This is a genomic window from Pectobacterium brasiliense, from assembly GCF_013449685.1.
GTDB lineage: Bacteria > Pseudomonadota > Gammaproteobacteria > Enterobacterales > Enterobacteriaceae > Pectobacterium > Pectobacterium brasiliense_A.
Genome location: NZ_JACDSF010000037.1, coordinates 1 through 42,322, shown reverse-complemented (window position 1 = coordinate 42,322; position 42,322 = coordinate 1). Strand labels below are relative to the sequence as shown.

33 protein-coding genes are annotated in these 42,322 nt (G+C 52.3%); 13 read left to right on the top strand and 20 right to left on the bottom strand.

Features of this window, described 5'->3' with window-relative positions:
• Positions 1-59: 59 nt before the first annotated feature.
• Positions 60-665, bottom strand: a complete 606-nt coding sequence (locus tag H0248_RS15055) for an FMN-dependent NADH-azoreductase (RefSeq protein WP_180786519.1) — start codon at positions 663-665, stop codon at positions 60-62.
• A gap of 305 nt (positions 666-970) precedes the next feature.
• On the opposite strand from H0248_RS15055, the gene hrpA reads away from it, so the two are divergent.
• Positions 971-4,858 carry an ATP-dependent RNA helicase HrpA gene (gene hrpA / locus H0248_RS15050; RefSeq protein WP_052900914.1) on the top strand — a complete coding sequence of 1,296 codons (3,888 nt, stop codon included), beginning with the start codon at positions 971-973 and terminating at the stop codon, positions 4,856-4,858.
• Positions 4,859-4,930: 72 nt separating this feature from the next.
• Here the strand turns inward: hrpA and H0248_RS15045 are convergent, their stop codons facing one another.
• The 6 genes from H0248_RS15045 to rstA form a co-directional block, all read right to left on the bottom strand.
• Complete coding sequence (locus H0248_RS15045) at positions 4,931-6,709, bottom strand: sensor domain-containing phosphodiesterase (RefSeq protein WP_180786518.1); 1,779 nt, start codon at positions 6,707-6,709, stop codon at positions 4,931-4,933.
• A 574-nt stretch (positions 6,710-7,283) separates the two neighbouring features.
• Positions 7,284-8,174, bottom strand: a complete 891-nt coding sequence (locus H0248_RS15040; protein ID WP_180786517.1) for a trypsin-like serine peptidase — start codon at positions 8,172-8,174, stop codon at positions 7,284-7,286.
• 162 nt (positions 8,175-8,336) lie between these two features.
• On the bottom strand, positions 8,337-8,639 hold the full coding sequence (locus H0248_RS15035; protein ID WP_180786516.1) for a type 1 fimbrial protein: 303 nt from the start codon (positions 8,637-8,639) through the stop codon (positions 8,337-8,339).
• A 403-nt stretch (positions 8,640-9,042) separates the two neighbouring features.
• The gene (asr, locus tag H0248_RS15030; RefSeq protein WP_180786515.1) at positions 9,043-9,399 is read right to left on the bottom strand and encodes an acid resistance repetitive basic protein Asr; all 357 of its coding nucleotides are present in this window, start codon (positions 9,397-9,399) and stop codon (positions 9,043-9,045) included.
• 178 nt (positions 9,400-9,577) lie between these two features.
• A complete protein-coding gene (rstB, locus tag H0248_RS15025; RefSeq protein WP_180786514.1) occupies positions 9,578-10,891 on the bottom strand; it encodes a two-component system sensor histidine kinase RstB in 1,314 nt (437 codons plus the stop codon).
• A complete protein-coding gene (gene rstA / locus H0248_RS15020; RefSeq protein ID WP_010276861.1) occupies positions 10,888-11,625 on the bottom strand; it encodes a two-component system response regulator RstA in 738 nt (245 codons plus the stop codon). Before rstA ends, rstB begins: the two co-directional genes overlap by 4 nt.
• 568 nt (positions 11,626-12,193) lie before the next feature.
• On the opposite strand from rstA, the gene H0248_RS15015 reads away from it, so the two are divergent.
• Positions 12,194-13,750, top strand: a complete 1,557-nt coding sequence (locus tag H0248_RS15015) for an EAL domain-containing protein (protein WP_240346044.1) — start codon at positions 12,194-12,196, stop codon at positions 13,748-13,750.
• 238 nt (positions 13,751-13,988) lie between these two features.
• Positions 13,989-14,564, top strand: a complete 576-nt coding sequence (locus H0248_RS15010; protein WP_180786513.1) for a YceI family protein — start codon at positions 13,989-13,991, stop codon at positions 14,562-14,564.
• A gap of 48 nt (positions 14,565-14,612) precedes the next feature.
• On the opposite strand, the gene H0248_RS15005 is transcribed toward H0248_RS15010, so the two are convergent.
• From H0248_RS15005 to folM, 3 genes are all read right to left on the bottom strand, one after another.
• The gene (locus H0248_RS15005; RefSeq protein ID WP_180786512.1) at positions 14,613-15,416 is read right to left on the bottom strand and encodes an anti-sigma factor family protein; all 804 of its coding nucleotides are present in this window, start codon (positions 15,414-15,416) and stop codon (positions 14,613-14,615) included.
• Positions 15,413-15,889 carry a sigma-70 family RNA polymerase sigma factor gene (locus tag H0248_RS15000; RefSeq protein WP_219609214.1) on the bottom strand — a complete coding sequence of 159 codons (477 nt, stop codon included), beginning with the start codon at positions 15,887-15,889 and terminating at the stop codon, positions 15,413-15,415. Before H0248_RS15000 ends, H0248_RS15005 begins: the two co-directional genes overlap by 4 nt.
• 69 nt (positions 15,890-15,958) lie before the next feature.
• Positions 15,959-16,681, bottom strand: a complete 723-nt coding sequence (gene folM / locus H0248_RS14995; protein ID WP_180786511.1) for a dihydromonapterin reductase — start codon at positions 16,679-16,681, stop codon at positions 15,959-15,961.
• 138 nt (positions 16,682-16,819) lie between these two features.
• Between folM and H0248_RS14990 the strand changes: the two genes are divergently transcribed.
• Positions 16,820-17,236 carry a hypothetical protein gene (locus H0248_RS14990; RefSeq protein ID WP_180786510.1) on the top strand — a complete coding sequence of 139 codons (417 nt, stop codon included), beginning with the start codon at positions 16,820-16,822 and terminating at the stop codon, positions 17,234-17,236.
• Between the two features lie 38 nt (positions 17,237-17,274).
• On the opposite strand, the gene dauA is transcribed toward H0248_RS14990, so the two are convergent.
• The 3 genes from dauA to H0248_RS14975 form a co-directional block, all read right to left on the bottom strand.
• Positions 17,275-18,978 (bottom strand): C4-dicarboxylic acid transporter DauA, encoded by a 1,704-nt coding sequence (gene dauA / locus H0248_RS14985; protein ID WP_180786509.1) that lies wholly within the window; start codon positions 18,976-18,978, stop codon positions 17,275-17,277.
• Between the two features lie 161 nt (positions 18,979-19,139).
• Positions 19,140-20,240 (bottom strand): sodium-potassium/proton antiporter ChaA, encoded by a 1,101-nt coding sequence (chaA, locus tag H0248_RS14980; RefSeq protein ID WP_180786508.1) that lies wholly within the window; start codon positions 20,238-20,240, stop codon positions 19,140-19,142.
• 292 nt (positions 20,241-20,532) lie between these two features.
• On the bottom strand, positions 20,533-21,336 hold the full coding sequence (locus tag H0248_RS14975; RefSeq protein WP_180786507.1) for a siderophore-interacting protein: 804 nt from the start codon (positions 21,334-21,336) through the stop codon (positions 20,533-20,535).
• A gap of 434 nt (positions 21,337-21,770) precedes the next feature.
• On the opposite strand from H0248_RS14975, the gene H0248_RS14970 reads away from it, so the two are divergent.
• Positions 21,771-22,454, top strand: coding sequence for a gamma-glutamylcyclotransferase (locus H0248_RS14970; protein WP_010310069.1), 684 nt, complete (start codon positions 21,771-21,773; stop codon positions 22,452-22,454).
• 80 nt (positions 22,455-22,534) lie between these two features.
• Here the strand turns inward: H0248_RS14970 and H0248_RS14965 are convergent, their stop codons facing one another.
• The 4 genes from H0248_RS14965 to narX all read right to left on the bottom strand — a co-directional run bounded on the left by H0248_RS14965 (position 22,535) and on the right by narX (position 27,871).
• Positions 22,535-23,575 (bottom strand): DUF481 domain-containing protein, encoded by a 1,041-nt coding sequence (locus tag H0248_RS14965; protein WP_180786506.1) that lies wholly within the window; start codon positions 23,573-23,575, stop codon positions 22,535-22,537.
• A gap of 304 nt (positions 23,576-23,879) precedes the next feature.
• On the bottom strand, positions 23,880-25,157 hold the full coding sequence (locus H0248_RS14960) for an acyltransferase family protein (RefSeq protein ID WP_180786505.1): 1,278 nt from the start codon (positions 25,155-25,157) through the stop codon (positions 23,880-23,882).
• Positions 25,158-25,419: 262 nt separating this feature from the next.
• Positions 25,420-26,070, bottom strand: coding sequence for a two-component system response regulator NarL (gene narL / locus H0248_RS14955; protein ID WP_010276892.1), 651 nt, complete (start codon positions 26,068-26,070; stop codon positions 25,420-25,422).
• A complete protein-coding gene (gene narX / locus H0248_RS14950; protein ID WP_180786521.1) occupies positions 26,063-27,871 on the bottom strand; it encodes a nitrate/nitrite two-component system sensor histidine kinase NarX in 1,809 nt (602 codons plus the stop codon). The genes narL and narX overlap by 8 nt, the downstream gene beginning before the upstream one ends.
• A 336-nt stretch (positions 27,872-28,207) precedes the next feature.
• On the opposite strand from narX, the gene H0248_RS14945 reads away from it, so the two are divergent.
• From H0248_RS14945 to narI, 5 genes are all read left to right on the top strand, one after another.
• Positions 28,208-29,596, top strand: a complete 1,389-nt coding sequence (locus H0248_RS14945) for a NarK family nitrate/nitrite MFS transporter (RefSeq protein ID WP_180786504.1) — start codon at positions 28,208-28,210, stop codon at positions 29,594-29,596.
• Positions 29,597-30,341: 745 nt separating this feature from the next.
• Positions 30,342-34,118, top strand: coding sequence for a nitrate reductase subunit alpha (locus H0248_RS14940; RefSeq protein ID WP_052900879.1), 3,777 nt, complete (start codon positions 30,342-30,344; stop codon positions 34,116-34,118).
• Complete coding sequence (gene narH, locus H0248_RS14935; protein ID WP_010276902.1) at positions 34,118-35,683, top strand: nitrate reductase subunit beta; 1,566 nt, start codon at positions 34,118-34,120, stop codon at positions 35,681-35,683. Before H0248_RS14940 ends, narH begins: the two co-directional genes overlap by 1 nt.
• On the top strand, positions 35,676-36,395 hold the full coding sequence (narJ, locus tag H0248_RS14930) for a nitrate reductase molybdenum cofactor assembly chaperone (RefSeq protein ID WP_180786503.1): 720 nt from the start codon (positions 35,676-35,678) through the stop codon (positions 36,393-36,395). Before narH ends, narJ begins: the two co-directional genes overlap by 8 nt.
• A gap of 26 nt (positions 36,396-36,421) precedes the next feature.
• Positions 36,422-37,099, top strand: coding sequence for a respiratory nitrate reductase subunit gamma (narI, locus tag H0248_RS14925; RefSeq protein ID WP_180786520.1), 678 nt, complete (start codon positions 36,422-36,424; stop codon positions 37,097-37,099).
• A gap of 101 nt (positions 37,100-37,200) precedes the next feature.
• Here narI and H0248_RS14920 read toward each other — a convergent pair whose 3' ends face one another.
• On the bottom strand, positions 37,201-38,073 hold the full coding sequence (locus tag H0248_RS14920) for an EamA family transporter (protein WP_180786502.1): 873 nt from the start codon (positions 38,071-38,073) through the stop codon (positions 37,201-37,203).
• 62 nt (positions 38,074-38,135) lie between these two features.
• Here H0248_RS14920 and H0248_RS14915 point away from each other — a divergent pair, with 62 nt between their 5' ends.
• Positions 38,136-38,663: a MarR family winged helix-turn-helix transcriptional regulator gene (locus H0248_RS14915; RefSeq protein ID WP_180786501.1), complete on the top strand. Its 528-nt coding sequence runs from the start codon at positions 38,136-38,138 to the stop codon at positions 38,661-38,663.
• 3 nt (positions 38,664-38,666) lie between these two features.
• Positions 38,667-39,143 carry an OsmC family protein gene (locus H0248_RS14910; protein WP_180786500.1) on the top strand — a complete coding sequence of 159 codons (477 nt, stop codon included), beginning with the start codon at positions 38,667-38,669 and terminating at the stop codon, positions 39,141-39,143.
• A gap of 185 nt (positions 39,144-39,328) precedes the next feature.
• Here H0248_RS14910 and H0248_RS14905 read toward each other — a convergent pair whose 3' ends face one another.
• Positions 39,329-40,267, bottom strand: a complete 939-nt coding sequence (locus H0248_RS14905; protein WP_180786499.1) for an ornithine cyclodeaminase family protein — start codon at positions 40,265-40,267, stop codon at positions 39,329-39,331.
• A 9-nt stretch (positions 40,268-40,276) separates the two neighbouring features.
• A complete protein-coding gene (locus H0248_RS14900) occupies positions 40,277-41,251 on the bottom strand; it encodes a threo-3-hydroxy-L-aspartate ammonia-lyase (protein ID WP_180786498.1) in 975 nt (324 codons plus the stop codon).
• A 301-nt stretch (positions 41,252-41,552) separates the two neighbouring features.
• Between H0248_RS14900 and H0248_RS14895 the strand changes: the two genes are divergently transcribed.
• Positions 41,553-42,176, top strand: coding sequence for a helix-turn-helix transcriptional regulator (locus H0248_RS14895; protein ID WP_180786497.1), 624 nt, complete (start codon positions 41,553-41,555; stop codon positions 42,174-42,176).
• Positions 42,177-42,322 lie beyond the last annotated feature (146 nt).

The following is a 42,322-nucleotide window of genomic DNA, read 5'->3' as shown; positions in this document are numbered from 1 at the left end:
GGAAGGCGCGCAATAGTCAAGCCAAGTAAACCAATGGCAAGGTCGGTAATGATGATTATTTATGCGGTGACCAACTGAGACAGCTGGTTTTTCGCCGCTTCGGTGGCTTTCTGTGCCACATCTGGGCCGTAGCCGTAACCTTCTGCGAACACGAACTCAAGATCGGTCAGACCAAGGAAGCCCAGGAAGACGCGCAGGTACGGTTCCAGCAGATCGGTTGGTGTACCTTTATGGATGCCGCCACGGCTGGTTAATACGATAGCGCGTTTACCTTTCACCAGACCTTCTGGGCCTTGCTCGGTGTAGCGGAACGTCACGCCAGCACGGGCAACCAGGTCGAAGTAGTTCTTCAACTGGGTAGGAATGTTGAAGTTATACATCGGTGCGGCGATGACGATAATGTCATGCGCCTGCAATTCCGCGATCAGTTCGTCGGACAGTGTCAGGGCTTCCTGCTGACGTGGGGTCAGTGCAGCATCGGAAGGACGCAGTGCGCCGACTAATTCGCCATCAAGAACGGGAATCGGCTGAGCAGCCAGGTCACGGACGGTGATGCTGTCGTTCGGATGTGCAGACTGCCACTCGGTGGTGAAGTGGTCGGCCAGTTGGTTTGACTGAGAATAACCTGCCAGAATGCTTGATTTCAGAACCAATACTTTGCTCATTGCCAATTCCTTTAGTGATTTAGAAGTGGGCGACACCATAACGCCCCTTGATGCGTCACATCTTATGCGGTGATCTGGAAAGAGAAAAGTGCAAATATTCGAGGTCTTTATTCGATTTTATTGAATAAGACGATGTTTGACTAAGACCAGGTTGTGGCGATTAGAGCCGTTTATGACAATGTGCTACTATCCACGGCTTAAAAATTTCGTGCCTTGCAGTAGATTAGGCTCCATCGAGCCAGATTCGGCGGCGAGCATCGGCCCAGCAGAGACAAGAATTAGAGAAATAATTAAGGAAGAGCAACGTGAAATCACCTCTCAGTGCATTATCTACGCAGTTAAGTGAGCTAATGCTTCGCGATCGGCAACGTCTGCGCCGTCGTTTGCAGGGCGCGGCGAAGGTCAGCAGCCCGCAGGCTCAGGCGGCGATCGCTCAGGAAATTGAGGGGGAAATCGTTGCCGCACGCCAGAAAGTCGAGAACCGGCGGGCAAGTTGTCCGGCGATCCACTACCCTGAACAGCTCCCTGTTAGCCAGAAAAAAGACGAAATACTGGAGGCGCTGCGTCATCATCAGGTGATTATCGTCGCGGGTGAGACGGGGTCGGGTAAGACCACACAGTTGCCGAAAATTTGTCTCGAACTGGGGCGCGGCGTGCACGGTTTGATCGGCCACACGCAGCCGCGTCGTCTGGCAGCCAGAACCGTTGCTGACCGCATTGCTGCCGAGCTGGAAACGCCGCTGGGTGGCAGCGTAGGGTATAAAGTCCGCTTTAACGATCAGGTGAGTGACAATACGCTGGTCAAACTGATGACTGACGGTATTCTGTTGGCGGAAATTCAGCAGGACCGCCTGTTGATGCAGTACGACACGCTAATCATCGATGAAGCGCACGAGCGCAGCCTGAATATCGATTTCATCATGGGCTATTTGCGCCAGCTGTTGCCAAAGCGTCCTGATTTAAAAGTGATTATTACGTCGGCAACCATCGATCCACAGCGCTTCTCCCGCCACTTTAATAACGCACCGATCATTGAAGTGTCCGGCCGGACCTATCCGGTGGACGTGCGCTATCGTCCCGTGGTGGAAGACGCTGATGACAGCGATCGCGATCAGCTACAGGCGATTTTTGATGCGGTTGATGAACTGACGCGCGAAGGGCCGGGGGATATTCTGGTCTTCATGAGCGGCGAACGTGAAATTCGCGATACGGCAGAGGCGCTGACTCGTCTGGACTTGCCGCATACCGAAATCCTCCCGCTGTACGCCCGCCTGTCGAATCAGGAACAGAACCGCGTCTTTCAGTCACATCACGGTCGCCGCATCGTACTGGCAACCAACGTGGCGGAAACCTCGCTCACTGTGCCTGGGATTCGCTATGTCATCGATCCGGGCACCGCGCGCATCAGCCGCTACAGTTTCCGCACCAAGGTACAGCGCCTGCCGATTGAACCTGTCTCTCAGGCGTCGGCGAATCAGCGTAAAGGACGCTGTGGCCGTGTCGCCGCTGGGGTGTGTATTCGTCTCTATTCCGAACAGGATTTCCTGTCACGGCCTGAATTTACCGATCCTGAAATTCTTCGCACCAATCTGGCTTCCGTTATTCTGCAAATGACGTCGCTGGGGCTAGGCGATATTGCCGCGTTCCCGTTTGTTGAAGCGCCGGATAAACGCAATATTCAGGACGGCGTGCGGCTGCTGGAGGAATTAGGCGCGATTAATCTGGCGGAGAACGGGCATTACCGCCTGACGCCGCAGGGGCAACAGCTGGCACAATTGCCGATCGATCCGCGTTTGGCGCGAATGGTGCTGGAAGCGCGTAAAACCGGCTGTGTGCGTGAAGTGATGATCATCACCGCTGCGCTATCGATTCAGGATCCGCGCGAAAGGCCGATGGATAAGAAACAGGCATCGGATGAGAAACACCGCCGTTTCGCCGATAAAGACTCCGATTTTCTGGCTTTCGTCAATCTGTGGGACTACCTGCGTGACCAGCAAAAGGCGTTGTCTTCCAGCCAGTTCCGCCGCCAGTGCCGCACCGATTTCCTTAACTACCTGCGCGTGCGCGAATGGCAGGATATCTACACGCAACTGCGTCAGGTTGTGAAAGAACTGGGGCTGCCGGTCAATAGCGAACCGGCAGATTACCTGAGTATTCACTGTGCGCTGCTCACCGGCCTGTTGTCGCATATCGGGCAGAAAGATATTGAGAAACAGGAATTCAGTGGTGCGCGTAACGCGCGGTTTGCGATTTTCCCAGGCTCCGGGTTATTCAAAAAGCCGCCTAAGTGGACGATGGTGGCAGAACTGGTGGAAACCAGCCGCCTGTGGGGACGCATTGCCGCGCGTATTGAACCCGAGTGGATCGAGCCGCTGGCTCAGCATCTGATTAAGCGGAGCTACAGCGATCCTCATTGGGAGAAAGCGCAGGGCACGGTGATGGCGCAGGAGAAGGTGACGCTCTTCGGGCTGCCGATTGTCGCGGCGCGTAAGGTGAACTACAGCCAAATCGATCCGACGCTGGCGCGTGAAATGTTCATCCGCCACGCGCTGGTGGAAGGCGACTGGCAAACGCACCACGCCTTTTTCCGCGCCAACCTCAAATTGCTGGCGGAAGTGGAAGATCTCGAACATAAATCGCGCCGCCGCGACATTCTGGTGGATGACGAAACGCTGTTTGCTTTCTATGACCAGCGGTTGCCGCACGATGTAGTGTCGTCGCGCCATTTTGACACATGGTGGAAAGCCGCTAGCCGGGATAATGCCGACCTGCTTAATTTTGAAAAGAGCATGTTGATTAAAGACGGCGCAGAGAAGGTAAGCGCGCTGGATTATCCGAACTTCTGGCATCAGGGCAGCCTGAAATTACGCTTGTCTTATCAGTTTGAACCGGGCGCGGACGCCGATGGCGTTACGGTTCATATTCCGCTGCCTATTCTCAATCAGGTGCGTGAAGAGGGCTTCGAGTGGCAGATTCCCGGCGTTCGCCGTGAACTGACAATTGCGCTGATTAAGTCATTGCCTAAGCCGTTACGTCGTAACTTCGTACCCGCGCCGAACTATGCCGAAGCGTTTCTGGCCCGTACCACGCCATTAGAGAAAGGACTCTTGGATGCGCTGGAACGTGAGTTGAGACTGATGACGGGCGTCACGGTGCCACGCGAGGCGTGGCAGTGGGATCAGGTGCCCGATCATCTGAAAATCACGTTCCGCGTTATTGATGAGAAGAAGCGGACGCAGCGCGAAGGCAAAGACCTGAATGCGCTGAAAGATCAGCTCAAGGATAAAGTGCAGCAAACGCTGTCATCCGTAGTGGATGACGGGCTGGAGCAGCGCGGTCTGCACGTCTGGAGCTTCGGTTCACTGCCGGACTGCTATGAGCAGAAGCGTGGCGGCTACTCGGTTAAAGCCTATCCGGCGTTGGTGGATGAAAAGGATAGCGTGGCGATTCGCCTGTTCGACACGCCGCACCAGCAACAGCAGGTGATGCGGCAGGGGCTGCGCCGTCTGTTATTGCTGAACATTCCGTCGCCGATTAAATATCTGCATGAAAAGCTGCCGAACAAGGCGAAACTCGGTCTTTATTTCAATCCGTACGGCAAGGTATTGGATCTTATCGATGACTGTATCGCCTGCGCGGTGGATAAGCTGATTGAATCATCCGGTGGTCCGGTCTGGCAGGAAGAGGCCTTCCAACAACTGCATGAAAAAGTGCGTGCGGAGCTGAATGATACGGTGGTTGATATCGCCAAGCAGGTTGAGCAAATCCTGACGGCGGTCTTCACCATTAACAAGCGTCTGAAAGGGCGTGTAGATATGGCGATGGCGCTGGCGTTAAGCGATATCAAGAGCCAGATGAACGGGCTGGTGTTCCGTGGCTTTGTGACCGAAAACGGCTGGCAGCGTCTGCCGGACGTGCTGCGTTATCTGCAAGCGATAGAGCGCCGTCTGGAGAAACTGGCGCAGGATGTTCACCGCGACCGGGCGCAGATGCTGAAAGTGGAGCACGTTCAACAGGCGTGGCAGCAGTGGTGGAATAAGCTGCCTGCGGAGCGACGTGACGACGACGATGTGAAAGCGGTGCGCTGGATGCTTGAAGAGCTGCGCGTCAGCTACTTTGCTCAGCAGCTAGGAACGCCGTTCCCAATCTCGGATAAGCGCGTATTGCAGGCGATGGAGCAGGTCGAAGGATAATCTCTCTGGTGTGCAGGTCGGCGGCATGAGCTGCCGACTGCTTGCAGTAACGGTCTTGCTCGAATAATGATGCTATTCGGACGTGCGTGATGCGTACTCATTCATCCATATGATGAAAGCTTCCGGCGAGATAGGCCGCGAAAAATAGTAACCCTGTACTTCATCACATCCAAAATTAGCCAGGTATTCGAGCGTTTCCTTATTTTCTACGCCTTCTGCCAGCACAATGTAATTCAGTTTGTGCAGCATGTAGATAATGGATTGCACAATAACGCGGCTTTTGTGGTCAGTTTGTATATCTTTAATCAGCGATTTATCCAGCTTTATCACCGTAGAGGGAATATTACGTAGATAACTTAAGTTGCTATATCCCGTACCGAAATCATCAAGCGCGATAGTAAATCCGAGTTGTTGCAGCGTTTGGATAGTGGCAAGCGTTTCCGTGCTTTCGATGATTTTCTGTGTCTCGACACACTCGATGTCAATGTCCTGAGGGGTGAGACCGTGATGCTCGAGAATAGTGATAAGACGTGGAATAAAATCATTCTCGGAAAAATTTCGGGCAGAAACGTTAATCGATACGGGGAATGTGAGCCCCTCCTGACGCCACTGCTTCATCTGGCATGCCGCTTCTCGGGTGACCCAGTCGGTTAACGGCCGCATCAGTGTTGTGCCTTCCGCGAGCGGAATAAATTGATCGGGATAAATCTCACCTAACTTAGGGTGTCGCCAACGAATCAGTGCTTCGGCACCAATCACGGTGTTGGTCTTGATACTTAATTTCGGCTGATAAACTAAATAGAGGCCCGGCTTATTGTTCTGTAGCACGTCAGCCAGCTCATTGAGCAAGGTAAAGGCGATTTGTTGCGCCTGATCGGCCTCAGGGTCATAAGCGAACTGGCGAATATTTCTGAGGATGGCGGCACGCAGGGCGCTCATCGATTCACGTAAGATTTGCTGCGGATCTTTGGCCGGAATCTGGAATTCGGTATAGCCAACGAAAAACTCCAGCTTGAGCGGAATATAGCTGGTGATACTTTCATGGATCCGCTCAGCACAGGCATCAAGTTCAGCCAGAACCTGCTCTTTTCTATCGGCCTTCACCAGTAGGGCGAAACGGCCTACGGCGGCAGAGTACAGGTTATTTGATGAATTTAAGCTAAGACGTAAAAAGACCCCGATATCTTTCAGCAGACCTTCTACCGTCGGCATACCGAGCGCACATGCCATTTCATAGGCGTAAGACATGTCGATGGTATCAATCAGAATAAGCAGATAGGGGTCGTGAATGTCGGTAATGTGGCTAATGTCGTCAATCAGGCGCTGGCGATTGGGTAACAGTGTAACGGCATCGATCAGCCCAATCGCGTTGCGGTATTCCATTAACACCATCGCAATGGTCGCTAAGTCATGCAGGAGCCGCAATTGGACCTTGCTGAAGGTGCGTGGGATATAATCGATGACGCTGAACGTACCGATGGAATAGCCGTCTTTAGTTTTCAGCGGTACACCAGCGTAAAAACGGATAAAAGGGCCGCTGGTGACGTAAGGGCTATCTTTAAAACGGTCGTCCTGAGTGGCATTGGGGCAGATAAAGGATTGACCCGTTTGTACGGTAAAATAGTCGAATGAACCGATTTTATCCATATCATCCAGAGGAAAATGGGTTTTCGCTTTAACATGCAGAGACTTGGAACCGGTTAGCGTCACGAGGGCCGTCGGAGTTTCAAAGAGTTGACAGGCCAGTTTCGTGAGTTTGCGAAGAATATCGTCTTGAGATATATCGGTTTTTTGTAATTCGTCGAGAGTCTGCATGCGTTTTTTTTCGTCATGGTTCAAATGTTTTAACATGTAGACTCTTCCTTTTCGCAATAATAATCGCGACAACATCAATTTAATTTAACGGTGACACAATAACATAGAGGCTAAAAATTGAGGTAACTTATTATATTACCTTTATTTTTCCCGTAAGTTACACGTAGCAATAAATGGTCTGACTGAGGAAATACGCTGCAAATAAAAGGGGAGTCTAATTATAAAAAATGGCCGCTTCCAGAAGATAAAAATAGCATCCTGATAATTGTTATACCTATTGTGGAGTCAGGGCGGGATTCCACTTTGCTTAAAACGCATACAATTCAAGAAATTTGATAATACCCATATATTAATAACCTTTTATCAATCGGTAATTATGTATCTGACGTGCATTCTTTGAACTGAAATCGTATCTATTTTGAGCATAATAACCACACAAAGTGAGTTAGATCTCGCCCTGATTGTGGAGTGACCATATGAATGATTAACTTATCTCTCTGATAAGAATAGAACAGATATTTTTTTATACCATGAAATTGGCAGGAAATGACGGCGTCAGACGGCATCCAGAATAACGAGTTCCGCCTGACGGTGTTAGCTCTGCAGGGCGTTAGTGTTGTTTTGGAGAGTTTGCTTTTGGTGAGCCTTCTTTTGGCGAATTCGTTTTTGGTGAACTCGTTTTTGGTGACCCTAGTTTTGCTAACGCTTCTAACTGCTGACGGATGGCGGTAACGGAAACGGCGCGATTATCGGCTCTATCGCGTTCACTGGCATCGGGTGCGGAGCTTTGGATACCCATGAGTACCCAGCCTGCTGCGGAGTTCAGCATCAGCGGGGAGCCACTATCGCCAGGCAGCGTGTCGCACTGGTGCGCGATAACAGCAGTGTGAACCCAGCCGGTGATCAAACAGTTTTGATGGCGATAAAGTGTTTCCTGATGATCCTCTGGGTAGCCCGCCTGCGTGACGCGCTGACCGTTTTCTTTCAAAGCCTGCATCAATTCCTGGCGGCTACCTTGCCAGAGTGGGAGCGGGCGAATGTCAGGTGGCGTTTGCTTTAGCCGGATCAGGGCATAATCCAGCGGCGCTGCTGAAGGCGGAACGATCCACCCCTCGCCGTCTGCTTTCAGTTTTTTAGCGAGTGTTTTATTTGCCAGCGCTTCAATTTCCGTTGTTTCATACCGCCAGCCATTTTCTGTCGCCAGAAAGCGCAGTGCGACGGGTTTATCGATCTCCCCCTTCGGTGGTGTCACCACGCAATGTCCTGCTGTCAACGCCAGATGTGGGGAAATCAACGTCGCGGTACAGAGGTTGCCGCTGGCGGTTTCCAACTGTCCAATCGCTTGCCACGGCCAGACCGCCGTGTCGAGAACGATATCCCGATCGTCATGGTTGAAAAATAAGATTTGCTGCTGCGCGGCGGTGTCCGTCGGTGAGGATTCAGCCCAACTGCTCGGGGCGATAAATGATAATGAACATAACAACCAGGCTGATATGCGCATGCAGTAAATAAACCTTATAAGAAAAGTCATCTTGAAGCGCTAAATATAGCGCGTTGAATTAACTATAGATGTATTTGTTCGTGAGGACTTGGAAATTAAAATGTTATCGAGTGTAAAAGACGTCGCATTTGTATATCAGCAGTACCGTGAGTGACGACCGTTTTATTCGTAGCTGACGATCACGATACGCGCATCTGAACTTAAGGTTTTCGAACTCACAGAACCAATACTTTGCGGCAAAACAGTGTGCTGTGAGCTGTTTTTCACGTGTAGCGTTTGTACTTCCCCTTGTCGTTCACAGCTGACGGTCACATTATTTGATCGTGTTGTAACATCACAGACCGGTTCGACGATGGCACCCGAAAAGTGGATGATACCGGACGATGAAGAGGAAGAGGCGAAGGTATACGATGTTGCAGCCAGCGTGCTCAGCAATAGGGTAGATATCTGCAGGGTTCTTTTCATTATACGGTTCTCGGTATTGCCCGGAGTGTAATGATATAAACGGCGCTGAGTGATAAAACTTTACGACTCCACCATCTTTATTTGGTTCGCTGTCTACAGGTTTGACGTTTACTGTTTTTGACGTTCAATAACCTTATGATTAATAGCGGTACGATTAATCACTGCGTGATGCAGCCCTTGCGATTAGAGAAAAAAACTCAAAGTGATAAGGCCACAGAGCAGAACGAGGGATAACATAATTTCAAATGAGTAACGCCGCATCATTCTCCCGCCCCCCTATGAAATAAACACTCGGTAAACCGAGTGTTTGATGATTGTTTTACAGCAAGCCCTTAGAGATAGGTTTCCAATAGGGCTAACCGAAAGACGCCTTCCCCATCGGGAAGGCGTGGGTGCTTACCGATTACGCTGCTGGCGTAGTGGTCGCTGGTTTTGCCGTTTTTGCTTTCTTCACGTGTTTCTTGGCAGCCTGCGCTTTCTGAGCAGGGGCGGGTTTAGCTTTCTTCACGTGTTTTTTAGCGGCCTGTGCTTTCTGAGCAGGTGCAGGTTTAGCCTTCTTCACGTGTTTTTTGGCAGCTTGTGCTTTTTGTTCGGCGGCAGGTTTCGCTTTTTTCACCTGTTTTTTATGGTGAACGGCTTTAGCCGGAGCAGACGTGGTCGCCGTTGGCTGAGCGGGTGCGGTGGTTACGGTATCCGCGGCAAACGCTACAGAGGACAGACCCAGTGCCGCACCGGCGATCATAACTAATACTTTATTCATCATCATTTCCTCGTTATCTCATTCACGTTTCGTAGCCCTCGGTTGGGCCGGTGAAGAAAGAATAGGAGAAACAGAGAGTGGCTTCAGTGAGTGATTGGTTTCGGCGTGTAACCTAATGTACAAGTCAGAGAAAGTGGGAAAAACAGCGGGAAACGGCGGGTTTACCGCCGCCTCGGAGCTAATGCTGAATGGCGATGGTGGCTTGCGTTGTTGCGGTTTTTACTGGCCAGCAAAAGCGGAAACGAGCGCCGCCGAGCGGGCTGTCATCCACGGTAATGTTGCCTTCGTAGGCGCGGGCGATAGCATGAACAATCGCCAGCCCCAGTCCACATCCGCCGCTGCTGTTTTCGATAGCCGCTTCCAGACGAACAAACGGTTCAAACACGCTTTCCCGGCTGTCGGGCGGAATACCGAGGCCGTCATCTTCAACTTGCAGACACGCGATATGCTCGGCATCGGATGTCAGACTGATATGCAATCGGCTGTGGCAGAAACGCAATCCATTGCCGATCAGGTTATTCAGCACCCGCTCCATCAGGCGTAAATCGAGCGCCCCAATCCGTGCCGAATGAGGCATGTCCAACGAGATGTGTTTGTCAGGATGGATCAGGCGGAAATCATCGACTTTTGCCTGTAGCCACGAAGGAATATCAATATCGGCAAGATGCAGCGTCACCTGGGGGCGGTCGAGTCTGGCATATGTCAGTAGCTCGTCAATCAGGGCTTCGAGTTGACCAATATCCTGGTTTAACGCCTGCTGCTCGTCTTCTGTCAGGTTGTCGCTCATTGCCAGCCGATAGCGTAGCCTGACCAGCGGCGTACGCAATTCGTGCGCAATATTGTCAATCAACTGCTTTTTGCTGTTGATGAGCTGGTTCAGGTTATCCGCCATGCGGTTGAAGGCGATGCCAAGCCGGTACAGGCTTGAGGTGCTATCGAAGTGAATGCGCTCCTCCAGATGACCATCCCCGAGGCGCTGCGCGGCATTCTCCAGTTTTAGCATGGCCTGCCAGTGTGGCCGCATCCATAGGAAGACGGGCAGCGCCAGCGACAGCCCGATGAGCATCACCAGCAGTAAATCCAGCAGCCGCATTTCATGCAGGAAGAACAAATAAGGAATAGGGCCGACGGCAAGAACATAGTGGCTGCGGGGGATGCGTTGGATAAAGGTGTATTCATCATCCAGCGCGATAATTTCTCCCTGATTCAGACGCTGCCGATTCTTGGGGGTCAGTGCATATTTGCTCACCGGTTCGATGTGCAGTTTGAATGACAGGTTTAAATCAAGTTCGTTAATGGTTTTATGCCACTCGCGCGGCGGAATCGCGCGCAGCTCATTACGAATGAGATACAGCGAGCTTTTCATCAGATCATCCATGGACTGACGTCCGGCGCGTTCGGCCGTGACTTTATAGACCAGACCGACCAGAAGCGTCATGACAACAAAGCAGGCGAATAGCAATAGAAAAAACTGGACGAACAGCTTTCTCATAGCGTGACGCTCTCCCAGGTATTGGGGGCAAACAGATAACCTTTGTTGCGCACCGTTTTAATACGGAACGGCTCCAACGGGTTGTCGTACAGTTTCTTACGTAGACGGGAAATCGCGACGTCAATGCTACGATCCATACCGTCGTAGGTGACGCCGCGCAAATTTTTCAGCAGCGCATCCCGATCCATAATGTGACCTGCATGGGTCGCCAACTGCCAGAGCAGATCGAAATCTGCGGTGGATAATACAATGTGTTCTTGCCCTAATGTCACTTCCCGATTGACCGGATCGATGCAGAGCAGGCCGAAGTGCAGTGATTTGTGCACTTGTAACGCGGCGGGCGCAGCGTTTTCCGTTACGGCCTGCGGTGCCGCAGCGTATTGCCGCAAATGCAGGCGCAGGCGGGCGAGCAACACGGCGGGTGGTGTGGTTTTCAGAATATAATCATCGGCACCCATTTCTAGCGCCAGAATATGATTCATGTCGCTGTCCAGCGAGGTTAGCAGCACAATCGGGCCGCTGTACTGTGGTCGCAATTCCCGACAGATTGTCATGCCGTCTTTGCCGGGCAGCATGATGTCCAACAGCACAAGGTCGGGCTGCTGCTGTTCAATAAAGGCTAATGCCTGATCGCCCCGAGCTTCAACCTGAACATCAATGTCATGCTTACCGAGGTAAGCGGCGATTAATTTCCCCACCTCGGTATCATCTTCTATAAAAACAATCTTATGCATGGTATCTACGTTATCCCCAACTCACTGTTGATAGCATAGCCTGATGATAGGCGATAAACGAGACATGAAGCGTAAATGGGTGTTAAGTCTTTGTTTATTTTCCCAAGTTAGATACGCTGTGGGCGTGCTTTTTTTAGGCGATATCGCATCTGACTCTCGACGTTTACTGAGCGCAGTCAGGACATAAGAGCGTACCAGCGTAAGGTGCGAGTGAAGAAAAAAGAGATGGAATAAGACCACCCATCTCGTTGCACGTGCTTTCGGNNTTTCGGGCACGTGCAGGTCGGTGGACTGCGGTGGGGCAATAATTATTGCTAATAATGTATATGAAATGCATTAATGTGTGACTGGTTGGTTATTTCTTTATGTAATCAAATGGTTACCTACATGGTTTTCAATCGATATTGCTTAATAAAACGGAGCTGATTTATTAACTGAAGTGAATTATAAAAACGTGCTAATTTTAACTGTGTTTTTTTGAAATAGCTGGACACGAAAATTTCATCTGGTTACCATCTCTGGCTTGGATTTAAATGCGCTTTTTAGCATTAACTGACATTGGATTGCGATGCGTTTTTCAGGATTAAAAAAGATAACAACCGCCATTTTTATGATGGTTATTATCTCATTTTCTTTTTTATTTTTATTAAATGAATTATTGGTTAATCATCAGGAAAATAAATTAATATTGCGCTCTGAGAATGTACGCTTTCAGGCTGAAATGTTAGCAGAACAGGCGCTGTCTGCGTTGGTTGAGATTAACGCTATTGATGATGATGTTTGCTCGCCAAACTATATTGAAAAATTAAAAATGATAAGGTGGCGTCATCTCAATATTGAAGATGTTGCTTCTTTAAAAGATAATCGTATTTATTGTAGCGCCTTTTGGGGGGAAGTAAACCCTCCTCTTCATATTACTGTGAGTAATGAAAAGAAAAATAATAAACCATCATTAATTGAAGTGAAAAACAATAGTAAAACGCGGTATGACAATATCGGTCTCTATCAAGGTCATGCTGCAGTATTTATCTCGCGGGGAACCTATGAAAATATATTGAATACGTTCACTGATGGGTATTTCATTATGACATCAGCGGATAAATCGCAAAAGTATTTTGAATCGAATTCGAAGGGATATATTGCTTCAGGTAATCCGTTACTGAGTAAACTATTTACCGCCAACACCAGCCTTTGTAGTTCCCAATGGCTGTTTTGTGTGATGGCTCAAAATGCGCGCAGCGGGCTGCTGTCGCTCACACTGGGTCTCTTGTCTTTTGTTATGGTGTTTGCATTGATGCTGGGCGGGTTTCTGACTTTCTTCTGTTTAAATATTGTCGATAAAAGACAATCCCTGAAATCCCGTTTGAAAAAATCTATCAAGCGGGGGGATGTTTTTCTTGAATATCAACCGATGGTGAGCGCTATCGATGGGGAAATAGCCGGTATTGAGGCGCTGGTCAGATGGCATGATGGCATACATGGCTATGTTTCTCCTGAAGTCTTTATAAAAATTTCAGAAAAAATAGGGTTTTACTCAAAAATATCTGATTTTATAATACGAAACTCAGTGAGAGAGATGGCGGCTGTTCTCAATAAAAACAGGAAACTGACGCTGTCTATAAATATAACCGATCATGAGATTAGCGATCTGGCTTTCATGAATCGATTGATTGATGTGTGTGCTTTCCATGGTGTTGAGCCTGCACAGATAAAGCTGGAAATATCAGAACGCTGCCAGCTATCGCAAAAGGAAATCCAGCTTTTTGCCGAGCGTGTGGCAAAAATGAATATCAAACTAGCGATTGATGATTTTGGCGTGGCGAATTCGAATTTAGCATGGCTTACCGGTTTCAGATTTGATGAAGTTAAACTTGACGGTTCGTTAATGAAAAACCTGGACAACAAGAATAAAGAAAAGATATTGCATGCAATCTGTTCGCTCATTAAAGATATGGGGAAAGACATTGTTTTTGAAGGCGTTGAAGATGCTGAGCAATTAACGATTGCCAGAGAAATTGACGCAGATTGCTTAATTCAGGGGTGGTTTTTTTATCGCTCACTGTCAGCAAAAAATATTGAAAGCTTGTTAATCACTCAGGAAAAAAATCACGCAGTGTGTCCCTGATTTTTATGCTTGTCCCCCCTCACGTTAAGATCATTAACGTAACGGCCGCGCAAGATGCAAGAAAAGAAGACATGGCGTGAAATATCGCGCCACGTCTTTGTGGCGGTGCTTTAACGCAAAGCCTGCTTACCATCAGCACTCGATGTTTTCTCAGCATCGAGAAAAATAATGAAAATTGGTCGAATAAATTCGTTCGTTGGTGCGTTTACACGTTGTCTACTTTTAGGAGAACCCTGTTATGACGCGCATCGTTCCCGTTTTGGCCGCCGGGCTGCTCATCAGCCCACTGTTGCACGCTATGCCTCTCAACTACACCATTGCCACGGATAAAACTGCCATTGCGCTTTCATGGCAAGCATTTGGGCACCTTTCACAGGCTTCTCTCGACGGCGTGACGGGAAACATCACACTGGATGCTGAAAAGGAAATAAACGACCGTATTGATGTGAAAATCCCCATCACGACGTTGCAGGCTTCCAATGGCCTGCTGACTTACCAGTTAAAAAGCAGCCTGTTTTTTGATGCCGAACACTATCCCGATATCACGTTCACCAGCAGCAGGGTGGTGGCGCTAGGTCATGGCCATTTTCGGGTTTTTGGTTCACTGTCGGTAAAAAATATTCAACGCCCCGTTATTCTGGACGCCACGCTTGAAGAACATGGCGGAAACGTATCTGGCGAAGAGGCGTTATCTCTCCATGCCACCACGGTGATTTCTCGCTCGTCCTTTAATATGGACCGCTTTACCGGGGTGGTGGACGATCGCGTGGCAATCAGTATTGATATCCAGACGAAAGCGCGACACACCGCATAAACGTTTCCCGTCACTCTGGGAATCAGCGAGTGGCGGGAGCGTCAATGGCTAGGTCAGAGAGGTTTGCAGTCTGAGCGCGCTTTCAGTCAGTTGCGGTACAGGATTACGGCCAATTAATACGAACTGATAGCCACGATTGTGCCACCAGACGACATGCATATCATGGCGCCGCTCATTGTTAAGCGCAGAAGCGCTTGCTCCCCGATCGAGAGAAATGCACAACGCCATGGGACCATACTCGGTGTGCATCCAGGCAATCTGCGCAATGGCGGTGCTGTCGTAGCGCAGCATACGCACTATTTTTAGCTCCGCGCCTTGAAGCGTCAGTTGCCGTTCATTGAGCGGCAGCCCAATTTCTTGAGTGGCACGAGACAGCCCGCGCTGTAAGGTGGGTAAGGAACTGTCTGCATCAAGCAGGGTTTCGATGCTGTACAGTGACATGTACTGTGCTTCAAGATCGCGAATTTTCTCACTGTCGTTGCGAGCAATCGAAACAGGACGGGCAAGGTAGCCTAGCCCTGAGCCAATCACCAAAAAACTGAGTGAGGCAGCAATGAGCGAGCGGCGACTAACACCGGCATGCGAGGGCGGTTCTACAGACGCTGGGTGCGTTGCTAGCAGTTCCTCAAGCCGGGCCTGCATTTTTGCCTGAGGCGCTTTGTTGAGTAACGGCGCGAAGGCCTCTTCAAAACCGAGATGGCTTTTCATCAGCTCGGCGGTGCGCTCGGCGAGTGGCACATCTCTCTCCAACTGTGTCGCGAATTGTTGTGCATCGTTGTCATCCATCTCACCATCCAACCAGGCAACGATGGCTTCATCACTGTAGGGGGGCGTAAAACGCATGGGTTTCAAGACCGTTTCTCCTTTGCAGCGGGCAGAGCATCAACTGATTTTGCCAGCGTACTTCGTGCGGTGGCCAGCCGGCTCATAATGGTGCCGATGGGTACCGATAGCGTGTCTGCTGCCTCCTGATAGGTAAATCCTTCGACATAAACTAAAAATACGGTATTGCGCTGCGCTTCTGGCAAGGCGTTAACGCGCTGCATTATTTTCTGGTAATGCCGAGCATCATCATTCCGCTCTCGGGTATCTGGAGCCAATAGGGCTTCGCTTTCGACAAAACCTTGCCCTAGACGCACGCGGCGTGCGCGCAGTTCGGAAATCCATATCGAGTGGAGAATGGAGAACAGCCATTTGTCGATGCGAGTGCCTGGTGTAAATTGCCCGCTTTTTTCAAGTGCGCGAACACAGGTGGACTGGACTAACTCCTCGGCAACTTCATGGTTGCGCGACAGCACCAGTCCATAGCGCCACAGGCGCGTCAAATGAGCAGTAAGCTGCTGGCGAACGTCGCTGGTAGTGATGGGTTTATCCTCACATTGATACTCAGGGAATTAACGCAAAGCCCGTCCACCATCAACGCCTAGTGTTTTCCCAGTGACGTAACGGCTGCTGAGCAGGTAATCCACCAGTCGGACAATTTCTTCTTCACCGGGGGCAATTTTCATCAATGACTTTTCCAGTGCCTGCTGACGATAGGCGTCGTCATCCTTTTCATTAAACAGGATTAGACTGGGGGCGATCGCGTTGACTTTCACCTCTGGTGCCAGCTTGCGGGCAAATGACCGCGTCATGTTATCCAGTGCCGCTTTGCTGGCGGCATAGGCAATGTGCTTATCGCTGCCTTTTTCTACCACGTAATCCGTCAGATGAATGATATCTGCACCCGCGATGCCTTGGCCACGCAGGCAGGGTTCCAGCCGTTGGTTGAGTAAATAGGGCGTATAAACATGGATTTGCAGCATATCGGCCAGCGTTTTTTCTGGCGGTGTGGTGGGGCTTTCAGGCTCCCAGCGGCTGGCATTGTGAATAATGGCGCGCAGCTGCGGCGTGAGCGACTGGATTTGCTTCGCAAACGCATAGATGTTTTCCGTGGTGGAAAAATCGGCGGTCAGACAAACGGCGCCATCTTGCTGTAGCGTCTCCAACTCAGGATAAGGTGTGCGATAGCTGATGATGACCGGAATCGACCGGGCCAGAAACGAACGCGCCAGCGCCAGCCCAATACGCCGTGCGCCGCCGGTAATTAACACGGGAGCAGAAGAAAAAGTTGTCACAATTAGGTCTCCTCAACACGCTAGTCAAAAGGGATCGAAGCGTGACAATATACCTGAATTAACCATCATATTGTTTACGGTTTTAGACCCGTCAGGGTAGTGCGCGGCAAACCACTGGCGAAGAGGAGAAAAGGGAATATGGAAAAGTCCCCTGAGTCTACAAGTTCCAGTGAGCTACTCTGTCTGGACTACACGGATTATTTAGCGGCATTGTGCAAGAAACGTTGGCGTTTCGTGGATGCGATGTACGGCGTGATGCCGATTTTTGGCATGGTAACCAAGATGGCACCGGCTCGACAGAGTGCGCCGAAAGAGCGGCTGAAGGGACTGGCGCTACAGGTGCTTTCTACACAGGTGAGTGACGAAACCAACATCATCAGGCTGATTATGCTGGCACGCCAGCAAGGTCTGACTGCGTTTGATATCCAACTGCCTTATTCGCTGACGAACGAGCAACTGAGTGCCATTAGCCGCGAATGTGACGACGCGCTGGATTTAACGCTGCGGGACGAACGCCTGTCCGTCCGCTTTAAGATGCCAGCCGTGCAGCATTAGCACGGCGTGGCTCGCACACTATTTCTATGTTGTTTCCGCTACGCTGAGCGCACCGTCGTCGCCTCAATCGCCTGTGCGAGTGAACCGTAGAAGCTGAGCCGCCCTTCAATCGGATGAATCTTCGCCCGCGCCAGCGTTTTTAACGGCTGGAAGGGAATATCGGTGATGATGAGCTGTTTACCTTCAGGCAGCGTTTCACTAAAGCGCAGGAACGCATTGAGTCCGCCAGCATCCAGCACTGGCACCGCATCCCACTGTAAGATGATATTTTGATAGCCTTCGCTGCGCACGGTCAGATCGTTGAAGATGCGTTCTGCCGCGGCGAAGAACAGCGGGCCGTTAACACGCAGTACCAGATGATCCGGGATTTTGGTCTCTGGCAGTTCGCTCAGTCGGGTCATCTGCGCGATGCGCCGCATGAACAGCAGGGATGCCAGCACGATACCGACGGTAATGGCGATCACCATATCGAACAGCACGGTCAGCGACATACAGAGCAGCATCACGATAATGTCGTCTGTCGGTCCGTGGCGCAGCAAATCCACCACCTTATGTGCTTCGCTCATGTTCCAGGCGACAATCAGCAGCAGCGACGCCATCGCCGCCAGCGGCAGATAAGACAGCCACGGCGCAAGGATCAGCAGCGCCAATAGAACCATAAGTGCATGGATTACGGCGGAGATCGGCGAGTTTGCCCCCGCGCGCACGTTGGCGGCGGAGCGGGCAATCGCCGCGGTCGCGGTAATACCGCCAAAGAAGGGCGCGATGATGTTACCGAAACCCTGGCCCATTAGCTCCGCATTAGAATGGTGTTTTTTGCCCGTCATCCCGTCCAGCACGACGGCGCACAGCAGCGACTCAATCGCCCCCAGCATCGCCATAGAGAACGCCGCAGGCAGCAGAGCGGAAATACTTTGCCAATCCAGCGTCATCGTCTTTCCATCGGGCGACGGAATATCCCACGGTAAAACGAGCTGTGGCAGGATAGGTGGAATCCCTCGCCCTTGCGAACCGTCCGCCAGCATATAGCTGAATCGGGAACCGATGGTGGCCACGTTTTCACCGAGCAGTGACATAATCCCCATCACTGCGACGCCTGCCAGCAGCGCAGGCAAATGACCGGGCAGACGAATACCGAGTCTGGGCCAGACGATGAGAACCAAAAGCGTCGTTGCGCCAATCAGCGTATCAGCAAGATGCAGGGTCGGCAGCGATTGCGCCAGCGCCGCTACTTTTTCGACGTAATGCTCGGGGACTACCGCCATCTGCAAGCCGAAGAAATCCTTGATTTGCATGGTACCGATGGTGATAGCGATCCCAGAGGTAAACCCCAGCGTCACAGAAAGCGGAATATATTCAATTAGACGGCCTAAACGGCAGAGCCCCATCAGCAGCAGAAATACGCCAGACAGCAAGGTGGCAACCAGCAGACCGGATAGCCCGAACTGTTGCGACACCGGATACAAAATGACGACGAAGGCAGCGGTCGGGCCTGAGACGCTGTAGCGTGAGCCGCCACTGACGGCGATGACAATCCCAGCAATGGCTGACGTATACAGTCCGTATTGCGGAGGAACGCCGCTGGCAATAGCCAGTGCCATGGCTAGCGGTATGGCGATGATACCGACGGTCACGCCAGCAATAATGTCGTGGGTAAAACGTTGCAGCGTATATTTTTCGCGCCAGCATGCGTTAATTAGCGCGCTGAACGGCCTAACACCGTTAATTCCGTGCGTTTTCATCTAAGCAGAAACCAAAGTAAGGAAGTAAATCAATATGGCGGGCCTGCCGGTCCGTCGACGACAGCCTTACGATACGCCGGACGTGCTCAGAAGATCCAGATATACATCAAGAGAAGTGGTTTTTTGCGGGGCCNNCAGTGAAAACTGCGTCGGCAGGAGAATTACAGCGTGATGGTGATCAGATAGGCGGCAAAGAGCGCCAGATGCGCGCTGCCGCTCAATACGTTGGTTCTACCGGTGGAGAACGTAATGTGGCACAGCACCAGCACCGACAGCATCACGACAATGTGTGGCATATCCAGACCGAAGTTTAGCGTGCGGCCTGTCAGCATGGCGATAATCGTAACGGTAGGGACCGTCAGGGAAATGGTTGCCAGCACGGAACCGAAAAACAGGTTCATGGCGCGCTGTACCTGATTTTTCAAGACCGCACGGATCGCTCCCAGCCCTTCAGGAGAGAGGATTAACAGCGCGACCAGGAAGCCCGTAAACTGCGTCGGCGCATTCATTTCGGTCAGCAGCGTTTCCAGCGGCATGGAGTTCGTCTTGGTGACCGCGATAACGGCAACCAGGTGAACCAGCAGCCAGGCGGTGTGCCACAGTGAACTGTGTGCGGACGGTTTACCATGGTGCGGATCATCGCCGTCACCTTCGTCTTCATGCTCATACACAAACAGGCTTTGGTGCGTACGCGTTTGAATCAACAGGAAAACGCCGTACATCGCCGCAGAAATTGCGGCAACAATCAACGACTGCGCTACGCTGAAGTTACCATCGGGTAAGGCGCTGGGGAAAACCAGTACAATCACCGCCAATGGGAATATCGCCATCAGGTATTGCTTGATGCCGCTGAGGTTGACGTACTGTGTGGCGAATTTACGGCCACCGAGTAAGAGGGCGAAACCGACCAGACCACCGGTGACAATCACGATAATGGAATAGAGGGTGTCACGCATCAGGTCCGGGCCAGCGTCACCGGTTGCCATCAGCGCCGAAATCAAGCTGACTTCCAGAATGACAACGGACAGGCTGAGGATCAATGAACCGTAGGGTTCACCCAGACGGTGTGCGAGCACGTCGGCGTGACGAACTACACTAAAGGCGCTGAACAGTATCCCAGCTAGCGCGATAGCGTTGATGCCGAGAATGGCGACAAAATTTTGTGAAGTGCCCCACATGTAGAGCACAGCCAGCGCAATAACAGGAAAAATGAGTGAGTATTCATGATGGCGAGTTTTGACCACCTCAGCATGAGACTTCATTGCGGGAGTTCTCCTTATCCAGTGGAATGATACGGCAAAATATCCCCGTCATATTTCAAGTTAACATATCTGCCACCTGAATGGTTCCGGAAATAAAACAACAATAAATAGCAAAAGGTTACTAAAAAGTAGTTATAACGTAATAAAACGAACGATATGATAATGATAACAGATTGGCGTGTTAATGCGGGGAGTTTTACGGATTTTTACGCTTTGTGCTTAAATTTAGATGAAAAGGGAGAATTTACATGTCTTCTCCCTATCATGATAATATCAAATGTCTTTTTTTTGGCTATTCGTCAGGATTATCCATAATATCGTGACGTTTATGATGATAATCCTCTTCATTTAGTCCTTCTCGCCAATAAGGCACGGCATACATCTGTTTTCGCTCGCACCCGCGTTCGCGCCGCACGTGGCGACGAAGCTGAACTACGATACGATCCTCACCCGCTAACCAGTAAAACGCATTTTCAGCCGACGGAAGTGCTTGAAACTGCTGTAACAATGCATCGGTCACGTCCGTTCCGCCGATAATCCAGTGCAGTTGAAGCTGTGCTGGTTTCGCGATATCAAGTTTATCAGCCTCGCTGTCGACACGGATTACCGCATGCCCCGTTGCGTCATCAGGCAGATTCTCCAGCAGCGCCATGAGCGCGGGGAACGATGACGGGTCAGCAGCCAGATAATAAGCGGCCGCTGGCGGCAGCATCGGGAGCGGGCCACCGGGTTGTGAAATACCGACCCAGTCGCCGGGCTTGGCCTGACGGGCAAAGGTGACGGCAGGCCCCGCGTGCTCATGCAGCGCGAAAATCATATCCAGCTCCGCATCCTCCGGGCGCACCGCACGGACGCTATAGGTGCGGACGATGGGGCGGGCTTCGCCCTCTGGCCAGATCGGGCCGCGTTCGCCAATCACGGGAAGAGCCGGTTTTTGCTGTCCTGCCTGAGGCAAAAAGAGCTTGATGTGTGCACCGTATCGCTCGGTCGAATAATCGCGTAGCGCGTCGTGATGGAAAGTAATGCAGCGTAAATGAGGGGAAATATCGTGGATCTTTTTAACCTGAACTAAAACAGGCTGACGCGGCGTTGCCATTCAGTGCCTCCGTGGATAGTCGATTCCAAATTAAGGATGATAATAACACGAGATGATAATTATTATCATTTGATGTCTATCCGTTATTATTTTTGTTGCCGCCGATACGTTTCATTGGCGTCGAAAGCGTTCACGTCAAGCCTGCGGCAGGCTCCTGACGTCACAAAAATGAGGTTTGTATCAGGAATGCGTCAAGTCTGGCGGCGCGTTGCCGATTAAGTTGGTACAAAATCGGAATTTTTCGTGAGTGAAAAATTATCACGAACTTTTTCTGTTTTTGTGACTAGTATCAAACTTGATTGCAAAGCCATAAATGAATAACCTCAATATCTATAGTGTTGTAAAATTAAACAGATGAAGCAGTTAGATTTTTACACGCAGGGCGAGAGTCGATCTAACGAGCAGCAAAAGAGTAAGGTTGGGGGTAGTAAGTAGTGTTAACACGCGATTTTTTGCAGAAAGCAGATTGTAGAACGTCTTTTGGGTGTATTGAAGAAACCTTACTGCTCACCCCGCAACAGCGGGCTGACTCGTTGGACAGGACGTTGGCGCTCCGGCCAAATAGCTGCCCTGTCTGGGTGTTTGGCTATGGTTCGCTCATGTGGAATCCGGTTTTTGACGCCGAAGAAACCTGTCTGGCCACGTTGGCAGGGTGGCAGCGTGCCTTTTGTCTGCGCCTCACCATTGGTCGCGGCACGGTAACGCAGCCGGGGCGGATGCTGGCGCTGAAACCCGGTGGGCAAACGACGGGATTGGCTTTCCGACTGCCGGAAACCTCATTGCGTGAAGATCTGGAACTGTTGTGGAAGCGTGAAATGCTGACGGGCTGCTATCGTCCGCTTTGGTGCGAACTGCATCGCAAGAACGGTGCACCGCTGACGGCGCTGGTGTTTGTCTCCGAGCCGGAGCATCCCCTCAACGAAAATGATACCTGCATTCAGAGCGTTGCCCCGCTGATTGCGCGCGCGAGCGGTCCGCTCGGCACCAATGCGCAATACCTGTTTGCACTCGAGCAAGAGCTGAAGAATCACGGAACGGAAGACGAAAGCGTGAGCGAACTGGCACAGCGGGTGCGTATCCTGCAACAGTCGTGTTCTGCGGCAGCAGGAAACGGCTAATCACGAAACAACGGTGGGCGGAAGCATTGAGGTGAACGACGAGGCCGCCGTTCACCTTGAGACACTGTGAAGCTACTGACTTACCAGCCGACGCCAACACCCATGGTGTAGAGTGTGTCGTCAACATTCCCCTGATTACTTTCGATACGGGTACGTGATACTTTCATCGTCATCGAAGACCAGTCGGTCAGCTTGAAGCGCAGGCCCGCATCTGCTTTCAGATAGATTGGTGCGGTGCTGTCAAATGAACGCCCGAATTCACCGTTGGTGAAGGCTTCAACCGATTTGCTGAACAGATAGCGGTTGTAAGCCCACTTGATGCCCCCAGAATAGAAGTTATCTTCACCTTGATCGCGGTAGACGAAGGTTTGGGAGTTGACCAGCGACGTCAGTGAGAACGCCCCTAAATCGTTATCCCAGAACTGATAACCGGGACCGAGACCGAAAGAGCGGTTGATTTTAATGCTTTCAATCCAGTCGCGTTTATATTGATAACGGCCCTGCCAGAACCAGTTCTCATCCACGAATTTATCCAGCGCATATTCGCCAGCGGCATTCTTGGTGCTCTCGACTTTATTCTCTTTTGCCAAATGGTAGCTGGCATCTAGGTTGTGCCGCCACGTATCGTGGCGCGCTTTGGTGTTCAGCGTCACATCGTAGTTGTCGGTTTCTGTCGAACTTTTCTTGTGCGACATGCCAGCGTCAATGTTGCCTTTCCAGGCGAAATCGGTCACCAGCGGCTTCTGCGCGACGATGGACGTAATTTCAGAAAGTGGCAACGTTTGTGGGCCAGTCGCTTCGTTAGCCAGCGATGGGCTTGCGACGACGGCACGATTTTCGCCCGCTTTAACCGCCGGATACAGAACGCCTTTCTCGTAGCGTTCACCTTGAATCACCAGACCATGGTCAGATTCAAAGGTTTTCACCTTATCCCAGTCGACAGAAATAGAGCCGGCATAATCGGTGTTGATAAAGAGTTTACCGCCGTCAAGCAGCGTGATTTTCCCTGTAAGCTGGTCGCCATTGGTCAGCCAAATGGTGTCAGCGCGGCTCTGTGTAATGCCAGCAGAGAGGGCGATAACCAGGCTGAGGGAAGAGAGTGCGTGTTTGGATAGTGTCATTATTGCCAAGTAAACCGTGGTGACAGGTATTGAGATGTCCGTCAAAGACAAAGACGTACAGCCGATGATAACGAACCGGTTTAGTCCGGAACGGCAAACATTAACAGGAATCGTAGTGATGCTCTACCCGAAAACGAAAATTGATTAGAATGTAAATAGTTATAAAAGTGGCTATTGATGATTAACAGCTATAACGCGATGTCTGTCACATTTTTGAGCTGACGGAAAGGGGATGAATCGTGCGGGGGATGATGCTCTCTGACCTTGCTTGTTTCAGGCCAGAGAGCGTGAGCGATAGAGGACGCTATGCGGTGCGCTGCGTGCGCGAGGTGTTGTTGTTGCTCAGGAAACGTGTGGTCAGGAACGTCCTTACGCGGAACACGATCCGTTCCTGGAAGAGAACACAGAGCGTCACGGTGCTGAGCAGGAAAATGATATAGCCCGTCATGGACAGTTGTACTTGGCCTGCTGCGGAAATGCACTGCCCCCAATCGCTGAAGCAGGCCATCGGGTTACCGCGCACCAGCTGTTCTAGCGTACGGAACAGATTAAAGAGCGGAACGTGTAGCGCAAAGATAGACAGCGAAGCTGCCCCCAGTCGGGGCGACCAGTGCCGCAGCCAGTCACTGTTAGGTTCACGCGCCAGCGCGCTGAGACAAACCAGACCGACCTGAGCCGGCAGGAGCAAGCCGTTGTGCAGCAAGAAATACCAATAGGCTTCACCTTTTGTGAACAGCCAGGTAGCGACAAGGAAATTCACACCGATAAAGAGGGCGATTGCGTAGCGCTGGCCTTTGGTCAACGGTAAGCGATCTTTCTGACGATAATGACGGAACAGCGCATAGCCCAAAATCCCGGCCAGGAATTCCGGCAGACGGAAGATCGGCCCACGCTGCAATAGCCCAGTGTACGGCATACCGAACTGCTGTTGCCAGATCACCCAAATCGGCGGCAGCAGATACAGCAGGCAGACGATCCCCATCCACAGCCACGGATGGCGGTTGTTCAACAGACGCGGTGCCAACAGCGGAAACGCCAGATAGAAAAAGAACAAGGTGGAAAGCGACCATAACGGGGCATTGAAGGTCAGGAAGTAAGGATTCCATGCCTGCAACATCAGTACCTGCAATAATCCGTTGAACGCCAACTGTGCATTCGTCATGTAATGGCGCAGCGTTTCGGGGTCGGCTGCGGGATCGTTGGTGTCATAAATAACGAAACGCGCACTGGCGACTTGTCCTTCCGGTGGCACGGCCAGCCACTGCATCAGCGTGACAACGGCAATCGAAGACAGCAAGGCAATGATATGGATGGGATAAAGATTAAAGAAGCGTTTGGCCCAGAACTGGCGAACCGGTTCGCGCAGACGTCCGTCCTTAATGTAGACATGTGCGAGCAAGAAGCCAGACAGGACAAAGAACGTGCTGGTCGCGAAGAATCCCATACTGGTGAGCTCGCTCAGGAAGGGAATGCGTTCTCGCTGGGGATAAACGTGTACCGTGTGGTAAATCATCACGTAGCAGCCGAGCAAAAACCGTAACCATTCCAGGCCGATAAACCGCTCTTTACTGACCTTTTTCATGTTGTTCCTCAACGTTAAACTCGGTGTAAAAGCCGAAAAATGCGATTACTAACTAGTTTAGATGAGAGAAACGTCACATTAATTAGGATAATGGCTATAAATGCCGGTGCCGTTTAGCAAGCGTTTAGATTGGGCGGGGTGTTGATGGGGTTTTCATCAACTACGGCGGCATCCCCGCTCACGCGAGGATAATCTCAGACGGAAGGGCGCCAGAGCGCCTTATCCGTACCGCTGACAATAGCGGTATCTTGTGACGATTGGATTAAATCACTTTTTCTTGTAATACCCAGACAGCCGCTTCAACCCGTGATTTTAGCTTCATTTTTTTCAACAGGTGTTTGACGTGAACCTTAACGGTACTTTCAGTAATCGTGAGCTTGCGGGCAATCACTTTATTGGATAATCCCTGAGCCAGCAGCTTCAGAATATCGCGTTCGCGCGGCGTGAGCTGCTGAATGTCCCGGTCGCTACTGTGGCGGCTTTCGCGCAGGCTGGCGGCCAGAATCGGGGTCAGTGTTTCACTCAGTACCATTTTTCCTGACGCCGCCTGATGCAGCGCAGCCAGTAAATCTTCCGGCTCCATATCTTTCAGCAGGTAACCGTCAGCACCATTTTTCAGGGCATTGACAACATCGTCTTCATGGTTGGATACGCTAAAGACGACAATGCGGCCAGACAGCGATTTTTCCCGCAGACGATTCAAGGTTTCCAGACCATTCATGCCGGGCATGTTCAAATCGAGCAGAATCAAATCCGGATCCAACTGTTCCGCTAGCTCGACACCCTGTTCGCCGTGACTGGCTTCACCTGCCACCTGCAATTCTGGATCCATGCTGATGAGTTGTTTAACGCCATTCCGCAACATGGGATGGTCATCAATCAGCAGTAGGGTGGCGGCATCTTCGTTAATCATGAGTTTCTCCTGTTAATGGCAGCCGGTGACGGTATTCGGAGAGGAAGTTGACATTGACTTCCGTACCCCCCGACGGCCGGCGTCGAACAATGCATTCGCCGTGCAAACCCCGAGCACGGTCGCGCATGATAATAAGTCCATAGTGGTTGGCGCGGCTGGCATCATCCGGAATACCGATGCCATTGTCGGCTACGCTGAGTTCGATGTAGCCCTGACGTAGTTGCAGGGTGATGTCGACCTGTGTGGCCTGCGCGTGTTTATAAATATTGCTCAGTGCTTCACGTACAATTTGCAGGACGTGAATACCTTGGTGAGCGGAAACCGACTGCGGCGGCAGGCGGTAATGCAGTTCGATGGGATAGCCCAACCGCTTGCCGAATTCATCGACCGACGCCCGCAGCGCAGCGAGTAAACCAGATTCAGAAAGTTTCAGCCGGAACGTCGTCAGCAACTCACGCAGTTGGCGATAGGCGGTGTTCAGCTCTTCCCGCATTTCCGTCAGCAACTGCTGCGATGCGGGTGGCAAATCGCCGCCCTGCATTTGCAGACAGCTCACCTGAATTTTCAGGCAGGAGAGGGACTGGGCGATAGAGTCGTGCAGTTCGCGGGCAATGGTGGCGCGTTCTTCCATTAGCATCAACTGCTGCTGATGGTTAGATTGACGCTCCAGCGCCAGCGTGCTGGTCAACTGTTCCAGTAAGGTATTCAGTAACTGATTCTGATCGCGGCTCAGTACGGTGTTGCTCGGCAGCGTGGCTAATACAACGCCATATTGCCCGTGCTTGTCATGCAGATCCCAGCAGTGAGGCTCGCCCGGTAGATCTTCCCGTTTTGCCTGCATCCCGCAGCTCTGACAGCTGTTATCCGGGCAGTGATCCGGCTGTGACTGGCTGCAATCGCTAAACTGGTGAAACTGTTCCTGATTGTTATCTTCATACAATCGCAGTTGAATATTGCGCAGTGGAGTCAGCGACGGCAGTTCGTTCAGGATCGGCATCAGCCGGCTACACAGCGGTGCGCCGGTATGCAGGCGTCGACTGGCGCGATAGAGAAAAGACAGCAGGTCGTTTTTCTGTTGCAGGTCGGCCGTTTTCTCGGCGACGCGCAGTTCCAGACTGTGGTACATGGCGGAAAGTTCATCCGACATGCTGTTCAGCACCTGTCCCAGCGTACTCATTTCGTCATGGCCGTTGATAGCGACGCGCTGGGTGAAATCACCTTGCCCGATAGCTTGTCCCATCGCAACCAGACGTCGCCACGGCCTCAACAGGCGTCGACGCAGGTAAAAGAATGTGGTGATCAGCAGAATAAACATGATGCCGATGAAGATGCGCTGCACCAGCGTGACCATCCTCAACCGCTGTTCAGTTTTATGATCGATGGCGGAAACCAGATCGTCGAGTTGCTTCACGAAGCGGGCGACATCCGCCGAGGCATCAGCAGAATTCGTTGCCTGCCGCAGATGCGGTTGCAGGTTTTCCAGCCAGAAAACACGCAGCGCAGTGAATTGTTCACTCAGTCCTTCCCGACGTACTGCCTGCTGTAGGTCGCTGCTGATTTCGTTTTCTTCCAGTTCTTGCAGGTAGATTTCATTCTCGGCAGAGAGCGGCACCATCGAAAGCAGCCGGTAACTCTGCATACGCAGCGAGCCTGCTTTATTAATGGCATGCGCGTTCCCTTGGATGCTTTGAGACATCCAACTGGAAACCGACATACCTGCAATACCCAGCAAACCGAGTAGCAACATCAATAAGGCAACCTGATTGACGAGCGACAGCGGCAGCAGGAAACGTTTCAACATAATAAAGCGACCTCTGCTGGAGGAGTAGAAAACCAGTACCGAGAAGGATAACCCTTTAGCCATTTTTCCCGATCCTACATGATAACCCTATACCTACTAGTGAGTACCACCGAATATCCATGCATTGAAAGGGGATAGGACAGTGCGAAAAAATAGAGATATAACAGATTGAATTATCGTTGCTTATTTTTCTATTTTTATTACTCATTAAGGAGTGTGGTTATTTTTACACGGTTTTTTTACCTGACAGCGCGTTGATTTGCATCAACTTTACCTGCGGTGTAATCCCTAATGTTGCGTCTTAATTCTACCGCGTTTTTATTTATCGAGGTTTTTATGACGCAGCCTTCATCACCCGAAAAAGTATCGCAAAGCACGCTGATAAGGGAATGGAATCCTGAAGATACAAAATTCTGGCAATCTGGCGGCCAACGGATAGCACAGCGTAATCTTTGGATCTCTGTACCGTGCCTGCTGTTATCGTTTTGTGTCTGGATGATTTTCAGCACCGTAGCCGTTAACCTAAACAAGGTCGGATTTAGTTTTACCACAGACCAGTTATTTTTGCTGACCGCGCTGCCTTCTGTCTCCGGTGCGCTATTACGTGTTCCATACTCCTTCGTTATCCCAATGGTTGGCGGTCGCCGTTGGACGACATTAAGTACCATCATTCTGGTGATCCCGTGTATTTGGCTCGGGTTTGCCGTACAAAATCCGCAAACGCCGTACAGCATTTTCGTCACGATTTCTCTGATGTGTGGTTTCGCGGGGGCTAACTTCGCGTCCAGCATGGCGAACATCAGTTTCTTCTTTCCCAAATCACGTCAGGGTAGTGCGCTAGGCATTAACGGCGGATTGGGCAACCTCGGCGTGAGCGTGATGCAGTTGCTGGTGCCGGTAGTGATTTTCCTGCCGATTCTGGGCTTCTCTGGCCATGGCGTTGTTCAGCCTGACGGGCACCAGATCTGGCTGCACCATGCGGCATGGGTGTGGGTACCGTTTTTGGTGATTGCTGCAACCGCTGCCTGGTTTGGCATGAACGATCTTCCTGCACCTAATGCGTCAATACGCAAGCAGTTGCCGGTTCTGAAGCAAATGCATCTGTGGGTGCTCAGCTTTCTGTACTTGTCCACGTTTGGCTCATTTATCGGTTTCTCGGCGGGCTTCGGCATGCTGTCCAGAACACAGTTCCCAGACATCGTGATTCTTTACTACGCGTTCTTTGGACCATTGCTGGGGGCGTTGGCGCGTCCGGTGGGCGGAATGCTGTCTGACCGTTTTGGCGGTGTGAAAGTCACGTTGATTAACTTCATCTTTATGGTGATTCTCTCGGTATTACTGTTCCTATCCCTGCCGAGTGCAAACTCAGCGGGTTCATTCGGGATGTTCTTTGGCATCTTCATGATGCTGTTCCTGACGGCCGGTCTGGGGAGTGGGTCAACCTTCCAGATGATCGCCGTGATTTTCCGTAAATTAACGGCAGATCGCGTGAAAACTCAAGGTGGAAGTGATGCGGATGCGCAGCGTACAGCAGCCACGGATACCGCAGCAGCGTTGGGCTTTATCTCTGCCATTGGCGCTATCGGCGGCTTCTTCATTCCTCAAGCTTTCGGGATGTCGCTGGAGTTAACCGGTTCACCCACTGGTGCAATGAAGGTGTTTGTGGTGTGCTACGTCGTGTGTGTATTGGTGACCTGGTTGTTCTATGCCAGAAAGAAAAACTGAGCCTTGACCCAGCTCCCAACCACCTTTTAGCCACATTTTATGTCGACTAAGAGGTGGTTTCGTGCGCGGTTAATGCTGTTATTTTCATGCTACTCCGTAGCACGCGCCCGACAAGGAACGCTCAATTGCCGCGCTCCTTGACCTCAGGCTTGTTGGCGCTAATTGTGTCGCTACGCGATACCTTCGGCGTTCGTGACTGCTACTCGGGCCTCCAGTGACGCGTTCCCGACGCGGCACTGGTTTTCGCCGCATCCGTGCGGCTCACCCGGCAGTCACGCCCACCTCAGCACAATTTTTTACGCCAGAAAAACAAGGACAGAGACATGCTCTCCAAGTTCGCATGGAAATATAACTATGACGCCTCCTCCTTTTCGGGGAGGCGTTTTTTTTCGCGCTGCATCCAGCTACCCCCTTTACTGAATTTGTACGATTTTTCGTCGCTTCCCGACTACTACCTCTAAATAGTCGTGTGTATGAATTCAGTATAAGCACAAAACGAATGGTTTTATTTTTATCTTTTAAAATCAATTAATTATGTGTTTTTTCTGTAATAATTCTTTGGTGGTAGTTAGCGATATACTCCGTTTTTCACAGGGTGACACTCTTGATCGTTATCAAGTTTGACAACGCGGTTGCTGGATACCCTAGCGCCAACTTGAGCGATGTGTCGTAAGCAAAAACAGATGTCTGCTACGAGCATTTCATAACGACAGGGGCCAGCAGGCTTCGCAGCAGGAGAGTCCGGATGAGCAAATTCCTTGACCGGTTACGTTACTTCAAACAACTGGCCGAACCGTTTTCCGATGGGCATGGCCAGACCCTCAATACCAATCGTGACTGGGAAGACGGCTATCGCAGTCGCTGGCAGCATGACAAAATCGTGCGTTCTACCCACGGGGTAAACTGTACCGGTTCATGTAGCTGGAAGATTTATGTGAAAAACGGTCTGGTGACGTGGGAAACGCAGCAGACTGACTACCCGCGCACCCGCCCGGACCTGCCTAACCATGAACCTCGCGGCTGCCCGCGCGGTGCCAGCTATTCCTGGTATCTCTACAGCGCCAACCGCCTGAAATACCCGATGATGCGTAAGCGCCTGCTGAAGCTGTGGCGTGAAGCGAAACTGACGCATAGCGATCCGGTGGATGCCTGGGCGTCTATCGTCAATGACCCCGAAAAAACCAAATACTACAAACAAATTCGTGGCCGTGGTGGCTTCGTTCGTTCTGACTGGAATGAAGTCAACGAACTGATCGCTGCCTCTAACGTTTACACCACCAAGACCTTCGGCCCAGACCGCGTGATCGGTTTCTCACCGATTCCTGCGATGTCGATGGTGTCCTACGCAGCGGGCGCCCGTTACCTTTCTCTGCTCGGCGGTGTGTGCCTGAGCTTCTATGACTGGTACTGTGACTTGCCACCGGCGTCACCGATGACTTGGGGTGAGCAGACTGACGTACCGGAGTCTGCCGACTGGTATAACTCCTCTTACATCATTGCCTGGGGCTCTAACGTTCCGCAAACCCGTACGCCGGATGCGCACTTCTTTACGGAAGTTCGCTACAAAGGCACCAAAACCGTTGCGGTCACGCCGGACTACGCTGAAATCGCCAAGCTGTGCGACCACTGGCTGAACCCGAAACAAGGGACCGACAGCGCAATGGCGCTGGCAATGGGCCACGTTATTCTGAAAGAGTTCCACCTCGACAAACCGAGCCAGTATTTCAGCGAGTACGTTCGTCAATACACGGACTTACCGATGCTGGTGCTGCTGGAGCCGCGTGAAGACGGTTACTACGCGGCGGGTCGTATGCTGCGTGCTTCCGATCTGGTGGACAACCTCGGCCAGGACAACAACCCGCAGTGGAAAACCATCGCGATTGACGATGAAAGCGGCAATCTGACGGCTCCGCAAGGGTCGATCGGCTACCGTTGGGGCGATCAGGGCAAATGGAACCTGGAACAGCGCGACGGCGTGAGCGGCGAAGAAGTGAAGCTGCGCTTGAGCCTGCTGGGCTCGCATGACGATGTGGTTGATGTCGGCTTCCCGTATTTTGGCGGCGCGGTCAGCGAACATTTCAACAACGTTGCGCTAGAAGAAATCCTGCTGCACAAACTGCCGGTTAAGCGCCTGACGCTGGCTGACGGTAGCGAAGCGCTGGTTGCCTGCGTGTATGACCTGACGATGGCGAACTACGGTCTGGATCGCGGTCTGGGCGACGACAACTGCGCGCGTGATTACGACGATGTGAAAGCGTACAGCCCAGCCTGGGCCGAGAAGATTACGGGTGTTTCTCGTCAGAACATCATCCGTATTGCGCGTGAATTCGCGGATAACGCCGATAAAACGCACGGTCGTTCGATGGTCATCGTCGGTGCCGGTATCAACCACTGGTACCACATGGACATGAACTACCGCGGCATCATCAACATGCTGATTTTCTGCGGCTGTGTTGGTCAGAGCGGTGGCGGTTGGGCGCACTATGTCGGACAAGAAAAACTACGTCCGCAAACCGGTTGGACGCCGCTGGCGTTTGGTCTGGACTGGCAGCGTCCGCCTCGTCACATGAACAGTACGTCGTTCTTCTATAACCATTCCAGCCAGTGGCGTTATGAAACCGTCGCGCCGCAGGAACTGTTGTCACCGCTGGCGGATAAATCCCGCTTTACCGGCAGCATGATTGACTTCAACGTGCGCGCCGAGCGTATGGGCTGGTTGCCGTCTGCACCGCAGTTGAACGTTAACCCGCTGGATATTGCAGAGAAAGCGCGTGCCGCTGGCGTAACACCGCAGGACTATACCGTTGCCGCGTTGAAATCAGGCGAAATCAAATTTGCCGCTGAACAGCCGGATAGTCCGCAAAACTACCCGCGCAACCTGTTCATCTGGCGTTCTAACCTGCTGGGTTCTTCCGGTAAAGGCCACGAATACATGCTGAAGTACCTGCTGGGTACGGAGCACGGTATTCAAGGGCAAGATCTGGGTACCGCGGGCAGCGTGAAGCCGGAAGAAGTGGAATGGCGCGACCAGGGCGTTGAAGGCAAACTGGACCTGGTGGTGACGCTTGATTTCCGTATGTCCAGCACCTGCCTGTACTCTGACATCGTCCTGCCAACGGCAACCTGGTACGAAAAAGACGACATGAATACCTCGGATATGCATCCGTTTATTCACCCGCTGTCTGCGGCTGTCGATCCGGCGTGGGATTCCAAAAGCGACTGGGAAATCTACAAAGGCATCGCGAAAGCCTTCTCCCGCGTCTGTCAGGGACACCTTGGTCAGGAAACCGATCTGGTTACCTTGCCAATTCAACACGATTCCCCGGCTGAAATGGCGCAGCCGTTCGGCGTGGATGACTGGAAAAAAGGCGAATGCGATCTGATTCCGGGCAAAACTGCACCGCACCTGATGATGGTGGAGCGCGATTACCCGAACCTGTACGAACGTTTCACCTCGCTCGGTCCGTTGATGGACAAGCTGGGCAACGGCGGTAAAGGCATCGGCTGGAACACGCAGACCGAAGTCGATTTCCTGAAAAAACTGAACTACACCAAGGCTGACGGTGCGGCGGCGGGTCGTCCGAAGATTGAAACGGCGATCGATGCGGCAGAAGTGATTCTGTCTCTGGCCCCGGAAACCAACGGTCAGGTAGCGGTGAAGGCGTGGGAAGCGCTGAGCAAATTCACCGGTCGTGACCACACGCATCTGGCACTGAATAAAGAAGACGAAAAAATTCGTTTCCGCGATATTCAGGCGCAGCCGCGCAAAATTATCTCCAGCCCGACCTGGTCTGGTTTGGAAGATGAACACGTTTCCTATAACGCCTGTTATACCAACGTTCATGAGCTGATTCCGTGGCGTACGCTGTCCGGTCGCCAACAGCTGTATCAAGACCATGAGTGGATGCGTGCCTTCGGTGAAAGCCTGCTGGTATACCGTCCGCCAGTCGATACCCGTGCGGCTGAGCCGGTGATGAATAAGAAGCCTAACGGTAACCCGGAAAAACCGCTGAACTTCCTGACGCCGCACCAGAAATGGGGCATTCACTCCACGTACAGCGACAACCTGTTGATGCTGACGCTGGGTCGCGGTGGCCCGATTATCTGGCTGAGCGAAGATGATGCCCGCGATTTGGGTATTGCGGATAACGACTGGGTAGAAGCGTTTAACGCCAACGGTGCGCTGACGGCGCGTGCGGTTGTCAGCCAGCGTGTGCCGGCGGGAATGACCATGATGTACCACGCGCAGGAACGCATTATTAACCTGCCGGGATCGGAAATTACCCAGCAGCGCGGCGGTATTCACAACTCGGTAACCCGTATCACGCCGAAACCGACCCATATGATCGGCGGCTATGCCCAACTGGCTTATGGCTTTAACTACTACGGCACCGTTGGGTCAAACCGCGATGAGTTCGTCGTAGTTCGTAAAATGAAACGCATCGACTGGCTGGATGATGAAGGTCAGGACTATGTTCAGCAACAAACAGTACAAAAAGCGGTACAGCAGGAGAAAGCCTGATGAAAATTCGTTCACAAGTGGGCATGGTGCTGAATCTGGACAAATGCATCGGCTGTCACACCTGCTCCGTTAGCTGTAAAAACGTCTGGACCAGCCGTGAAGGGATGGAATACGCCTGGTTCAACAACGTCGAAACCAAACCGGGCGTGGGTTATCCCCATGCCTGGGAAGATCAGGAAAAATGGAAGGGCGGCTGGATCCGTAAAATCAGCGGCAAGCTCGAACCGCGTATGGGTAACCGCATCAGCGTGTTGTCCAAAATCTTCGCTAACCCGGATGTGCCGGAAATCGACGACTACTATGAGCCGTTTGACTACGACTATCAGAACCTGCGTAAAGCGCCGGAAGGCAAGCATCAGCCTGTCGCGCGTCCGCGCTCGCTGATTACCGGCCAGCGGATGAAGAAAATCGAGAACGGCCCGAACTGGGAAGACGATCTGGGTGGTGAATTCAGCGTGCGCTCCAAAGATAAGAACTTTGAGCATATGCAGAAAGAGATGTACGGCCAGTTCGAAAACACGTTCATGATGTATTTGCCGCGTCTGTGCGAACACTGCCTGAACCCGGCGTGTGTGGCGACCTGTCCGAGCGGCGCGATCTACAAACGTGGCGAAGACGGTATCGTCCTGATCGATCAGGACAAATGCCGCGGCTGGCGTATGTGCCTGACCGGTTGCCCGTACAAGAAAATCTACTTCAACTGGAAGAGCGGCAAATCAGAAAAATGTATTTTCTGCTACCCGCGTATCGAAAGTGGTCAACCGACGCTCTGCTCAGAAACTTGCGTCGGACGTATCCGCTATCTGGGCGTGCTGCTCTATGATGCTGACCGCATCGAGCAAGCGGCGTCGGTGGAAAACGAGAAAGATCTGTACCAGAGCCAACTGGATGTGTTCCTTGACCCGCACGACCCTAAAGTCATTGAACAAGCGCTGAAAGACGGCATTCCAAACAGCGTCATTGAAGCGGCGCAGCAGTCGCCGGTATACAAAATGGCGATGGACTGGAAGCTGGCGCTGCCGCTGCACCCAGAATACCGCACGCTGCCGATGGTCTGGTACGTGCCGCCGTTGTCACCGATTCAGTCTGCTGCGGATGCAGGTCAATTGGCACATACCGGCGTACTGCCGGACGTCGAAAGTCTGCGTATTCCAGTGCAATATCTGGCGAACCTGTTGACCGCAGGGGATACCGAGCCTGTATTGCTGGCGCTGAAACGTATGCTGGCGATGCGTCACTACAAACGTGCAGAAACCGTAGAAGGAAAAATCGATACCAGCGCGCTGGAACAGGTTGGGCTGACCGAAGCGCAGGCGCAGGAAATGTACCGCTATCTGGCGATTGCGAACTACGAAGATCGTTTCGTGATTCCATCAAGCCATCGTGAACTGGCGCGTGAAGCTTTCCCAGAAAGCAAAGGCTGCGGTTTCAGCTTTGGCGATGGTTGCCACGGCAGCGATACCAAATTCAACCTGTTCAACAGCAAGCGTATTGATGCCATTGATGTCAGCAACAAAACGCGCGACATGAACAGCAAAATCATGCGGGAGACGAACCATGATTAGCCTGCGGATTATTGCCCGCCTGCTGGACTATCCCGACAGCGAGCTGTGGGAGAACCGGGCTGAGTTGATCGAAGCGGTAGAGCAGGCTGATGCTTTGCCGCTGCGCGAGAGTCATCAGCTCATGCAGTTCATCAATACGCTGTGCGCGCAGGATTTGTTGGACAAACAGGCAGAATATAGCGGCCTGTTTGACCGCGGTCGGGCGACCTCGCTGCTGCTGTTCGAACACGTTCACGGTGAGTCTCGCGATCGTGGTCAGGCGATGGTCGATCTCATGCAGCAATATCAGGATGCCGGTCTGGCACTGGATTGCCGTGAGCTGCCGGACTACCTGCCGCTGTATCTTGAGTACCTTTCTCGTCTGGAACCTGCGCAAGGGCGCGCGGGTTTACTCGACATCGCGCCGATTCTGGCGTTGATTGGTGCGCGTTTGCAACAGCGTGACAGTAGCTATGCCGTGCTGTTCGATCTGCTGTTGGCGTTGTCCGGCAGTGATCTGAAAAGTGACGATGTCACACGTCAGGTCGCTGACGAAGCGCGCGACGACACGCCGCAGGCGCTGGATGCCGTGTGGGAAGAGGAACAGGTTAAGTTCCTCGGTGAAGAAGGCTGCGCATCGGCCCAACAAACGCAACATCAACGCCGCTTCGCTGGCGCGGTGGTGCCGCAATATCTGAATCTTGACGCTACATCGGCGGGAGGGCAACGCTAATGAGTGCAATCACGAACTCTTCTTTTATAAACTTCAGCAACATATTCTTTTTTGACATCTATCCTTACCTGGCGATGGCTATTTTCCTGATTGGCAGCTGGCTGCGTTATGACTACGGTCAGTACAGCTGGCGTGCCGGTTCGAGCCAAATGCTGGATAAGAAAGGGATGCGTCTGGCGTCTAACCTGTTCCATCTGGGGATTCTGGGCGTATTTGCCGGGCACTTCCTCGGTATGCTGACGCCGCACTGGATGTACGAAGCCTTCCTGCCAATGGATGTAAAACAGAAAATGGCGATGTTCGGCGGTGGTGCGGCAGGCCTGCTGACGTTTGTCGGTGGCGTGCTGTTGTTAAAGCGCCGTTTGACCAACCCGCGTATTCGTGCCACGTCCAGCGTTGGCGACATTCTCATTCTGTCTCTGCTGGTGATTCAGGCTGGTTTGGGGCTGCTGACCATTCCGTTCTCTGCACAGCATATGGACGGCAGTGAAATGCTGAAACTGGTCGGTTGGGCGCAAAGCGTGGCGTTCTTCCAGGGCGGGGCGTCTGAGCATTTGGCGGGTGTTGCGCTGATCTTCAAGCTGCACATCGTGCTGGGGCTGACGCTGTTTGTGCTGTTCCCGTTCTGCCGTCTGGTTCACATCTGGAGCGCTCCGGTCGAGTACCTGACGCGTCGCTACCAGTTAGTACGTAACCGTCGCTAAGTATGATAAACACGGCGGCGTTATCATAACGCCGCTGTTTTAACGTCTTCCTTTTCATCTTTCCCCGCCAACAACGATCGTCATCAGCAGTTCTTCGTTGATTACTTACCTCGCGCCGTCGTCCATTGCACGGCGAAGACGCTGGCTAATACGATGGCCAAACCCAGAAATGCCGTCCCAGTCATCGACTGTGAAAGCAACGCCCAGCCTAGCACCACGGCGGTCAGCGGGCTCAGCAGCCCCAATGAGGCAACGGCAACCGTCGGCAGGCGCGATACGCCACGAAACCAAAGCCCATAAGCGAGCACGGCACCCGCAAGACAGAGATAGGAATAGGCGGCCCACTGTGGCAGGGTTAAAGCAGGCAGCGGCGCATCGGCTATCCATGCAACGGGTGCCAGCATCAACCCGCCGAGGAAGAGTTGCCAGCCGGTAAGCGGCAGTACGGGCAAATCAAGTTGCCAGCGACGTGTTAACCAGACCCCGGTCGCCATACATACCGCCCCCAGCAGCGCGGCGGCAATGCCCACGGGCTCAAATGTTGTCTGCGGCGACAGCAGCAAAATGGCCATGCCCGCCACACCGATGATCGCCGACCACAGCGTCGCCAGTCTGGGCGCACGATGATCCACTGCCCAGACCAACACCATCACCAGCAGCGGTTGGATCGCGCCAAGGACGGCTGCCAGTCCGCCTGGCAAACGATAAGCCGCGACAAACAGCAGCGCTTGAAAGACGCCGATATTCAGGGCGCTGAGCACGAGCACACGCCACCAGTCTCGGCGGGCGGGGAAGCGGCGCGTGAATAAGAGCAGTAGCAGACCCGCAGGCAATACGCGGATAAGCGCCGCCGTAAAAGGACGATCCGGCGGCAGGATTTCTGATGTCACAATGTAGGTCGAGCCCCAAATCGCAGGAGCCAGCGCCGTGAGTATAACGTCACGCCAATAGTGTGGTGAGGCTGTAGTGTTCATGACTTTACCTTCAATTCAAGATATCATGATAGTGTTGATTAATTACCTTGAAGTCAAGATAAATGAGAAATCAAACCAGCGAACGCGAATACGACGCGGTAGATGCTATCCTTGAACAATGGCGGCGCGAACGGCCCGATCTGGATGCCAGCCCCATGGGACCGATTGGACGCCTCAGACGATGTGCCGCGTTCCTCGAACTGCGTCTGGAAGCCTGTTTCTCCCGATTTGAACTGAGCAGTTGGGAGTTTGATATGCTGGCGACGCTGCGTCGTGCCGGTGCGCCACATTGCCTCAGCCCGACGGAGCTGTTCTCCGCGCTGATGGTGACGTCAGGCACCATGACTCATCGACTCAAACGCCTTGAAACCCGAGGATTTATCGAACGTGTGCAGAACGCACAGGATGCGCGCAGTACGCTTGTGCAACTCACCGGCACAGGGCTTGAACTGATTAATCGTGCCGTTGAGGCACACATTGAGAACGAGCGTCAGGTGCTCTCTGTACTGCCTGCCGATGTGTTGTCTTCTCTTGATGCTAACCTTGCAGCGCTACTGCGAGGGCTGGAAAACCATAACAAAGGGAACTGAATCATGTCTGAATACCGTGCTTCAATCTGCTGGCAGCGCGATGGGCAAAATTTTATTGATAACCGCTACAGCCGATTGCATCAGTGGCGGTTTGACGGTGGTATTACGTTGCGCGCCTCGTCGTCACCGCATGTCGTGCCGCTGCCTTTTTCGTTGGAAGACGCAGTCGATCCTGAAGAGGCGCTGGTGGCCTCGTTGTCCAGTTGCCATATGCTGTGGTTTCTTTCCATTGCAGCTAAAAAGCGCTTCTGTGTCGATGACTATCAGGATAACGCGGTGGGCACGATGGGCGTGAATGCGGCAGGAAAAACGGCGATGCTGGACGTCACGCTGCGTCCGCAGGTGACATTCAGCGGCGAAAAGCGGCCTACCGCTGAGCAATATGCCCAGTTGCATGAACTGGCGCATGACGCCTGCTATATTGCCCATTCGGTGAATTTTCCGGTGAACTGCGAGCCGACGTTAGGGATGAGCAACTGAACTGAACGCGTTGACGGCGCGCAGAGATAAACATGCGTAATGCGAAATCACCGCCCGACGCGTTCAGATCGGGCGGTGTGACCGATTACGGTCAGCCGAGCATTACCATCCGATAGGTTGAAAGCGGAACTCATCAATCAACAAAAAGGGCGTTTCCAGCGCGTTAAGCCAGTCAATATTGTTCATTATGCACCTTCATTTTGTTTAGCCTGCTGCCAGGCGGCAAGAATGCGTTGGCCGATATATAAGTCCTGAATGGACAAGCCGGAGCTGTCAAACACGGTGATATCGTCCGGCGTTTGTCGTCCTGCTGCGCTTGCGCTAATCACGTCGCCGATGGCGGTCAGCGTCACATGGGCTGGCGCATGTTGGAAGTCACCAATCATTCGGGATTGGGAAGGCAGATCGCAAAACAGGCGGCCTGCGGTAAACAGCTCTGGCGGCAGTTCCTGCTTGCCGACGGCGTCCGATCCCATGCTGACAACGTGCGTTCCGGCGTTAACCCATTCGGCGTTAAACAGCGGCATGCGTGATGGCGTTGCGGTCACGATGATATCCGCCGCGCGACACGCGCTTTCGGCATCGCTGACGTGCACATCCAGTCCGGCTGCCTTGAATTCTTGCGCCATCTCTGCGGATTTGCTGCTATCGCGCCCGACAATCAGCAGGGTACGGATTGGCCGTATTCTTGCCAGCGCGACGCACTCATAGCGGGCCTGATGACCGGTTCCGAACACGGCGAGAACCGAGGCATCTGGTCTTGCCAGCAAATCGGCGGCAACAGCGTTGGCAGCGGCGGTACGAAAGGCGTTCACCTTTCCGGCTTCAATCGCGACCGCTATTTTCCCGATTTGCTGATCGAACAGCAGAATGAGGGAATTATGGCGGGGTAGCCCGTTGGCGGGGTTTCCCAGCCAGAACGAACCGACTTTTAGCCCTGAGAGTTCATGGGTTGCTGAGGCCTTGATGCTGAAGGTGTTGACCGGATCGGAGCCTTGCCCATGCACCACCGGAAAACTACGTGCTTCAGGTTCGCTGGCGGCGAGCAGGGCTTCACGAACGGCGTAATAAGCCAGCTCATGGCTGATAAGTGCCGCCGATTCCGCTTCAGAAATAAAGATCATCGTTTTTCCTTAGGCATTGCCGGTCAGAAATGCGCCGTAGTGGCTGATATCGACATTCCCGCCGCTGATAACAATGCCGATGCGTTTACCGCGTAGCGATTCCCTGAGATTGCGCGCCGCTGCAAAGCTGAGGCATCCCGTTGGCTCCACGACGATCTTCATGCGCTCGGCATAAAACCGCATCGTGTCAATCAGGTCATCGTCCGTCACGGTCAGAATATCGTCGACGTTCTGACGAATCAGGGCGAAGGGGTAGCGGCCGAGTTGCTGTATTTGTGCGCCATCGGCAATGGTTTGCGGTGTGTCGATATGCACGATATGGCCACTGCGAAGCGATTGCTGCCCATCGTTGCCTGCGAGAGGTTCAACACCATAAATAAGGCATTGTGGCGACAGCTGACGGGCGGAAAGCGCGGATCCTGCCAGCAGACCTCCACCACCTACGCAGACGAACAAGGCATCCAATTCGCCTGTCTCTTCCAATAGCTCTTTCACCACCGTTCCTTGCCCGGCAATAACATGCGGATGGTCGAAAGGGGGAATGAGCGTCAGGCCGTGCTTTTTCGCCAGATCGTTACCGATCTGCTCACGATCTTCAGTGTACCGATTGTATTGCACCACGTTGCCACCGTAGCCCCGTGTTGCGGCGATCTTTATCGCGGGGGCATCGTGCGGCATGACAATCGTTGCGGGAATGCCGAGTAATTTGGCAGCCAGCGCAATCGCCTGCGCATGGTTACCGGAAGAGAAGGTGACCACGCCAGCCGCTTTTTGTGCGTCAGTGAATTGTAATAAGGCATTCATGGCGCCGCGAAACTTAAATGCGCCTGTACGCTGGAAGTTTTCACACTTGAAGAAAACCTCTGCGCCGAATGTGTCATTGACCGTGCGCGATGTCATCACCGGTGTTTTATTGGCATAGCCATCAATACGTTCCGCTGCGGCTACCACATCGTCGTAAGTGGGGAGGCGTAAGTCGCTCATAGTTGGATAATCCGATGTTAGTGATTATGAATACCGGAACCGTCGTTCCGACGCTGTCGAATGCTTGATAAACAAAATATACAAAATTAGATAAATTGTCTAATATGATTTATCGTTAGGTTTTCGACCACCGTGAGGTGCATCGCGTGTCGCTGAAAAAAGTGGGAACGAGTACGTGTTGCGGAACTCGGAGCGACCGCTGGCGACATCGCGTGTGGGTACTAAATCAGGTGTACTTACAGTACACTCAGCGCCAGAAAACGCGCTTGCGCAAGCATGAGTAGAGGAATGGGAGAGGAATATGTCTGCATCTGGAGAAGGTCTGCTGCTGACGCAATTAGAAGCGATAGCGAAAGGGCTGAGCGAAACGTTTGCGCCATTCTGTGAAGTGGTTGTGCACGATCTGAAAAACCCAGAACACGCGATACTTTCCATTCACAATAACCTCTCCGGCAGGGAGGTGGGTGCGCCTGCAACGGAACTGGGCCTTGCCCGTATCGCCTCGCCCGAATTTCCCAATATTTTGGCGAACTACGCCAACCAGTTTGCAGACGGACGCCCGGTAAAAAGCACCTCGGTCGGCATCAAAAATGCGGAAGGTGACTACGTCGCGGCGCTGTGCCTGAACGTCGACATGACACTCTTTCGCGGCATGCAAAATGCGCTGGCGCAGTTCACCCAGCTCGCGTCGGACTCCGTAACGGAGCATTTAGAACCAAACGGCGCGGCAGCGATCAGACAACACATCGATCACTTCGCCGCCCGGCTTGCCACCACACCACGGGCGCTAAAAGCGCAGGACAGAAAAATCCTGCTTCAGGAACTGAAAGACAGCGGCCTGCTGGAAGTCAAAAAATCCATGGAGACCATCGCACAACACCTCGGCGTATCACGGGCGTCGGTTTATTTGTATGCGAAGGATTAAGTAAAGGGCGGCGTTTAATGCCAGATTGTTTTGAGACGCCAAGTTACTGATGTGATGATGGTTGAATTTTTTAAGTAAAATGGTCGTAAATCAAGAAATGTATACGACCATTAGACGTTTAGCGAGCCTGTAATTAAAATTGTGTA

Bases quoted from the DNA above. Each gene is read 5' to 3' on its own strand.
- H0248_RS15010 (WP_180786513.1), top strand. From the start codon at position 13,989: ATGACGCGCATCGTTCCCGTTTTGGCCGCCGGGCTGCTCATCAGCCCA.
- H0248_RS15015 (WP_240346044.1), top strand. From the start codon at position 12,194: ATGCGTTTTTCAGGATTAAAAAAGATAACAACCGCCATTTTTATGATG.
- H0248_RS15045 (WP_180786518.1), bottom strand. From the start codon at position 6,709: ATGTTAAAACATTTGAACCATGACGAAAAAAAACGCATGCAGACTCTC.
- H0248_RS14960 (WP_180786505.1), bottom strand. From the start codon at position 25,157: ATGAAAAAGGTCAGTAAAGAGCGGTTTATCGGCCTGGAATGGTTACGG.
- asr (WP_180786515.1), bottom strand. From the start codon at position 9,399: ATGAATAAAGTATTAGTTATGATCGCCGGTGCGGCACTGGGTCTGTCC.
- H0248_RS14940 (WP_052900879.1), top strand. From the start codon at position 30,342: ATGAGCAAATTCCTTGACCGGTTACGTTACTTCAAACAACTGGCCGAA.
- H0248_RS14920 (WP_180786502.1), bottom strand. From the start codon at position 38,073: ATGAACACTACAGCCTCACCACACTATTGGCGTGACGTTATACTCACG.
- H0248_RS14905 (WP_180786499.1), bottom strand. From the start codon at position 40,267: ATGATCTTTATTTCTGAAGCGGAATCGGCGGCACTTATCAGCCATGAG.
- dauA (WP_180786509.1), bottom strand. From the start codon at position 18,978: ATGAAAACGCACGGAATTAACGGTGTTAGGCCGTTCAGCGCGCTAATT.
- narL (WP_010276892.1), bottom strand. From the start codon at position 26,070: ATGATTAACGAAGATGCCGCCACCCTACTGCTGATTGATGACCATCCC.
- rstB (WP_180786514.1), bottom strand. From the start codon at position 10,891: ATGAGAAAGCTGTTCGTCCAGTTTTTTCTATTGCTATTCGCCTGCTTT.
- narH (WP_010276902.1), top strand. From the start codon at position 34,118: ATGAAAATTCGTTCACAAGTGGGCATGGTGCTGAATCTGGACAAATGC.
- H0248_RS14990 (WP_180786510.1), top strand. From the start codon at position 16,820: ATGGAAAAGTCCCCTGAGTCTACAAGTTCCAGTGAGCTACTCTGTCTG.
- H0248_RS14900 (WP_180786498.1), bottom strand. From the start codon at position 41,251: ATGAGCGACTTACGCCTCCCCACTTACGACGATGTGGTAGCCGCAGCG.
- H0248_RS15035 (WP_180786516.1), bottom strand. From the start codon at position 8,639: ATGAAAAGAACCCTGCAGATATCTACCCTATTGCTGAGCACGCTGGCT.
- H0248_RS14975 (WP_180786507.1), bottom strand. From the start codon at position 21,336: ATGGCAACGCCGCGTCAGCCTGTTTTAGTTCAGGTTAAAAAGATCCAC.
- chaA (WP_180786508.1), bottom strand. From the start codon at position 20,240: ATGAAGTCTCATGCTGAGGTGGTCAAAACTCGCCATCATGAATACTCA.
- H0248_RS14895 (WP_180786497.1), top strand. From the start codon at position 41,553: ATGTCTGCATCTGGAGAAGGTCTGCTGCTGACGCAATTAGAAGCGATA.
- H0248_RS14910 (WP_180786500.1), top strand. From the start codon at position 38,667: ATGTCTGAATACCGTGCTTCAATCTGCTGGCAGCGCGATGGGCAAAAT.
- H0248_RS14915 (WP_180786501.1), top strand. From the start codon at position 38,136: ATGAGAAATCAAACCAGCGAACGCGAATACGACGCGGTAGATGCTATC.
- H0248_RS15055 (WP_180786519.1), bottom strand. From the start codon at position 665: ATGAGCAAAGTATTGGTTCTGAAATCAAGCATTCTGGCAGGTTATTCT.
- H0248_RS14945 (WP_180786504.1), top strand. From the start codon at position 28,208: ATGACGCAGCCTTCATCACCCGAAAAAGTATCGCAAAGCACGCTGATA.
- narX (WP_180786521.1), bottom strand. From the start codon at position 27,871: ATGTTGAAACGTTTCCTGCTGCCGCTGTCGCTCGTCAATCAGGTTGCC.
- rstA (WP_010276861.1), bottom strand. From the start codon at position 11,625: ATGCATAAGATTGTTTTTATAGAAGATGATACCGAGGTGGGGAAATTA.
- narJ (WP_180786503.1), top strand. From the start codon at position 35,676: ATGATTAGCCTGCGGATTATTGCCCGCCTGCTGGACTATCCCGACAGC.
- H0248_RS15040 (WP_180786517.1), bottom strand. From the start codon at position 8,174: ATGCGCATATCAGCCTGGTTGTTATGTTCATTATCATTTATCGCCCCG.
- H0248_RS14965 (WP_180786506.1), bottom strand. From the start codon at position 23,575: ATGACACTATCCAAACACGCACTCTCTTCCCTCAGCCTGGTTATCGCC.